This window comes from Rhodoplanes azumiensis (assembly GCF_042682915.1).
Taxonomy (GTDB): Bacteria; Pseudomonadota; Alphaproteobacteria; order Rhizobiales; family Xanthobacteraceae; genus Rhodoplanes; species Rhodoplanes azumiensis.
In genome coordinates this window covers 1-45,883 of record NZ_JBHUIW010000034.1, presented here as the reverse complement: position 1 = coordinate 45,883, position 45,883 = coordinate 1, and the positions used below count along the sequence as shown (strand labels likewise).

Genomic DNA, 45,883 nt, shown 5'->3' with positions numbered 1-45,883 from the left:
CTGGATCCTCCGAGACAAGCTCTTGCCCACCCGAAATGTGTGCATGCCGTAGCCCGCGCGCGGGGAGGGGGAACACCGGTTGGCACCGCGCCTGTGATGCTATAACAGTATCGAACCTCCGAGGCGCCATGACGCATCACCACCACGATCCCGGCCACGCCCATCCCTCGCCCCGCCTGCCGCCGTCGCTGCTGCGCGCCTCGCTCGCGGCGCGGCTCGGCGTCGTCGCGGCGGTGGCAGTCGCCGTGTGGGGGCTGGTGCTGTGGGCGATGACGTGAGGCGGCCGACGACGCCATGACCCCGCAGCTCGCCTTCCGCGACCTGACGCTCGGCTATGAGCGCCACCCGGCGATCCACCACCTCGACGGCACGGTCGAGCGCGGCGCCCTGCTCGCCGTGGTGGGGCCGAACGGCGCCGGCAAGTCGACGCTGTTCAAGGGCATCGTCGGCCTGTTGCGGCCGCTCTCCGGCAAGGTCGACCTCTGCGGCCTCGATCGCCGCGACGTCGCCTATCTGCCGCAGGTCGCCGACATCGACCGGACCTTCCCGATCAGCGTCTACGACCTCGTCGCCATGGGCCTGTGGCGGACCACGGGGCTGTTCGCCGGCATCGGCGCCTCGGCCCGCCACCACATCCACCATGCGCTCGAAGCGGTCGGGCTCACCGGCTTCGAGCGGCGGCCGATCGGCAACCTCTCGGGCGGCCAGCTCCAGCGCGTCCTGTTCGCGCGCCTGCTCCTGCAGGACGCGCGGCTGATCGTGCTCGACGAGCCGTTCAACGCCATCGACGCCAAGACGGCGGCCGACCTGTTCGGCCTGGTGCGACGCTGGCACGGCGAGGGCCGCACCATCCTGGCCGCGCTGCACGACCTCGAGATGGTGCGCACGAGCTTCCCCGAGGTTCTCTTGCTGGCGCGCGAGAAGGTCGCATGGGGGCCGGCCGCCGACGTGCTCACGCCCGCCAACCTGACGAAGGCGCGCCGCATGTGCGAGGCCTTCGACGAGGACGCCGCCGAATGCCGGGTGGCCGCGGAGTGAGGATGACGCAAACTCCGACCCGTCATGCCCGGCCTGGGAATGTGCCGGCCGCGTGCGAGACTTACCCTCTCCCGTGGGGAGAGGGTCGGGCGCGGGCGCAGCTCGCGCCCGGGGTGAGGGGCGTATGCGTCGATGGCTGGCCTCGGCACCCCCTCACCCGCCGCGCTACGCGCGTCGACCGCTCCCCGCAGGGGAGAGGTGAGGACACCGCGCGCCGGGCTGATGCAATTACGAACGCCGATCGGCCCGCGCCATGTACGACCTGCTGATCGGCCCGTTCCAGGAGTTCGAGTTCATGCGCCGGGCGCTGGCCGGGACGGTGGCGCTGTCGTTCGGGGCCGGGCCGGTCGGCGTCATTTTGATGCTGCGGCGGATGAGCCTGGTCGGCGACACCATGGCGCACGCGATCCTGCCCGGCGCCGCGCTCGGCTTCATGGTGGCGGGGCTCGATTTGTTCGCCATGACGCTCGGCGGGCTGGTGGCCGGCCTCACAGTGGCGCTGCTCGCAGGCCTCGTGGCGCGGGTGACCGAGCTGAAGGAGGACGCCTCGCTCGCCGCCTTCTTCCTGATGTCGCTCGCGCTCGGCGTGATCATCGTGTCGGTGCGCGGCAACAATGTCGACCTGCTGAACTTCCTGTTCGGCAGCGTCCTGGCGCTCGACGATCCGACCCTGATGCTGATGGCGTCGATCGCGACCATCTCGCTCGTGGTGCTCGCCGTCATCTGGCGGCCGCTGGTGCTCGACTGCGTCGACCCCGGCTTCCTGCGCTCGGTCAGCCGCGCCGGCACGCCGGCCTACATCGCCTTCCTCACGCTGCTGGTGCTCAATCTGGTCGGCGGCTTCCACGCGCTCGGCACGCTCCTGTCGGTCGGCATCGTGATCATTCCGGCGACGGTCGGCCGGTTCTGGGCGCGCGACATCACCGGCATGGTCACGGTCGCGGTCGCGACCGGCGTGGTGTCCGGCTGTGTCGGGCTCCTGGTGTCGTTCCACACCGGCGCGCCCTCCGGCCCGTCGATCATCCTGGTGGCGGCTGCCGTCTACGTCGCCTCGGTGCTGTTCGGCCCGGTCGGCGGCGTCCTGACCCGCCTGCTGCCGCGTCGCCATCTCGAGGCCTGAGGCACCGGCCGCGGCCGCCGGCGGCGCGCCTTCGGCATGGTCAAGCCGCCGTCACTCCTATACCGTGCAGGTCACGGCCGACCCGGCCGGACATCCGCAGGAGGCCGCCCCATGCTGTCCGACCACGAGCTGCGGGTGCGCGCCGTCGCCACGCTCGTGACGGAGCGCGGCGGGGTCGAGGCCGACGTGCTCGACAGCTTCGTCGACGTCTATGTGGCCCGCGTCGTGCCGCATCCCGACGCGCCCGTGCCGCCGCCCGACGACGACACCATGACCGACGCGGCACTGGGCGCCAAGGCGATGACGGCGATCCCGCGCGACGCCGAAGGGCCTTTGTTCGCCGACCGCTGGGAGGCGCTCGCCTTCGTCCTGACGATGCTGATGGAGCAGCGCGGCGTCTTCACCTGGCTCGACTGGGCGCAGGCGCTCGGCACCGAGATCCGCGGCGCCCGCAAGGCCGGCCGCGACGACGGTTATTTCGAGAGCTGGCTCGCCGCGCTGGAACGGGTCGCCCGCGACAAGGGCATCGCCGATCGCGCGACGCTCGACCAGTACCGGCAGGCCTGGAACCGCGCCGCGGCGCGAACCGCGCCGGGCGACGAGATCATGCTGCGCGCCGAGGACTTCGGCTGATGCGGCTCGGCGTCGTCGTCCTGGTCGCGGCCTGCCTGGTCGCGGCCGGCGGCATCGGCACGGCGCCGGCGGAGACGCCGGCCCGGCGACGTGATTCTGGTTCGCCGATGTGGCCTTGGTGTGCCGAGTACAGCATGGACGGCGCCGTGGTGAACTGCGGCTTCGCCACCCGGGCGCAGTGCATGGCGGCCGTCTCGGGCAACGGCGGCGGATGCTATCGCAATCCCTTCGCGTCGCCCGCCCGGGCCGCGACGCCCGGGACCGCGACGCCGTCCGGCGGCGCCGTCAGATCATCCGCTCGGTGACCATGTAGCCGGCCAGAAGGGCGACCCCGAACAGCAGCACGCCGCAGGCGGCCGCGACCTCGAGGCCACGCAGGAAAAGCGCGCCGCGCCCTTCGCGGTGGGCGGCGAAGCGCGTCGCCACCGCCTTGGCGCCGACCGCGATCGTGGCGATCGCCGCCACCGTGACGGCGGTGCCGAGCCCCATCGCGAAGGTGGCGCCGACGCCGGCCCAGAACAGGCCCTGCGCGAGCGCGAAGACCAGCACCAGGATGGCGCCCGAGCACGGCCGCAGCCCGACCGCGACGATCGCGGCGAGCCCGCGCGACCAGCCGCCCGGACCGGCGAGATCCTTCGGGTCGGGTCCGTGCGCGCAGCCGCAGTCGGGGCCGTGCACGTGGTCGGCGTGGGTGTGGTCGTGACGAGCGTGGTCGTGACGAGCGTGGTCGTGACGAGCGTGGTCGTGATGCGCATGATCATGGTGCGCATGATCGGGCGCGACGGCGCTCGTCACCACCGCGTCGGGGCGATGCGCCGCGGCGGCCGGAGCATGGGCGTGATCATGGCCGTGATCATGGGCGTGGTCGTGATCATGGTGATGATGATCATGACGATGATCGTGGCCGCAGCCGCAGGCGGCGCCATGGACGTGATCATGACGGGCGTGGCCGAGCTCACGGGCGTGATCGTGCGCATGATCGTGATGCGAATGACCGGCATGGACGAGGCCGGCGAGCGCCGGCTCGCGCGTCGTCGCCGGAACCGGATCGACCGCGACCGGACCGGTCGGCACCAGTGCCGGGCTCGCCACCGGTGCCGCCACGCGCCCGACCCGCAGCGCGGCGAGCGCCGCCAGGAAGCCACGGCCCTTCACCCACACCAGCCGGGCGCCGACCAGCGCGATCAGCGCGTAGCTGACGATCTCGATCCAGCGCACCGCCTCGTTCATGGTCTTGGCGGTGGCGTTGAGGGCGATCGCGGCGACCGCCACCACGGCGACCGCCACCACGGCCTGCAGGAACGCCGAGGCGAAAGACAGGATCACGCCGCGCTTCCAGGTCTCCTCGTTGGCGATCATGTAGGAGGAGATCACCGCCTTGCCGTGGCCCGGACCGGCGGCATGGAAGATGCCGTAGAGGAACGACACACCGAGCAGGCTCCACACGGCGGTGCCGTCCTGCTTGGCGGCGCGCACGAGACCGGACAGCGCGCGGTAGAAGCGCGCCTGCTCGGCGAGGAGCCAGCCGACGATGCCGTCGGCGGCCGGCGCCGGGGGCGGCGACGGCGGCCGCGGCACGCCGAAGGGCGAAGTGCCCTGGGCCAGCGCCGGGTCGGCGCCGGCGCAGAGCGCGACCACCAGTCCGGACAGGCCGGCGAGGACGAGCCCCGCGGTGAGCAGCGTGCGCGGGCGCATCGTCGACCTCGACAGGATCCTCGACGAGCTCATGGGCAGCGGACCGAGACCGTGTTGGCGAAGAGCTGGCCGAACTTGGCGTTCTCCTGGGTGAAGGCCGCCTCGTTGAGCGATTTCAGCTTGGCGTCGGTCTCCGCCTCGTTGGGCTTCCTGATCGCCACCTTGCAGGCGCCGGGCGGGTTCTTCAGCACGAACGGGTCGGCTCCGTCGGCGAAGGAGAAGTCGACGAAGTAGGCCGGGTCGTAGACCTCGAGATCGATACCCTTGGCCTTCACGGGCGCCTTGAGCGGCAGGGTGAAGTGCAAGGTCAGCATCTCGTTCTTGTATTCGAGCCAGTAGTCGGTCGGGTCGACGAAGGGCGAGGCCTTGCCGTCGAGCTTGGCGTAGGTGAAGAAGTCGTACTCCTTCAGCGACGTGACGTTCACCTCGGCGAGATCCTTCAGCTCCTCGCGGGTGAACACGCCCTTCTGCTTCGACTCGAGCCCCTGCACGGCGTAGGTCGAGAACATGTCGTCGAACGTCCAGGCATGGCGGACGCCCGTGACGGTGCCGTCGGGGGCGTAGACCAGCTCGCTCTTCATCACCACCCAGACATGCGGGTGGGCGCGGGCGGCGCCGGGCACGATCAGGCAAACGGCCAGCGCAAGCAGCACGGCGAGGCCGCGCGGCCTTGCGGTCGAACGATGGGTCATGCGGGGGCCCTCGGCGTCCTCGGCGACGGCGGAATCGTCGCGCGACGTGAACCGACCATAATGGCGAGTGGGGCGGAAGGAAGGCTTAACGGGGCCTTACGGGGCGGGCGCCGCGCAGCGGCGAACCCGGACTCCGGCCCGGGCGTCGGAGCCTGCCGGCGGATTCCGGGTTCGCACCTTCGGTGCGCCCCGGACGGTGCGCCCCGGAACGACCGCCATGGAGGCCCCGCTCACACCCCGGCGGCACCGCCGTCGGCGCGCGGGTCGTGGCCGCCCTCGATGGAGCCGTCGGGATGCATCACCACGGCGCCGGCATGGCCCATCGTGACCGAATAGGGCTCCGGCACCAGCTCGATCTCGTGGCCGGCCGACAGGAGCCGGTCGACCAGCCGGTCGGGGAAGCGCGGCTCGAGGCGCAAGTTGTCGCGGGCCGCCCCCCAGGTGCGGCCGAGCAGCCAGCGCGGCGCGTCGAGCGCCTCGGCGAGTCCTTGCCCGAACAGCACGTGGCGGCTGAACACCGCGGCTTGCGTCTGCGGCTGGCCGTCGCCCCCCATGGTGCCGTAGGCCATCACCCGGCCGTCCTTCAGGACGGCCAGCGCGGGATTGAGGGTGTGGAACGGCTTTCGCCCGGGCGCGAGCGCGCGAAGCGCCTTCGGGTCGAGCGAGAAGCTCGCGCCGCGATTCTGCATCAGCACACCGGTCCGCGGCAGCACGCAGCCGGAGCCGAACTCCCAGTAGATCGACTGGATGTAGGAGACGACGAGGCCGCTGGCGTCGGCCGCGCCCATCCAGACGGTGTCGCCCTTGTCGTCCTTGTGCGGCCACGGGGCGGCCCGGCGCCTGTCGATCTTCGCCGCCTCGGCGTCGAGCCGCTGCGGGTCGAGCAGCGTGTCGAGCGGCACCGGCAGCCGATCCGGGTCGGTGACGACGCGGTCGCGGACGATGAACGCGCGCTTGGTCGCCTCGACGATCCCGTGGACGTGATCGAAGCCCTCGGCCTGCGCCACCCGCAGCCGGTCGAACAGCGCCATGATGATCAGCGACGCCAAGCCTTGCGTCGGCGGCGGCGCGTTGTGGAGCGTGCCGACCGCGATTCTGGTCGACAGCGGCGCCGTCACATAGGCGCGCTGGGCCGCGAGATCGGCGCGCGTCACCGGGCTGCCGATGCGGTCGAGATCGGCGGCGATCTCGCGGCCGACGTCACCGCGATAGAAGTCGTCGAGTCCCGCCTGGGCGAGATGGTCGAGCGTCGCGGCGAGCGCCGGCTGGCGCATGGTCGCGCCGGTCTCCGGCGGCTTGCCGTCGGCCAGGAAGACCTCGGCGAAGCCGGGAGATTTTTCCAGGGCGGCGAGATGGGTCGTCGTGAGGGCGTTCTGGCTGGCGCTGACGACGTAGCCCTCGCGGGCCGCCTTGATGGCCGGCGCGAGCAGCACGGACAGCGGTGTTTTTCCGCCAAGCGCCTTTGCGGCCTCCAGCGCCAGCGCCCAGCCCGACACGGCGCCCGGCACGGTGAGGGCCGCGAGCGGACCGCGGGTCGGGATCGCCTCGTGCTCGCGATAGAGCTCGACGCGGGCGTTCGTGCCCGCCGGCCCGGGGGCCATCAGGGCGCGGACCTTCCCGCCCGGCTCGTGGACGAGCCAGAACCCGTCGCCGCCCACATGGGTCATGTGCGGATAGATGGCGGCGATCATGGCCGCCATGGCGACCATGGCCTCGAGCGCGTTGCCACCGTCGGCCAGCACGGCGCGTCCCGCCTCGGCGGCGGCATGATGAGGAGCGGCAGCGACGCCGCGGCGATGTCCGGCAGTGTGGAGGGTCATGCGGGCTCGGGCATGCGATCGGGTCGTCACCGACGACGCGTGACGACCGAGGCTGGAGGACGGCATTCGTGCCCCCGCTCGTCCCCGCGCAGGCGGGGATCCAGGGGCGACGAGGCAGAGCAATACTGGATTCCCGCTTTCGCGGGAATGAGCGGCGTCTTTGGCCGGCGATTAGGCCGCCGCCTCGGTGAGCCCTCGCTTCTTCAGGAGGGCGTCGGCTTCGGGCAGGCGGCCCCGGAAGGCGACGTAGGCGTCGACCGGGTCGCGTGCGCCGCCGGCGGCGTAGACGAAGTCCTTCAGCTTCTTCGCGACGACGGGGTCGAACACGTCGCCGGTCTCCTCGAAGGCCGCGAAGGCGTCGGCGTCGAGCACCTCGGACCACATGTAGCTGTAATAGGCGGCCGCGTAGCCGCCGCCCGAGAACACGTGGGTGAAGTGCGGGGTGCGGTGACGCATGACGATTTCTTCGGGCATGCCGATGCGGGCGAGGGAGTCGCGCTCGAACGCCTTCGGGTCGACCTCGGCGGCCGCCTCCGGCGACAGCACGTGCAGATCGAGATCGACCAGGGCGGAGGCGACATACTCGACGGTCGCGAAGCCCTGGCCGAAGGTGCGGGCGCGGGCGAGACGAGCGATCAGGTCGTCCGGCATCGGCTCACCCGTCACGGCGTGGCGGGCGAAGCGCTTCAGCACGGCGGAATGCTCCATCCAGTGCTCGTAGAGTTGCGAGGGCAGCTCGACGAAGTCGGTGGCGACGCTGGTGCCCGAGATGGTCGGGTAGGTCACGTCGGAGAGCAGCCCGTGCAGGGCGTGGCCGAACTCGTGAAACAGCGTGCGGGCGTCGTCGAAGGAGAGGAGCGCGGGCTCGCCGGGGGCCGGCTTGGCGAAGTTCATCACGTTGACGATCAGCGGCAGCACCGTCCCGTCGAGCTTCTCCTGCTTGCGCAGCGACGTCATCCAGGCGCCCGACCGCTTGCTGCTGCGGGCGAAATAGTCGCCGAAGAACAGGCCGACCGTCGCCCCGCCCGGCCCCGTCACCTCCCACACCCGGACGTCGGGGTGCCACACCGGCACGTCGTGCCGCTCGGCGAAGCCGAGCCCGAACAGCCTGCCGGCGGTGTCGAAGGCGGCGGCGATCATCCGCTCCAGCGGCAGATAGGGGCGCACCTCCTCCTCGTCGATGCCGTAGCGCGCCTTGCGCAGCTTCTCGGCGTAGAAGCGCCAGTCCCAGGCGGCGAGCGCGAAATTGCCGCCCTCGGCCCGGATCATCTCCTGCATGGCGTCGCGGTCGGCGAGCGCCCGGGCGCGCGCCGGCGTCCAGACGCGGTCGAGCAGCGCCCGCACCGCCTCCGGCGTCTTGGCCATCGCGTCCTCCAGCCGGAACGCCGCGAAGCTGTCGTAGCCGAGCAGCCGCGCCCGCTCGGCGCGCAACCGCACCGTCTCGGCGATCACGGCGGTGTTGTCGGTCGGTCCGCCCGATTCGCCGCGCGCCGCCCAGGCCTTGAAGGCCTGCTCACGCAAGTCCCGTCGCTCGGCCGAGCGAAGAAAACCCTCGACGCTGGAGCGGGCGAGCGTGATGGCGTACTTGCCGGGATGGCCGCGCTCGGCGGCCGCCGTCTTCGCCTCCTCGCGGGCCGAGGCGGAGAGGCCGTCCAGATCCGCCTCGTCGTTCAGCACCAGGACGAAGGACTGCTCGTCGGCGAGCACGTTCTGGCTGAACGTGGTGCCGAGCGTCGCCAGCCGCGTCGTGATCTCGGCGAGCCGCGCCTTGGCGGCGGCGTCGAGACCGGCGCCGGAGCGGCGGAACGTGACCCGGTAGCGCTCCAGCACCCTTGCGTCCTCGGGCGGGAGCTCCGCGCCGTCGCCGAGCGCGACGATGCGGGCCCACAGCCGGCCGTCGGTGCGGATCGCGTTCGCGTGGGCGGCGAGCCGTGGCGACAGGTTGCGCTCCAGCGTCAGGAGCGCATCGTTGGTGTGGGCGCCGGCGAGCACGTGGAACACGGCCGACACTTTGCTCAGCGCCCGGCCGCTGCGCTCCAGCGCCGCGATGGTGTTGGCGAAGGTCGGAGCGGCCGGATCGGTCGCGATCGCCTCGATCTCGGCCCGGTGGGCGGCGAGCGCCGCGTCGAAGGCCGGCTCGAAATGCTCCGGCCGGATGGCTTCGAAGGGCGGCGCCTCGAACGGGGCGGTCCACGCGAGGTCGAACGGATTGGCGTCGGGCGTGGAGGCGCTCGCGGACGGTTGAACAGCCATGACTTACCGCCTGGGTTAGGGTCTGCGGACCGGGGAGCCGGCCGGCACGCGCCGGCCGGTGTGGAAGAGCAGCACCGCCGTCGGCGATCCCGGGCCGCGGCCGACCGTCGAGAACCACATGCGCAATATAGTGCCGGGCGGCCTCGCCGCCATCGCCCTCGGGCTCCTGCTCGCACCGGTCGCCATGGCGGCCCCCACCGGCGGAACGGCGATACAGTCCGCCGCCAAGTCCGCCTCCATCGTCCACGCGGTGCCGTGCGCGATGCGCCGCGTCTGCAACCGGCGCGGTTGCTGGACGCGTCGCGTCTGCTGGTGATCGGCAGCCCGCCACGACCCGGCGGGCCGGCGCCGCGACGCCGGGCCGGGTTGACGCCGGCCGGCTTTCGTGGAGAGTCCGGCCGTTCGAACCAAGGAACCGCTCGTGCTCGACACCGTCTCCAAGCCCGTCTCCCGCCGCATCGCCTGGCCGAGCGTGATCACCGTGACCGGTGCGACCGTGCTGATCGGGGCCGAGGTGTTCGGCGCCGCCTTCGCGGGCGGCTGGGCGGTGGCGAATCTGCTCGGGCTCGGGTCGATCGGCGAGTATGTCGTGCAGGCCACGTTCATGCTGCTCGGGCTCGTCGTGATGATCCAGTTCGTCCGCGGCGCCATGGCGGTCGAGCCGTTCACCAGGCGCGGCTGAGGCGCACCGGCGCATCGGCGCCGATTCGAGGAAGTCACGGCCTTCTTCTCGATGGTCGTCGTCCGCGCGGGCGCGGGTTTTGCAAATTTCGTCATCCCGGAACGCGGACTGCACGTCCGCGAGCCCGGGATCCATACGCTCGGCGACAGTGACTCACGGTACACAGGGTTCGGGTCGCGGGCTCGGCGCCGCCGATCGCAACGCGTCGACGCGGATCCTGCCCGCATCCCGGGTCAGGCGACGACCCGCGTCCCGGCCCGGCCTTCGATCGCGGCGGCCATGTGGCCCGGATCCGTGATCACGGCCTCACGGCCGCCGCCCTCCAGGAATGCCACGCAGGCCTCGACCTTGGGCAGCATGCTGCCGGGCTTGAAATGGCCTTCGGCCATGTACCGCCGGGCCTCGACGAGCGTCATGGTGTCGAGGGCGCGCTGCGTCGGCTTGCCGAAATCGAGCGCGACCTTCTCGACGCCCGTGGTGATGACCAGCATCTGGGCGCCGAGCTGGCGGGCGAGCAGGCTCGAGGCGAGATCCTTGTCGACCACGGCGGAGGCGCCGGCGAGCGAGCCGGTCTCGTCCTCGACGACGGCGATGCCGCCCCCGCCGGCCGCGACGACGACGAAGCCGGCCTCGAGCAGACGCTGAACCGCTTCGAGATCGAGAATCGCCTTGGGCTGCGGCGACGCGACGACGCGGCGCCAGCCGCGGCCCGCGTCCTCCACCACGTCCCAACCGTCCTTGGCGCGATGCTCCTCGGCCTTCTCCTTGGTCATGAAGGAGCCGATCGGCTTGGTCGGGTTCTTGAACGCCGGATCGTCGCGATCGACCGCGACGAGCGTCACCAGCGCGGCCGGTGGACGGCTCACGCCGTGGCGCCGCATCTCGTTGCGCAGCGCCAGCTCGAGCTGATAGCCGAGCGCGCCCTGGGTGTCGGCGACGCAGGAATCGAGCGGCACCTGGTGGAGCGCCGGCGCGGCGAGCTCCGAGCGGCGCAGGATGAAACCGACCTGCGGACCGTTGCCGTGCGTGACGACGAGCCGCAGCGCCGGATCACGCAGCAGCTGCACGATCTCGGCACAGGCCTTCTCGGCGGCGCGGTACTGGTCCGGAACCGATTGATGACTCTCGTCGGCGATGAACGAATTGCCGCCGAGCGCGACGACGACGGTCTTGCTCTTCGACATTGGCAGCCCCCTCCCGGTGGAGACTCTTCGGCCGGCTGTCATTGACGCCGGCAAATTATGTCAACGTCATTCCGGGGCGCACCGCAGGTGCGAACCCGGAATCCAACCACGAATCCAGAAATCCCGGCGGGATTCCGGGGCCGGCGCTGCGCGCCGGCCCGGAATGACCGAGACGTCGTGACGGTCGCTGGTCCGCCTCAGAGGCTGAGCGGCTTGGCGCGGCGGATGATCTCCTCGAGCTTCGCCGCCGGATCGCGCAGGCGGGTGAGGAACATCAGGGCGCTGATCACGAACGGCTTGTAGCTCGCCTCGTGATAGGTCGGGATGCGGTACTGCTCGAAGACCTCGGCCGAGACCTCGCCCTTCTTGCAGCTCACGTCGGTGATGTCGGCCGGCAGACAGTGCATGTAGAGGGCCGACTTGTCGCGGGTGAGGTTCATCTTGGCGCGGTCGCATTCCCAGTTCTGGAACTTGGCGTTGTTGGCCAGGCACTCCTTCTCCAGCGCCTTGAGGCCGTCCTTGTCGGAGACCTTGAGAAGCTCGGTGCGGCGCTGCATGACCTGATAAGGCGCCCACGACTTCGGATAGACGATGTCGGCGTTCTCGAAGGCGGCCTCCATGCTGTTGACCACCTCGAACGAGCCGCCCGTTTCGGTCGCCTGCTTGCGCGCCGTCTCGATCACGTCCGGAATCAGGCCGTAGCCTTCCGGATGGGCGAGGCTGACGTTCATGCCGAAGCGGCTCATCAGGCCGATCACGCCCTGCGGCACCGAGAGCGGCTTGCCGTAGCTCGGGCTGTAGGCCCAGGTCATGGCGATCTTCTTGCCGCGCAGGTTCTCCAGGCCGCCGAAGTGCTTCTTCAGCCAGGCGAGATCGGCGAGCGCCTGGGTCGGATGGTCGATGTCGCACTGCAGGTTGATGATGCTCGGGCGGCGATGCAGCACACCCTTCCGGGTGCCCTCGGTCAGGGCGTCCCCCACCTCGCGCATGTAGGTGTTGCCCTCGCCCAGGAACATGTCGTCGCGGATGCCGATCGCCTCGGCCATGAACGAGATCATGTTGGCGGTCTCGCGCACGGTCTCGCCGTGGGCGATCTGGCTCTTCTCCTCGTCGAGCTCGGACAGCGTGAAGCCGAGCGCGCTCGCGGCCGCCGCGAACGAGAACCGCGTGCGGGTCGAGTTGTCGCGGAAGATCGAGATGGCCAGCCCGGACTCGAAGGCCCGGTAGGACGTGCCCTGCGCGTGCAGCTGCTTGAGCGCCTCGGCGAGCGTCAGGATCGCCTTGATCTCGTCCAGGGGATGATCCCAGGTGATCAGGAAGTCCTTGTGGAACAGGTCGGTCTTCAGGGCCTTGAAGGCGGCGAGCTCTTTTTCGATGGCGCTGGTCATGGGTGTCGTCCTCGATGAGATGGCGGGGGAGCAGGGCCTAAACCCTGCCTGGTTGGTCCGAAGCAAGAGCGGCTCTCGTTGATCGGGGTCGGCCCACGTCGGTCCGACTCCGCACGGTCACCCTCTCCCTGAGGGAGAGGGTCGACGCGCGCAGCGCGTCGGGGTGAGGGTTTACGGCGCCGATGGCTGGCCTCGGCCCCCCCTCACCCGGATCTCGCGCGATCGCGCGAGATCCGACCTCTCCCCGCTGGGGAGAGGTGAACGACGCTCCTTCGCGGGCCTCGGAGTTCACCAGAAGTCGCTCAGGATGGGGCGTGTCAGGCGGTGCCGGCGAACACGCTGGGGAAGCGCGCCAGGAAGGCGATGCAGTGCCGCACCTCGCGCACGTCGACGCATTCGGCGATCTTGTGGGTGTTCTGCTCGATGCCGGGGGCGAAGCCGAACATGGCCGGGTGCTTGTAGGCGCCGGAGACGACCCAGTTCTTGCTCGCGCCGACCGGGATCGACGTGTCGTCCTTGGGCACCGGATAGCCGACGCCGTCGGTCGAGAAGATCCAGCGGTCGACGCGCGGCTCCTTCGGGATGAAGCCGCCGGTGCCGCTGACGCCGTCGACGTGCGGGCTGACGACGCCCTTGTAGGCCGTCACGGCGGCCGCGATCGCCGGATGCTCCTCCGGCGTCACCCAGCCGAGATAGATCTGGTCGTTGTTGAGCACGTAGCCCTTCCAGCTCGCGTCCGGATAGACCGGGATCGCGACCGTGACCTCGAGGCCGGCGGCGCGCGCCGCCGCGACCGACGACAAGCTCTCGACGTCCTTCACGGATTGCTCGGGCGTCTCGCCGATGGTGAGGCGGCGGTCGAACCGGAACGTGAAGCGGGCCGGCACGGCGCAGTCGCTCGGCGTGTCGAGCGTCGCCCACGAGGCGGTGCGGGTGCCGTGGCCGAGGAAGTCGTTGTCCAGGAAGCCGTCGCGCTTCTCGTACTTGTCGGCCGCCTCCTTCAGGATCGCGGCGCCGTATTCGAGCGGGTTGAGGCCCATCCACGGCATCGAGCCGTGCGACGAGCGGCCCGTCACCGTCACCTCGATCTGCATGCGGCCGCGCTGGCCCCGATAGATGCCGAGCGCGCCCTTCTTGGCGTCGCCGGTCGAGTCGGTGAGGATCACGACGTCGGGGATCAGCTCGGGCGCGGCGCCCGGCAAGACGTTGCGCATCACATACATCGGGCCGGCGCCGTCGTTGTCCTCCTCGCAGACGGTCGCGTAGGAGCGAACGATCACGCCCTTGAGCGCGCCTTCGGGCGCGAGCTCGAGGAGAATCTTCGAAGCGACGATCTGCGAGATCACGCCGCCCAGCTGGTCGGCCGAGCCGCGCCCGAACAGGAGATTGTCCCACTCGCTCTCCGGCGGCACCCAGCCGAGCTCCTTCTCCAGCATCGGCTTGGTGATCTTCGTGCGGTCGAGAAGGCCGTCATAGACGTCGACGCCGCCGTTCGTCTTGGCGAGCCAGACGTCGCGCAGCGGCTTCACCGTGTCGGTGTGGCCGTCGAGATAGATGACCTTCTTGCTGTCGGCCGGGATGCCGTCGCTCGGGTCGGTCACCACCCAGACGAGATTGCCGAAGGCGTCGAAATCGACGTCCTTCGCCTCGCGCACGGCACCGATCTCGATGATCTTCTTGCGCAGATAGTCGAGGCGGGGGAACTCGTGATTCGAGGTGCCGCAGCGCGGGTCGCCACCCTGCTCCACCGGACGGTCGACATAGTCGGCCGGGATCCGGATGGCCTCTTTGAGGATTTCGATCGCCAGCGGGTGGTACTTTTCGGCGAGTTCGGCCACGCGGCCATCGAGCTTCGACATCGGTATCTCCAATCGCATGGGACTGCGTTCCCGGCATCCCCGGCCCGCCGCCCGAGGCGACGTGCCCAGCACCCGCATGGCCTCCTGATCCGCACGACTCCGTACGGAGCGAGAACCTCGTGACGGTCCGGATGCCGTGGCGGGCAGGCGCGGCGTATATCCGGCCGGTTCGCGCGCATGAAACACGAATTTCGCATTTGCGTCTAGATGAAATTTGTGTTTCTCTCTCCGGCATGGTGCAGCCCTTGGACCAAGCGATCCGCGCCCAGTACGAGCGCCTGCCCGCCGGCGAACGGAAGATCGCCGACGTGCTGCTCGACCTGGGCGACGAGCTGCCCGCGTATTCTGCGACCGAGCTGGCGGAACGGGCCGGCGTCTCCAAGGCGACCGCCACCCGCCTCGTGCGGCGGCTCGGCTATGCGGACTACCAGGACTTGCGACAGCAGGCCCGCGCCGGCATGGCGTCGGGCTCGCCGCTCGCCGAGCTGCGCGAGACCGCGATGCCGGGCAATCTCGGTCGCCATCTCGAGCACGACCTCGCCTGCCTGACCCTGACCTTGAAGGGCATCCCGCCCGAGCACGCCGAGCGCGCCGTCGCCGTGCTGGCGAAGGCGCCGCGCCTCTTCGTCGTCGGCTTCCGCAACAGCCACGCGCTGGCGCTCTACGCCCGCGAGCTGCTGGTGCAGGTGAAGCCGGACGTCCGTCTGCTCCCGCTGCCCGGCCAGACGCTGGCCGAGGATCTCTCGACCCTGTCGGCCGGCGACGCCGTGCTGATGCTGGGCTTCCGCCGTCGGCCGCCCGTGCTGGCCAAGATCCTGCGCGTCGCCCGCTCGGCCGGGGCCGACGTCGTTCTGCTCACCGATCCGTCGCTCGGCGACGTCGCCGACGAGGCGACCGTCACGTTCCGCTGCCTCAGCCGCGGCGCCAGCCTGTTCGATTCCTACGTGGCGCCGCTCAGCCTGCTCAATCACCTGTGCGCCGAGGTCGCGCTCGCGCTCGGCGAGACGGCGCAGGCGAAGCTGCGGCGCAGCGAGCAGCTCCACGACGTCTTCGGCGACTTCGGATTCTGAGAGTCACCCTAGGAGAAGCGCCATAATGACCAAAACAGTCCGCTTCCGCCTGAACGGCGAGCTCGTCGCGGTCGATACGCTCGCCGACGAGCCGCTGCTCGACGTGCTGCGCGAGCATTTCAAGATCAAGTCGATCAAGCCCGGCTGCGCGCCCCAGAAGGAATGCGGCTGCTGTCTGGTGTTGATCGAGGGCCAGCCCAAGGTCACCTGCTCGATCAAGGTGGCGCAGATCGAGGGGCGCTCGATCCTCACGCTGGAAGGCGTCTCCGACAACGAGCGCAAGCTCTACGCCGACGCCTTCCAGGCGACCGCCGGCCTGCAGTGCGGCTACTGCACGCCGGGCCTGGTGCTGCGCATCAAGTACCTCACCGACCAGGACCGCGATTACACGCGCGACGAGATCGCCAAGGCGCTCGACGGGCATTTGTGCCGCTGCACCGGCTATGTGAAGATCCTCGACGCCGTCGAGCTGATCCACAAGGCCAAGCGCGGCGGCGCGCTGCCGCCCGTGGTCGAGAACGGCGGCGTCGGCGAGCCGCTGCAACGCTGGCAGGGGGCCGACCTGGTGCTCGGCCGCCGGCCGTTCGTCGCCGACATCGACGTGCCGAACATGCTGCACGGCGTGGTGGTGTTGTCGCCCCATGCGCGTGCGCGCGTGAAATCGATCGACGTGAGCAAGGCCCGCGCGCTGCCCGGCGTGCAAGCGGTCGCGACCGCCAGGGACGTGCCCGGCAACCGCTGGGTCGGCCTGATCTATCCGGACTGGCCCGTGATGGTCGCCGAGAGCGAGGAGGTCCGCTGTGTCGGCGACGTGGTCGCCGCGATCGCGGCCGACACGGCCCGCATCGCCCGCGCGGCGGCCGCGCTGGTCGAGGTCGATTACGAGCCGCTGCCGCCGGTGCTCGACCCGTTCGAGTCGGTGAAGCCGGGGGCGCCACGGGTCAATCCGGTCCACGCCAACGTCCTGCAGGTGACGAAGATCGTGAAGGGCGACGCCGCCGCGGCCCTGAAGGGCTCTGCGCACGTCGTCACCGGCACCTGGCGGACACAGCGCATCGAGCATTTGTTCCTGGAGACCGAGGCGACGCTCGCCGTGCCGCTGCCCGACGGCCGTCTGCACATCTACAGCCAGGGCCAGGGCATCTTCGACGACCGCCGCCAGGTCGCGAGCGTGCTGGGCGAGCCGGAAGAGAACCTGTTCGTCGAGTTGATGCCGAACGGCGGCGCCTTCGGGGGCCGCGAGGACATGACCATCCAGGCGCAGACCGCGCTGCTCGCCCGCATGACCGGGCGGCCCGTGCGGGTGACGCTGACCCGCGACGAATCGGTGCGCATGCATCCCAAGCGCCATCCACTGACCATGACCTACACGGTCGGTTGCGACGCGCAGGGGCATCTCACCGGCGCCAAGATCTCGATCATGGGCGACTCGGGCGCCTACGCCTCGGTCGGCGGCAAGGTGCTGGAGCGGGCCGCCGGTCACGCGGTCGGCCCCTACAAGGTGCCGGCGATCGACATCGAATCGACCGCCGCCTACACCAACAACCCGCCCTGCGGCGCGATGCGCGGCTTCGGCGTCAACCAGACCAGCTTCGCGATCGAGGGCTGCCTCGATCTGCTCGCCGCCGAGGTCGGGCTCGACGGCTTCGAGATGCGCTGGCGCAACGTGCTGCGCACCGGCGACGCCTACACGACCGGGCAGATTCTCGACAAGCCGATCGGCGTCGAGACGACGCTCGCGGCCGTCAAGGACGCCTATTACGCGGCGAAGAACGCCGGCCGCGCGGTCGGCATCGCCTGCGCGCTGAAGAACTCCGGCCTCGGCAACGGCGCGATCGAGCGCGGCCATGCGCGTCTCGTCGTGCAGCCGGACGGCACCATCGACCTGCACACCGGCTTCACCGAGATGGGGCAGGGCCTGCTCACCATCCTGACCCAGTGCGCCGTCGAGGTGACGCATCTGCCGGCCGACATCTTCCGGCCGCAGGTCAACACCCGCTTCGAGCTCGGCGCCGGCCAGACCACCGGCTCGCGCGCGACGCTGCTCGCCGGCCGCGCCGTCATCGACGCCGCCGAGAAGCTGAAGCTCGATCTCGCCAAGGGCCTGTCGCTCGACGATCTCGCCGGCCGCGTCTACGAGGGCACCACCGTCGTCGACGACACCACGGCGCCCGGCGAGACCAAGAACGGGAAGATCAAGACGCACACGACCTTCGGCTGGGCCACCCAGGTCGTGGTGCTGAACGAGGCCGGCGCCGTCGACACGGTGTACGCGGCGCACGACGTGGGTCGTGCGCTCAACCCGCAGCAGTGCACGGCCCAGATCGAAGGCGCCGTGCATATGGGACTCGGCTACGCCCTGACCGAGGAGCTTCCGTGCAAGGACGGCATGCCGGTGACGGCGAAGCTGCGCGAGATCGGCGTGCTGCGCGCCCAGCACATGCCGAAGGTCGAGGTGACGCTGGTCGAGGTGCCGGAGCCGGAAGGCCCGTTCGGCGCCAAGGGCGTCGGCGAGATCGGCCTGGTGCCGACCGCCGGCGCGGTCGCCGGCGCGCTGGCGATGTTCGACGGCACCCGCCACATGCGTCTGCCGATGAAGGAGTCGCCTGCGGCACGCGCGATCAATCTCGGTCGCATCCCCGGCGACCGCAACGAGTGGCATTGAGGATGAGGTGGGCGCGGCGTTCTAGGGTCACCTTTCCCCGACGGGGAGAGGTCGGATCTCGCGCGACAGCGCGAGATCCGGGTGAGGGGGTGCCGCGCTCTCCAACTGGCGCCGTAAACGCTCACCCCGGTCGCGAGCTACGCTCGCGACCGACCCTCTCCCTCAGGGAGAGGGTGACGGTGCCCGGGGCAGGTCCATGGGGCTCTCCATCAAAGAGCGCAAGCACATGACCCACGCCACAGCTCTCGTCATCGGCCCCGACCGCCACGGCCGCCGCGTCGCCATCGTCGACGGCGTGGTGGCGCGCGAGGCACCCGCCGGCACGCCGGTGCTGTCCTGCCCGGACGGCGAGATCGCCCCCGGCCATGTCTGCGCCCACACCCACATCTACAGCGCGCTCGCACCCTACGGCATGCCGAAGCCGGAGCCGGCGCCGGAGAACTTCGTCCAGATTCTCGAGCGCGTGTGGTGGCGGCTCGATCGCGCCATCGACGCCGAAACGCTGCGGGCCGGCGCCCGTGATTACGTCGCCAAGGCGCTGCTCGCCGGCACGACGACGCTGATCGACCACCACGAGTCGCCGAACCTGATCGAGGGCTCGCTCGAAGTCCTGCGCGACGTCACGACCGAGCTCGGCATTCGCGCGGTCCTCTGCTTCGGCGCCACCGAGCGCAATTTCGGCCGCGACGAGGCGGTGCGCGGGCTCGCCGAGAATCGCACCGTCGTCGCCGCGCCGCTCTTGCGCGGCATGGTCGGCCTGCATGCGAGCTTCACGGTGTCGGACGAGACGATCGCCGAGGCCGGAGATCTGGCCCGCGCGCTCGGCACCGCCGTGCACGTCCATGTCGCCGAGGACATGGCCGACGTCGCGGACGCCATGCGCCGCGGATACGACGGTCCGCTCGAGCGACTGATCGCGCTCGGCGCGCTCGTGCCCGGCTCGATCATCGCGCACGGCGTGCATCTCGACGCCGCGCAGGTGCGGCTCGCCGCCCGCAACGGCGCCTGGTTCGTGCAGAATCCGCGCTCCAACGAAGGCAACCGGGTGGGCTACGCGGGCAACCTGTCCCAGGTGTCGACCGTCGCGCTCGGCGTCGACGGCTGGGATCCCGACATGGCGGTCGAGCAGGCGGCGCTCGCCCGTCTCGCGCAGGAGAACGACGACGATGCCGTCGCAGGCCTGCGCGCCGCGACACGGCTCGCCGCAGGGCACGCGCTGATGGCCGAGCGTTTCGGTCTGCATCCCGAGCCGCTGACGGTCGGCGCCGCCGGCGACGTGGTGGTGCGACGCGGCGGCACCGTCGAACATGTCGTCGTCGGAGGCCGGCCGGTCGTGCTCGACGGTCATCTGGTCACGGGCGACGCGGCCGCCTTCGAGGCGGCGGCGCGCGCCGAGGCGGTCCGGCTGTGGGACCGGCTGAAGAATGTATGATAAGGACGCGCGATCGATCTCGACCTCTGTCGCCTCTCCCCGCGCGCGGGGAAAGGTCGACGGTCGCGCATCGCGCGCGGTCGTCGGGGGAGGGGCGTCTCCGCGACGCTCTGCGCCCGAAGCCCCTCGCCCCGACACTTTCCCCGCAGACCGGGAAGAGTGAGACGAGCGAGCCGGCCCGAACACTAAAGCTCTCCCGCCCGGGAGAGGGCCGAGTCCCGTGCTCGGTCGAAGCCCGAACACTGATCATCACGACGGAAGGACAACATGGCGCGGCTGGGACTCGAGCGGACGGTGGTCGACACCGGTGTCTATGAGCGGACGAACGCCCGCTTCCGCGAAGCCAACGTGGTGCTGCCGACGCTCGCCGAGCTGGCGAACCCGACCACCATCGACTCCGCGATTCGCGGCAAGCTGAAGGACGTCGATCCCGACTCGCCGCACCCGCTGAACCTGTTCCGGGTGCACTGGTGGAACGACGCGGCGCGCCGCGATCTCGTCGACGTCCCCGGCTTCGTCGAGTTGCCGAGCGAGCTGACCGGCGTGAAAGCCCGCATCGTGCTCGCCGTCGGCGATCGCTTCCCGATGATCGCCGCCCACAAGGTGCTGGCCGCCTACGGCTGCCTGGTGCCGCGCGTCGTCACCGGCCAGTTCGATCCGACGCATCACCGCGCGATCTGGCCGTCGACCGGCAATTACTGCCGCGGCGGCGTCGCCATCTCGCGCATCCTCGGCTGCCGCGGCGTCGCGGTGCTGCCCGAGAACATGAGCAAGGAGCGATTCGACTGGCTCGACCGCTGGGTCAGCGATCCCTCCGACATCATCCGGACGCCCGGCTCCGAAAGCAACGTCAAGGAGATCTACGACGCCTGTGCGGCGCTCGATCGCGATCCCGACAACATCATCTTCAATCAGTTCTGCGAGTTCGGGAACTACGTCGTCCACCGCACGTGTACGGGCGCGGCGCTCGCGACGATCTACGAGACCATCACCAAGGGGAAGAAGGGCGCCAAGCTCGCCGCCTATGTCTCGGCGACCGGCTCGGCCGGCACGCTCGCGGCCGGCGACCATCTGAAGGCCACCTACGGCACCAAGATCGTCGCCGTCGAGGCCGAGGAGTGCCCGACGCTGCTCTACAACGGCTTCGGCGAGCACAACATCCAGGGCATCGGCGACAAGCACGTGCCGTTCATCCACAACGTGATGAACACCGACATGGTGGTCGGCGTCTCCGACCACGCGACCGACACGCTGTTCGTGCTGTTCAACACCGACGAGGGCCGCAAGTATCTGGTCGAGCGGCGCGGTCTCGATCCGGCGCTCGTCGCGCAGTTGCCGCATTTCGGCCTCTCCGGCCTGTGCAACATGCTGGCCGCCATCAAGGCCGCGAAGTACTGGGATCTCGGACCCGACGACGTGATCATGACGGTGGCGACCGACGGCTCGGCCATGTACGGCAGCGAGATCGTCAAGGCGATGCCGAAGTATTTCGGCAACCGCTTCGATCAGGTCGCGGCAGGCGAGACCTGGGGTCGGTCGCTCGCCGGCATCGGCACCGATCACCTGATCGAGCTGACCCATGTCGATCGCAAGCGCATTTTCAACCTCGGCTATTTCACCTGGGTGGAACAGCAGGGCGTGTCGCTCGAGGAGTTCACGGTGCGGGCCAAGCAGTCGTTCTGGGACGGCCTCCTCGACATGGTGCCGGCCTGGGACGAGATGATCCGCGCCTTCAACGCCAAGAGCGGCGCGGGGAAGTGACGACCGCCCGCCCCGTCCCCGCCGCGTCGAGTGTGCGACGGACGGGGCGGCCGCATCCTCCGACCCGTCATGCCCGGGCTCGTCCCGGGCATCCACGCTCAAGGCCGATGCCGCAAGCTCGTGGATGGCCGGGACGAGCCCGGCCATGACACGGCAGACGCTTCGGCCCTTGCTCTGCTCCGGTTTGTCATGACCTCCTCCATACCCACCTTCGTCTGTCACGGCTGCGGCGCGCGAGTCGCGATCGACGGGACGCTTCCCTTCGGCTGCCCGAAGGCGACCGCCGGCGACGACATCGATCATCTGCTGGTGCCCGAGGAGCGCGACGCCGTCTTCGCTCCGGGCCACGAGGACGATCCCTTTCTCAGATATCGCGTGATGCTGTCGCCGTACCGGCTCGCCCGCGCGAAAGGTCTTTCCGACGCCGCCTGGGCCGAGATCGTCGGCGCCCTCGACCAACGGTTGATCGCGGTCGACGGTCGCGGTTTTCGGGTCACCCCGATGACGCGCGAGGCCGGACTCGCCGAGGCGATCGGCCTGACCGGGCCGCTGTTCGTCAAGAACGAGACGAACAACGTCTCGGGCTCCCACAAGGCCCGTCACCTGATGGGCGTGATGCTCTATCTGCGCGTGCTCGACGCGGCGCGGCTTCCTCTCGCGGATGGACTGCGGGCGCGAAAGCTGGCGATCGCGTCGTGCGGCAACGCGGCGTTGGCCGCTGCCGTGGTGGCGCGCGCGGCCGACTGGCCGCTCGACGTGTTCATCCCGCCCGATGCGAGCCCGGTCGTCGTCGCGCGGCTGAAGGATCTCGGCGCCGACATCACGGTGTGCGACCGCAAGCCCGGCGAGACGGGCGATCCCTGTGTGACGGCGTTCCGGGCCGCGGTGCGCGACGGTGCGCTGCCGTTCGGCGTGCAGGGCCCCGACAACGGCCTCGCCATCGAGGGCGGCCGCACGCTCGGCTTCGAGATCGCCGAGACGCTCGCCGCGCAAGCCACCGATAGGCCTGCCGGCGCCCCCGGCACTCTATATGTCCAGGTCGGTGGCGGTGCGCTGGCGAGCGCGCTCGCACAGGGACTGGACGTCGCGGTCGCGGCCGGGCGGCTCGCCCGCATGCCGCACCTCGTCGCGGTGCAGACCGAGGGGTGCGCGCCGCTCGCGCGCGCCTTCGGCAAGGCGATCGACACGGCGCTCGACGTCGCGGCGCAGCATCGCACCGCCTACATGTGGGCCTGGGAGAGCGTGCCGCACAGCCTCGCGCACGGCATTCTCGACGACGAGACCTACGACTGGCTCGAGATCCTGAAGGGTGTACGGGCGAGTGGAGGGGCCGTCGTCGTCGCGCCGGAGCCGAAGGTCGAATACGCCTACGATCTCGGCAAGCGTCACACCGCGGTCGCGGCCTCCGCCACCGGCACGGCCGGCCTCGCCGGCCTGCTGAGCGGGCCGCTTCCGAACGGTCCCGTCACGGTGCTGTTCTCCGGGATCGATCGCTGATCTGATCGGCTTCGATCAGTCGCCCATCTCGGCGCGCGGGAAGGCGTATTCGATCAGGCGTTGCTGGATCGCGGAGAGATGCGCCCGCATGGCGTCCTCGGCGAGCGTCGCGTTGCGGGCCGAGATGGCGGCGGCGATGCGGCGATGCGCAGCCGCGTAGACGGCCTGGTTGTTGATGCAATGGGCGGTCTCGCGCCCGTGCCGCCAGCTCCCGTCGGCGGCCGTCTCCATCACGGCCTCGAAGATCGCGATCATCAGCGGGTTGCGGGTCGCCGCCGCGACCCGCCGGTGGAACGCCGCGTCGGCCTTCTCGTAGGAGGGTGGATCGGGCGCGACCCGGCTCGCCTCCGCCGCCTCGAACAGCTTGTCGATGTCGCCCGGCGTCGCGCGCAAAGCCGCGAGCCGTGCCTGCATCGGCTCGATGGCGAGCCGCGCCTCCAGCGTGTCGACCGGATTGGTGAGCTTGGAGAGCTCGCGCACCAGCTCCGACGCGCTCGGCCGCGCCTCCGCCACGAAGGTGCCGCGCCCCTGCTGGCGGATGATGCGGCCTTCCGCCTCCAGCGTGCCGAGCGCCTGGCGCACCGCGCGGCGGCTGACGCCGAGCTCGTCGGCGAGGTTCCGCTCCGGTGGAAGCCGTCCGTCGTGTCCGAAGCGCTCCGTCGTGATCAGCTCGCGCAGCCGATGCAGCGCGAGCTCGGAGGAGTCGCGGGCGATCTCCAGCGCCGCCGCCTCGAGCCGCGCATCGCGCGTGATCAGTCCGGGCGCCGGGCCGAGCGGGACGGCGTCGCCCCCGCGGCGGGATCTCGGCTGGTCGAGGCTGCTCATATTGTTCGCTCCCTGCACGGTGCGGTGCACGCGTCTGCCGCGCCGACGGGCGCCGGTCCGGCGCCCCCCGAGGCGCCGCGCCGGATTCGATCGAGAATTCAGGCGCCGGCCTCGTCGTGTGCAATGCATACCATGTAGCCGCGGACCAATAAAGAAGATTGGTGTCAAATCGGCCCGTTGACGGAGAACCTTTTACTGCTAGCCTTTCGTCATTGGTTCCGCGACGCCCCCCGATGGAGTCCTCCATGTCGACGAACGTGCATCGTCTCCCCAACCGCGACACCGCTCTGAAGGCGCTCTACGACGAGATCGGCGCCAAGAACATGTTCCCGTTCTGGGCGACCTCGGCCGACGTGCAGAACGACGAGATCAAGCAGCTGATGGCGACCTCGCGAGCCGTGCCATTTCTCTGGCGCTGCGCCGAGGACATCGAACCAATCCTCAATCGTGCCGTCGAATTGGTCACGATGGAGGATTCCGAGCGCCGCTCGCTGGTGCTGGTCAATCCGGGTCTCGCGCCGAAGCGCGCCACCGTCTCGACCATGTACACGGCCTATCGGCTCAACGACGCCGACGAGATCATGCCGCCCCACAAGCACTCGCCGAGCGCGGTGCGGTTCGGCCTGAAGGGCAAGGGCAACTTCACCGGCGTCGACGGCGAGAACATCGTGTTCGGCCCCGGCGACCTCGTGCTGACGCCGAACGACACCTGGCACAATCACGGCACGGTCGGCGGCGAGCAGGCGCTCAATCTGTCGGTGCTCGACTTCCCGCTGGTCGAGACCCTCAACGCCGTCCACTTCGATCATCACTACGCCGAGGAGGTCGACGGCGTGATGGTCCCGATGAAGCAGCAGTCGGAGCGCTTTCCGTCCGACTACTCGCAGCGCATCTACGGCTACGGCGGCTTGATGCCCCGCTTCGCCAGCAAAGAGAAGCGCGGCGCCGGATTCTCCTCGCCGATGTTCGTCTATCGCTGGGACATGATGCGCGAGCTGCTCGAGCGTCACAAGGATTGGGACGGCGACGCCCACGAGGCGCTGATGGTCGAGTACATCGATCCGACCTCCGGCCAGCCGGTGTTCAAGACCATCACGTTCTTCGTGCAGATGCTGCGGCCGGGCGAGCGCACGCTGCCGCTGCGCCAGACCGCCAATCTGCTTGTCGCGCCGTTCGAGGGCAAGGGCCACTCGATCGTCGACGGCCAGCGCTTCGACTGGAACGCCCACGACACGCTCGCGGTGCCGGGCGGCACGTGGTGCGAGCACGTCAACGGGTCGGACAAGGATCCGGTGTTCCTGTTCGTCGCCAGCGACGAACCGACCCAGAAGAAGCTCGACCTCTATCGCAAGTGGGGCAAGACCAAGGACGACGGGATCGTCCGCCTCGTCTGATCTCGTCGGGATCTCGGCGCGACGCCGCGCGTTGCGCGGCGCCGCACCCCCGTGCCGAACCGACGAACGAGGCTGCCTTGCTGTCACACGCCAACACCACACTCGTCTCTCATGTCGATTGCCCCGGTGGCGGGCAGGTCTGGGTCGAAGGCACCACGATGTATGTGGGCCATCAGCGACCGACCAGCGGCACCACCATCTACGACGTCTCCGATCCGGCGTCGCCGCGCCATCTCGCGACCATCGACGTTCCCGACGGCTGGCACTCCCACAAGGTGCGGGTCGCGGGCGACATCATGGTCTGCAACATGGAGAAGTTCGGCAAGGGCGCGCCCGATCAGGTCGGCGGTGGCCTGACCATCTGGGACGTGTCCAAACCCGCCACGCCGAAGCTGATCTCGCGCTGGGACACGATCGGCGGCGGCGTCCATCGCTTCGACTTCGACGGCCGCTACGCGTACATCTCGCCGACCGTCCAGGGCTATGTCGGCAACATCGTGATGATCCTCGATCTGATCGATCCGGCGAAGCCGACCGAGGTCGGACGCTGGTGGATTCCCGGGCAATGGACGGCCGGCGGCGAGGACTATCCGTGGGAGAACTGGGTCGCGCCGCGCTGCCATCATCCGCTGCGCTTCGGCGACCGGCTCTACGTCAGCTACTGGCACCACGGCTTCTTCATTCTCGACATCTCCGACATGGCGAAGCCGACGCTGGTGTCGCACGTCAACACCAGCCCGTCGTTCCCGCATCCGACCCACACCTGCCTGCGGTTTCCGCAGAAGCTGCAGGGCCGCGACATCATGGTGGTGGCCGACGAGGACGTCGCCAAGCTGTGGCCGGCGCCGCCGAGCTTCGCCTGGGTCTACGACATCACCAACGAGCGTCTGCCGACCTCGATCGCGACGTTCCAGGTGCCGGGCCTCGATCTCGACGGCCGCCCGCAACCGCCGATGACCGGCTGCCATCAGCCGTCCGAGCGGTTCGTCGGCTCGATCGTGCCGTTCGCCTGGTTCGCGCAGGGGCTCCGGCTGGTCGACTTCGCCGATCCGTTCCGACCGCGCGAGGTCGGACATTATCTGCCCGCGCCGGCGCCGGGCTCCGATCGGCCCTCCTCCAACGACGTGACGGTCGACTCGCGTGGGCTGATCTATCTGGTCGATCGCGTCAACGGGGTCGACATCATCGAGACCACGGCGTTCTGACGCCGCCTTCTGATCATTTCGCTTCGACGACCCGGTCGACCGAATGCGCCGCGAGGATGTGAGCATGTCCGAGACGCTCGAGACAAAACCAGACGTCTACGCCATCGGCAAGAAGAACCCGAACCTGCCGTTCCACCCCGCGGTGCGGGCCGGCGACTTCATCTTCGTCTCCGGCCAGGTGGCGAAGGACGAGAACGGCAACATGCTGTCCGGCACCATCGAGGAGGAGACGGCCGGCACCATCGAGTCGATCCGCCGTATCCTCGCCGAGGAGGGCGCGACGCTCGCCGACGTCGTGCGGGTCACCACCTATCTCGAGGACACTCGCGACTTCGGACGTTACAACAAGGTGTTCGGCGAGAAGTTCAAGGACGCCGTGCTGGCGCGCACGACCGTCGAGGCGCGTGCCGTGATCAACACCAAGATCGAGATGGACGCCATCGCCTACAAGCCGCGCCGCTGAGGCGTGGTGCGAGACGTCGCGCGCTCCTGGTTTGAGGCGCGCGGCCGCCTGCCAATCCCGAACCCGTCGAGCGAAGCCGTGCTGTCCATCGCCCCCGTCAGTTCCGTCGCCGACCCGACGCCGAAGCCGCCGACCGCGGCAGAGGTTCACATCGTCGGGCGCGGCATCAGCGTCGACTTCGCGCACGACGGCGTCGTCCAACGCGTGCTCGCCGGCATCGACATCACGGTCGGGCGCGGCAGCTTCGTGTCGCTGATCGGCCCGTCGGGTTGCGGCAAGAGCACGCTCCTGAAGGTGATGGCCGGCCTGCTGACGCCGAGCGAGGGCACCATCTCGGTCGGCGGGCTCGCACCCGGCGAGGCGGCGAAGCGCCACATGATCGGCCTCGTCTTCCAGGAGGCGACGCTGCTGCCGTGGAAGACGGCGCTGGAGAACGCCGCCTTCCTGCTCACCGTCGGCGGCCGCGCCACCCCGAAGGACGTCGCGCTCGACAAGGCGATGGCGATGCTGCGCCTGGTCAAGCTCGAAGCCGCCGCGAACAAGCTGCCGTCGCAGCTCTCGGGCGGCATGCGCCAGCGCGTCGCGATCGCCCGCGCCCTCGCGCTCGATCCCGAGGTTCTGCTGATGGACGAGCCGTTCGGCGCGCTCGACGCCATCACGCGCGAGGAGATGAGCCGCGGTCTGCTCGACATTTGGGAGCGCACCGGCAAGACCATCGTGCTGGTGACGCATTCGATCGACGAGGCCGTGTTCCTGTCGCGCGACGTTCACGTGATGGCGACCAACCCGGCCCGCATCATCGAGACGCTGCCGATCGCCCTGCCGGCGCATCGCGACGAGGAGACGTTCGATCTCCCGGCCTTCGCACAGGCCGAGTCGCGCTTGCGTCATCTGCTGATCCAGAGCCACGCGGTCCAGCCGATCGGCGCGTCGTCGGTCGGATCGTCGGCGGCCGGAATGCAGCCTCGCGCGGGAGAGCGCCGATGAGCACCCTCGATCAAGCGACCTTCCGGCCGCGGGCCGTCGCGCGTGGCGTCATGCTCCGGCGCGTCCGCCGAGCGGCCTCCGAGCTGCTGCCGCCGTTCGCGCTGCTGCTCGGCGTGCTCGCGGCGTGGGAGCTCGGAATCCGCCTCCTGAACGTCTCGTCCTTCGTGCTGCCGGCGCCGTCCGCCATCGCGGTGTCGCTGGTCGAGAACTCGCCGATGCTGCTCGTCGCATCGCGCGTCACCGCGATCGAGATCGCGGCTGGCTTCGTGCTCTCGGCTCTGGTCGGCATCGCGGTGGCTCTCGCCATCGTGCGGTTCGAGCGCTTCGGCCGCGCGCTCTATCCGCTCGTGGTCTTGTTCCAGACCGTGCCGAAAATCGCGCTCGCGCCGATCTTCATCCTGTGGTTCGGCTACGACCTCGCGCCGAAGGTGGTGCTGATCGTCGTCATCGCATTCTTTCCGGTGGCGATCGACATGATGCACGGGCTGCAGTCGGTCGAGCCCGGCTTCATCGCGCTGATGCGATCGGTCGGCGCCAGTCGCGGCGAGATCCTGCGGCGCGTCCAGATCCCGTACTCGCTGCCCTCCCTCATGGCCGGTCTCAAGGTCGCGGTGACGCTGAGCGTCATCGGCGCCATCGTCGGCGAGTTCGCCGGGGCATCGGCCGGGCTCGGCTACGTCATCCAGCTCTCGTCGACGCAGCTCGACACGGCTCTGGTGTTCGCCGCCCTGGTCGTCGTCTCGGTGCTCGGCCTCGCCTTCTACTATGCGCTCGAGCTCGCCGAGCAGATGCTGGTTCCGTGGGCCGCGAAATACGACCCGCTGCACCGCTCCTGACCGCCCGACGCCGACACCCCCGAAGCGAAGGACCGCCACGATGACCATCCCGTCCCGGAGATCCATGCTCGCCCGTCTCGGCACCGTCGTCACAGGAGCGACGCTTCTTGCCGCGGGGCTCGCCGCGGCGGCGACGAGCGCGACCGCGGCCGATCAGGTGAGCGTGCAGCTCGACTACGTGGTCCGCGGCAATCACGCGATGTTTTTCGTCGGCCAGGAGAAGGGCTTCTTCGCCAAACACGGCATCGAGGTGACGGCGATAAGGCGGGGCACCGGCTCGGCCAACACGATGCGGATGATCGGGGCCGGCAACGCCGAGTTCGGCTTCGGCGACCTGCCGACACTCGCCATCGCGCGCTCGCAGAACGTGCCCGTGGTGGCGCTCGCCGCCGTCAACCAGAAGAGCCCGATGGCGATGATCTCGATCGCCGCCAAGCACAAGCTGACCAAGCCGCAGGATCTGAAGGGCTTGAACTTCGCCGTGCAGCCGAGCGGCTCGACCTACATCTTCACCAAGGCGTTCTTCGCGGCCAACGGCATGACCGAGGAAGACGTGAAGCGCGCCACCGTGTCGCCGCCCTACGAGAACTACCTGCTGCTCGGTCGCGTCGATGCGGTGCCGGGCTACATCGACGCCGAGGTGCCGGAGCTCGAGGCCAAGGCCGGTGGCCCCGGCTCGCTGTCGATCCTGCTCGGCTCCGACTGGGGCTACAAGGTCTACGGCTCCGGTCTTATCACGTCGGAGAAGATGATCGCCGAGAAGCCCGACCTCGTGCAGCGCTTCGTGACGGCCTATCTGGAGGCGTTCAAGTCGGTGATCGAGAACCCTGCCGAGGCGGTCGACGTCGTGATCAAGGCCAATCCCGAATATGCGCCGAAGCGGGACGTGCTCACGAAGCAGATCGAGGCCGATATCGGCGCGTCCTTCTTCAGCGACGACACCAAGCGGAACGGCATCGGCGCGATGAGCAAGGACGCCTGGGAGGCGACGACGAAGACGCTGCTCGACCAGGGCGCCATGAAGCAACCGATCGACGTCTCGGCGGCATTCGCCGGGCAATTCGTCAAGGCGGCGAACGCGCTGCGGCGCTGAAGCCCGAACAGGAGGACAAGCAATGCTGAGACTGCTCGGACGCGGCACGTCGGGGAACGTGCAGAAGGTGATCTTCTTCCTGGAGGAGATCGGCCTTTCCTATGTGCGCGAGGACTACGGGCGCCAGTTCGGCAACACCACGACCGACGCCTATCGCAAGCTCAACCCGAACAGCAAGGTGCCGACCCTGATCGACGGCGACGTCGTGATCTGGGAATCGAACACCATCCTGCGCTATCTCGCCGCCCTGCATGCCCCGGCACTCACCGGAGCGACCCCGGCCGAGAAGACCGAGGTGGAGCGCTGGATGGACTGGCTGCTCGCCAGCGTCAACACGGCCTATGTGGCGGTGTTCAAGGACGCCAAGAAGCCGGCCGAGGAGCGCAGCGCCGATTTCGCGACGCAGGCCGCCGACCTCGTCGCCGCGATGAAGATTCTCGACGGTCATCTCGCCGGCCGCGATTTCGTCGCGCTTGGCCGCTTCACGCTCGCCGAGGTGGCGCTCGCGCCGATCATGAAGCGATGCCTCGGGTTCCCGATCGAGCGGCCGGACTTCTCGGCGCTGACGAAATGGCAGGCGGCGATCGACGCGCGGCCGGCCTTCGCGGTGGCGACCGGCGCCAAGCCGAGCACGCTGGTCAGCGCCGCCTGACGAACGGCACGGTCCGAGGGAGAGCACGGTGGTGGACGAGAGCGTGATGACGATCGATCGCGAGCCGCCGACTGCCGTGCCGCTCGCCGCCTGGCTGGCCCGCGCCGTCGCGCGGGTCGGCCGCGGCCTCCTCGGCTTCGTGCTGATCGGCATGGTGCTTCTCAACGTCGCCAACGCTCTCGGCCGCTACCTGTTCGGCAGCGTGTTCATCGGCGCCGACGAGCTGCTGGTCTTCGCCATGGTCTGGCTGGTGATGGTCGGCGCGCTGTTCGTCACCGCCGACCGCTCCCACATCGCGCTCGACTTCCTGCCGCTGCGTGCCTCGGTGCGGGCGCGGCTCGCGCTGGCGATCGTCCACCACGTCGCGATCGCGCTCGGCGCCGGCTATGCGGCGGTGCAGTCCTACGGCTTCGTCGGCCGCGTGATGCTGACGGGCCAGACCAGCATGGCGCTCGGCCTGCCGATGGCGATCCCGCACACGGCCCTGCTGGTCGGTTTCGGCGGCTGCGCCGCGATCGCCGCCGCCCTGGTGGTCGCCGACGGGGTGGAGCTCGCGCGCCGCTCGGGGATCGACGCATGATCCGGACGTACCCATGATCTGGACACTCGGAGCCGTCCCGTTCCTTCTTTTGGCGATCGGCACGCCGATCTTCGCGCTGTTCCTGATCGGCGCGGCGCTCTCTTTCGCCACCGTGATGACGGTGCCGCCGATCGCCGTCCATCAAGTGATCTACGGCGGCCTGGAGAACTACGCGCTGCTCGCGGTGCCGTTCTTCATCTTCGCCGGCGAGCTGATGGGGCGGGCCGGCATCGCCGACCGGCTGATCGCCTGGGTGCTGGCGCTGGTCGGGCGCACGCCGGGCGGGCTCGGCGTCGCGACGGTGGGCGCCTGCACGCTGATCGGCGCGATCTCTGGCGCCTCGACCGCGACCGTCGCGGTGATCGGCCGTTCGCTCTATCCCGGCCTCGCGCGCGACTACGGGCCGCGCTTCGCCTCCGGGCTGGTCAGCACGTCGGGCTCGATCGACATCGTGATCCCGCCGAGCATCGCGATGATCCTCTACGGCGCGGCGGCCGAGGAGTCGATCCCGCGGCTGTTCGCCGGTGGCGTGCTGCCCGGCCTGCTGATCGCCGGCATGATGTGTGCCTACGTGATCGCGCAGGGCGCGCGCTCGCCCGGCAGCACCCGGGTCGGCTTCTCGCTGCGCCGTTTCGTGGCGACGACACGCGACGCCTTCCCGGCCCTGATGATGCCGGTCGTGATTCTCGCCGGCATCTATCTGGGCTGGTCGTCGCCGACCGAGGCCGGGGGCTTCGCCTGCCTCTACGGCGTGATCGTCGGCCGCTTCGTCTACCGGGAGATGAGCTGGGCGGACGTGCTCGACTGCGCAACCCGCTCGGCGATTCTCACCGCGCAGATCCTGATCGTCGTCGCGGCCGCGGCCGTGTTCGCCTGGCTGCTCACCGTCAACGGCGTGCCGCGCGCCCTCACCGACGGCCTCGCGGCACTCGATCTGCCGCCTTGGGGCTTTCTGATGGTGGTCAACGTGGCGCTGCTGATCGTCGGCTGCTTCCTCGACCCGACCTCGGCCATCGTGGTGCTCACGCCGCTGCTCGTGCCTCTGGTCAAGCATCTCGGCATCGACACGGTGCATTTCGGCATCGTCATGACCGTCAACGTCGCGATCGGCATGTTCACGCCGCCGTTCGGGCTCAACCTGTTCGTCGCCCGCTCGGTGCTCGGCGTGCCGCTGGAGACGCTCTATCGCGGCGTCGTGCCGTTCGCGCTCGTGCAGATCGCCGCGCTCCTGATCATCACCTATTGGCCGGCCCTCACGCTGGTCCTCGCCCGCGCCATATAACCCCCGGAGACCGCCATGCCGTCGAACCGCGCCCTTCTGTCCCGACGTTCGCTCGCGGCGCTCGCCGCCGCGCTCCTCGCCGCCGTGGCGAGCGTGTCCCCGGCGGCGGTGACGCCGGCCGCCGCCCAGACCGTGATGAAGCTCGCCAACGCCACCATCAACGACGTCCAGCACGAGTGGCAGAAGCTGTTCGCGGCGGCCCTGCAGAAGCGCGTCGGCGACAAGGTGAAGGTCGAGATCTATCCGGCGAGCCAGCTCGGCGCCATCCCGCGCATGGCCGAAGGCGTGTCGCTCGGCACCATCGAGTCCTTCATCACGCCGACCTCGTTCGTCACGACGCTCGATCCGCGCTTCCAGATCTTCGACGTGCCGGGCCTGTTCGTGTCGCCCGAGCATGTGCATGCCGTGATCCACGATCCCGCCTATCGCGATCACCTCGAGACCATGTTCGTCAACCGCGGCCTGCGGGTCATCGGCGCCATCTACAACAGCCCGACCCTGGTGCTGTTCAAGAAGCCGGCGCCGACCCTCGACGCCATGAAGGGCATGAAGGTGCGCACCTTCGCGTCGCCCCTGCAGATCGAGCCGATGAAGTCGATCGGCACCATCCCGGTGCCGCTGGCGCTCTCCGAGGTGATCCCGCAGCTCCAGTCCGGCGGCATCGACGGCGTGCTGGCCGGCATGCCGATCCTCACCGCGTTCAAGTACTACGACGTCGCCAAATACGTCACCGATCTCAACTTCGCGCACATCGTCTCGGTCAACCTGGTCAACGAGGCGTGGTTCCAGGCGCAGCCCAAGGACGTGCAGGAAGCGATCCGCGCCGCCGGACGCGAGGCCGAGCAGCAGGCCTTCGGCTGGGGAGTCGAGAACGTCAAGAAGGCGAACGCGGCGTGGCTGGAGAACAAGGGCGAGATCCTGAAGCTGCCCGAGGCCGAGCAGACCAAGATGATGCAGGGCTTCGTCGCGCTCGGCACCAAGATCGTCGAGCAGACCCCGGCCGCCAAGGCCGAGTTCGCCAAGCTGAAGGCCGTGGTCGACGCCAAGGCGCCGAAGTGAGCGGGACATCGGGTCCGGGATGTCGCGCATGACCGTCGGCGAGTACGACTATGTGATCGTCGGAGCCGGCTCGGCGGGCTGCACCCTCGCCGCGCGGCTCTCCGAGGATCCGGACGTGAGGGTTCTGCTGCTCGAGGCCGGTGGCTCCGACCACGATCCGCTGATTCAGCTCCCGCTCGGCTGGGGCAGGATTCTGCAAAAGCGCCTCTACGACTGGGGCTACGAGACCGAGCCGGATCCGGCGACCGGTAACCGCGCCATGGAATGCATGCGCGGCAAGGTTCTGGGCGGCTCCTCCTCGGTCAATGCGATGGCCTATGTGCGCGGCCATCGCAGCGACTACGAGCGCTGGGCCGCGGACGGTGCGGCCGGCTGGTCGTGGGCCGACGTGCTTCCCTATTTCCGCAAGCAGGAGAGCTGGGAGGAGGGCGCCAGTGCCTACCGGGGCGGCGCCGGCCCGCTGGCGACGCAGCGCTCGGGCTACGCCGATCCGCTGATCGACGCCTATGTGGCGGCGGCCGGCGCGGTCGGCCTTCCCTACAATCCGGACTACAACGCGGCCGAGCAGTTCGGCATCGCGCGCATGCAGAAGACGGTGCGCAAGGGGCGCCGCGCCAGCGCCTCGGCGGCCTATCTGCGGCCGGTGCTGTCGCGGCCGAACCTCGCTCTGCAGCTGAACACGCTCGTGCATCGCATCGTGATCGAGCACGGCCGGGCCGTCGGGGTCGATGTCGCGGCGGGCGGTGCGGTCGAGACGGTGCGGGCGGCGCGGGAGGTTATTCTGTGCGGCGGCGCGATCAATTCGCCGCAACTTCTGATGCTGTCCGGCATCGGCGATCCGGCGGCGCTCGCGCGCCACGGCATCGCCGTCACGGCGGCGCGCCCGGCGGTCGGCAAGAACCTGCAGGATCACGTCGCCGCGCTGATGATGTACGGCCGACGCGAGCCCGGCCCGGTCCACTACAACATGCGGATCGACCGGCTCGCCGTGTCGATCGCGCGCGGCTACGTGCTCGGCACCGGCTTCGCGTCCGATCTGCCGGGCGGGCTCACGGCCTTCGCCAAGACCGATCCGGCCCTCGCCGTGCCCGACACCCAGATGCTGTTCATCGCCGGGCCGCTCGGCGCCGCACCCTACTGGCCGGGCCAGAAGGGCTTTGCCGACACCTTCTCGGCCCGCATCGTGCTCTTGCGGCCGGAGAGCCGGGGCGAGATCGCGCTGCGCTCCGCCGATCCGACCGCGCACCCGCTGATCCGGCAGCGGCTGCTGGCGACCGACAAGGACTGGGCGACGATGCGGCGTGCCGTCGCGCTGTTCCGCGACATCGGCCGGCAGTCGGCCCTGAAGGCGTTCACGGACGGCGAGATCGGGCCTCTCGCGCGGGCGAGCGGCGAGGCCGAGATCGAGCAGGCGGTGCGCGGCACCGCCGTCACGGCGCACCACCCCTGCGGCTCCTGCCGCATGGGCGCCGCGGACGACCCCGCCTCGGTGGTCGATCCCGAGCTGAAGGTGATCGGGGTCGACGCACTGCGCGTCGTCGACGCGTCGGTGTTCCCGGATCTGGTCGGCGGCAACATCAACGCGCCCGTGATCATGATCGCCGAGCGCGCCGCCGATCTGATCCGCGGCCGCGTCGCCGCCGCGCCGACGGCGCCGGCCACCGTGCCTGCGCCGATCGCCGTCGCGTCGTGAGTCTGTCGGGAGCATCACCATGAACACGCCTGTCGCACCGCAGTCGCTCGCCGCCATCGCGCTGAGGCTGCCCGTCTCGCGTGGCGCGTATTACGGCGGCGCCTGGCATGCGCCCCGGACCGGCCGGCATCTCGACCAGATCAGCCCGGGCACCGGCGAGCCGCTCGGCGCCGTCGCCGACTGCGGCGCCGAGGACATCGACGCGGCCGTCGCGGCGGCCAAGCAGGCGTTCGAGACGTGGCGCCGCGTCCCACCGCTGGAGCGCGGAAAGATGCTGCGCGAGATCGCGCGGATCCTGCGTGAGAACGCCGGCGAGCTGGCGATGCTCGACGCCGCCGACTGCGGCAACCCGGTCTCCGAGATGATCGCCGACGCGACGATCGCAGCGGCGCAGCTCGACTTTTTCGCCGGCCTGGTCACCGAGATGAAGGGCCACTCGATTCCGATGGGGCCGGACCGGATCAACTTCTCGGTGCGCGAGCCGCTCGGCGTCGTCGGCCGGATCGTGCCGTTCAACCATCCCTTCATGTTCGTCGCCGGCAAGGCCGGGGCGCCGCTCGCCGCCGGCAACACGGTCGTGATGAAGCCGCCCGAGCAAGCGCCGCTCTCCTCGCTTCGGCTCGCCGAGCTGATCGACGGGCTGCTGCCGCCCGGCGTCTTCAACGTCGTGCCGGGGGGGCGCGATGCCGGCGCGCGGCTCGCGAGCCATCCCGACGTCGCCAAGATCGCGCTGATCGGCAGCGCCGCCACGGGCCGCGCCGTGATGAAGGCAGCGGCCGACACGCTGAAGGGCGTGCTGCTCGAGCTCGGTGGCAAGAACGCGCTGATCGCCTATCCGGACGCGGATCCGGACGCGGTCGCGGCCGGCCTCGTCGGCGGCATGAACTTCACCTGGTGCGGCCAATCGTGCGGCTCCACCAGCCGCGCCTTCATCCACGAGAAGATCTACGACGCCGTGCTGGAGCGCGTGACGGTACGCATCCGCCACTGGAAGCCCGGCGTGCCGACCGATCCGTCGACCACCATGGGCGCCATCATCTCCAAGGCGCAATACGACCGCGTGCTCGACTACATCGCCTCGGCCAAGCAGGAGGGCGCACGCCTCCTCGCCGGCGGCGGTCGGCCGGACGATCCGGCGCTCGCGAAGGGACTGTTCATCGAGCCGACCGTGTTCGCCGACGTGACGCCGGCGATGCGCATCTTCAAGGAGGAGATCTTCGGCCCGGTCGTCGGCGTGATCCGGTGGACCGACGAGGCCGCGATGCTCGATCAGGTCAACGCGGTGGAATACGGCCTCACGGCGTCGATCTGGACCAACGACCTGACGACCGCGCATCGCGCCGCGGCCCGTGTCGAGGCCGGCTACATCTGGATCAACGACACCAGCAAGCACTTCTTGGGCGCGCCCTTCGGCGGCTACAAGCAGTCCGGCATCGGCCGCGAGGAATGCTTGGAGGAGCTTCTGTCGTTCACGCAGGAGAAGAACATCAACATCAATCTGGCGGGGGCGAAGGCGACGTGAAGGACGCCGCCGGCGTTCCCGATCACACGAAGCGCATCGCGTGTGGCTACATCCCCTTCCCTGTCCATCCCCCCTTGTGGGGGAGGGACAGGAAGAGGGGTGAGCCGCGATCTCCGGGCAGCCGATCAGCTTGCTGACATAGGCTGAGCAATGATCATCCAGCTCACGCCGAAGCGGTCGGCGACCATGCCGAAGCGGGCGGCGAAGAAGGTCTTGCCGATCGGCATCTGCACGGTGCCGCCGTCGGCGAGCGCGGCGAACAGCCGATCGGCCTCGGCCTCACCGTCGACGATCAGCGACAGCGAGACGCCGTCGAAGGTCGGGTGTCCGGCACAGTTGCCGTCCGACAGCATCACGACGCTGTCGCCGAGCGTGATTTCCGCGTGCATGACCTTGTCGTCGGAGCCCGGCGGCCGCATGCCGGGCTCCGACGGCTCCGGGCTGTCCTTGAATCGCATCAGCATTCGGACGTCGGCGCCGAACGTGGTCTCGTAGAACGCGATCGCCTCCTCGCAGCGGCCGTCGAGGAACAAATAGGGCTGCACCTTCATGGTCGTCTCCGGTTCGGCCCCGCTCCCATCGACGGCGGCCTCTCCCCCAAGACGAACGGGCCGATGTCGTTCCGACACCGGCCCGCGATTTTTCTCTCCGGTCCGGCGACGCCGGAGGCCGGATCAGCCCGCGTGCGTCTTGACGAAGGCGAGGTAGCGGTCGAGCCAGCCCTTGACGAAGTCGCGGCTCGCCGCGCCGATCGCGCCGTCGGCGTCGAACAGGCCCTCCTTCATCTGGACGAAGGCCTCGGGCTGGCCGAGCGTCGGCATGTCGAGATAGGCGAGGATGTTGCGCAGGTGCTGCTGCGCCAGCGCCGTGCCGATGGCGCCGACCGAGACGCCGATGACGCCGGCCGGCTTGCCGCCCCACACGCTCTGCCCGTAGGGCCGCGAGGCGTGGTCGATGGCGTTCTTCAAGACGCCCGGGATCGAGCGATTGTACTCCGGGGTGACGAAGATCACGCCCTGCGCGGCCGCGATCTCGGCCTTCAGGCGCTTGACGCTCGGCGCCTGGTTCGCGTCGTCGTCCTGGTTGTAGAGCGGCAGGTCGCCGATCTCGACCGGCACGAGGGTCACGTCGGCCGGGGCGAGCTTGGCGAGCGCGCCGGCGAGCGTCTTGTTGAACGAGTCGCGGCGCAGGCTGCCGACGACGACGGCGATCTTGGTCTGGCTCACGGGGGGGGCTCCTTTTTTCGTTCGGGTGTATCGAGGTCAGGGTCGGTCGAGGCGGTCCGGCGTCGACGCGCCGGCTCGCGCAAGCGGGGCGCTTTGCAAGAGATCGTCGAGATCGAGCGGCGCGGTCGCCATGGCGAGCCGGCCGTCGGGGGTGCGCGGCCAGTCGGCCGGGTCGCGGTCGCGGTAGAGCTCGACCCCGTTGCCGTCCGGGTCTTGCAGGTAGAGGGCCTCACTGACGCCGTGGTCGCTGGCCCCGTCGAGCGGGACGCCGGCGGTGATCAGCCGGCGCAGCGCGTCGGCCAGCGCCGCCCGGGTCGGGTAGAGCAGGGCGACGTGGTAGAGGCCGGTGGTGCCGCGCGGCGGCGGCGACCCGCCCCGGCTTTCCCAGGTGTTCAGCCCGATATGGTGGTGATAGCCGCCGGCCGAGACGAAGGCCGCCTGGTGGCCGTAACGCTGGATCAGCTCGAAGCCGAGCACGCCGCACCAGAAGGCGAGCGCCCGGTCGAGATCGGCCACCTTGAGGTGGACGTGGCCGATCCGGACCGCCGGGTCGATCGGAGCCGGCGTCAGGGCCGGCTCGATGCGGGTCAGGGTGTCAGGCTGGGCCATGCCGGCCTCCCGAGGGTGTGCGGCTGGGGGGTACCGCGGCGGCGCTCAGCGCGCCTGGGTCACCGGGCCGCCGATGCGGGCGATGCGGCCGAACAGCACGCCGGGGCGGAGCGCATAGGCGCCGTCGCCGAGCAGGGCCTGGACGACGAGCGTCACGGTCCAGAACACCGGGAACTCCCAGCCGCCGCCCTTCGCCGTGAACAGCCAGCCGTTTCCGGCGTGCTGCAGGGTCGCGCCGATCAGGATCGGCAGCAGCAGCAGGGAAATCCAGCGGGTCCACAGGCCGAGGAGCAGGGCGAGGCCGCCACCGATCTCGCCGAGGATCACGAGATAGGCGAAGAAGGCCGGGTAGCCGATGCTCTGGAAGTAACCGGCCGTGCCGGCGAGGCCGAAGGTCGAGACCTTCAAGAGGAGCCCGTGGGCGAGCAGCAGGGCGCCGAGGCTGACGCGCAGCAGCAGGGCCGCATAGGGGGCGGTGCGGGTGTCGATGCTCGGGGTGGCGGACATGGATGCCTCCGTGGGGGTGAGCGGTTTCGCTGGAGGCAATGTGCCATCACGGCCGGAGTTTGATTATTCCCCTCTGTTGGATATTATTTCATACTACTGGTGTGAGGGAGACTGTAGAAGAGTCGCTTCTGCGGTCGTCTGGGCGTCACCGACGGTCCGCGAGCCCGGAATCCAGTAACATTTACGTATCCTTAGGCGGCGCTCCGGTCCGCCCGAGAGGGGCTTGGCCGGAGTCCGGGTTCGCCCCCGACGGTGCGCCCCGGAATGACCCGAGACGACGACGCCAGGGTCGGCAGGGCGGAGTGGAGAATGCTCGATCGGGTCACCGGGATGCAGGTGTTCGCCCGGGTGGCGGGGCTCGGCAGCCTGTCGGCGGCGGGCCGCGCGCTCGGCATGTCGCAGACCATGGCGACCAAGCACCTCGCGGCGCTCGAGGCGCGGCTCGGCACCAAGCTCCTGCACCGCACCACCCGCCGGCTCACCCTCACCGAGGCGGGGCGGCGCTATCTCGAATCGGTCGAGCGCATCCTCGCCGAGCTCGAGGAGGCCGACGCCGCGGCCTCGGCCGAGACCGTCGAGGTGCGCGGCACGCTGCGCCTCAACGCGCCCTTCTCGTTCGGCATCCGCGAGATCGCGCCGCTGCTACCGGAGTTTTCCCGCCGTCACCCCGACCTCGTCGTCGATCTCGGCCTCAACGACCGCGTCGTCGACCTGATCGAGGAGGGCTGGGACATGGTCGTGCGCATCGGCCGGATGCAGAGCTCCACCCTGGTGGCGCGCAAGCTCGCCCCGTCGCGGCTGATCGTGTGCGCGGCGCCGTCCTATCTGGAGCGCCGCGGCACGCCCCGCACGCTCGCCGACCTCGCCGGTCACGACTGCCTCGGCTACACGCTCTCGCAGACGGTCGGCGCCGGCCGCTGGGCGTTCGGCCGCGACGCCCGCCATGTCGTCGAGGTCAAGGGCAGCCTCGCCGCCAACAACGGCGACGCCCTGGTGGTCGCGGCGGTCGGCGGGCAGGGCCTCGTCTACATGCCGAGCTTCCTGGTCGCCCGCGAGATCCGCGCCGGGCTCCTGGTGCCGCTGGTGCTCGACGAGCCGACCCCGGAGCTCTCCGGCGTCTACGCGGCCTATCCGTCGAACCGCCGCCCGCCCGCCAAGGTGCGGGCGCTCATCGACCTGCTCGCCGAACGCTTCGCACCGGTCCCGCCGTGGGACCGCGATCTCGTCCGCACATGATCACGGCGCGCGCCCTCTTCCCGCGAACAGCGGGGAGAGGGCAGGCGAACGCATCACCCCACCAACACGTTCTTGAACTGCCAGGGATCGGTCTCGTCGATGTCCTCCGGGAACAGCCCGGGGCGGCCGGTCAGCGGCGTCCAGTCCGTGTAGGTGCCGATCACCGGACCGAGATAGGGCCGCTGCACCTCGAGGCAGCGGCGGAAATCCATGTCGTCGGCCTCGACGATGCCGGCCTCCGGATTCTCCAGCGCCCAAACCATGCCGGCCAGCACGGCGGACGTCACTTGCAGGCCGGTGGCGTTCTGATAAGGCGCGAGCTCGCGCGTCTCGTCGATCGAGAGCTGCGAGCCGTACCAGTAGGCGTTCTTGGCGTGGCCGTAGATCAGCACGCCGAGCTCGTCGATGCCGTCGACGATCTCGTTCTCGTCGAGAATGTGGATCTTGTCCTGGCGCTTGCCGGCGGCGCCGAACAATTCGTGCAACGACAGCACGGCGTCGTTCGCCGGGTGATAGGCGTAGTGGCAGGTCGGTCGGTAGACGACCTCGCCGCCGTCCCGCACCGTCAGATAGTCGGAGATCGAGATCGCCTCGTTGTGGGTCACCAGGAACCCGTACTGGGCCTGCGCGGTCGGCGTCCACGACCGCACGCGCGTGTTGGCGCCGGGCTGCAGCAGATAGATGGCGGCGCCGCAGCCGACCTCGTGGGTGCGGCCGTTCGACGGCATCCATTTCTCGTGCGTGCCGAAGCCCAGCTCGGCCGGCTGCATGCCCTCGGAGAGGAAGCCCTCGACCGACCAGGTGTTGACGAACACGTTCCGGGGCTTGGGATACTTGGCGCGCTGCGTGTCGCGCTCGGCGATGTGGATGCCCTTCACGCCGAGCTTCTGGGCGAGCTTGCCCCACGCCTCGCGGGACTTGGGCTCGACCGTCTCGACGCCGGTGTCGCGGGCGATGTCGAGGAGCGCCTGCTTGACGAACCACGACACCATGCCCGGATTGGCGCCGCAGCACGACACCGCCGTGATGCCGCCGGGCTTCTTGCGGCGCGCCTCCAGCACGGCCTCGCGCAGCATGTAGTTGGAGCGCGCCGCCGTGCTGGCCGACTTGTCGAAGTAGAAGCCGGGCCAGGGTTCCGCGACCGTGTCGATGTAGAAGCAGTTCAGCTCGCGGGCGAGCTCCATGATGGCGACCGACGAGGTGTCGACCGACAGGTTGACGCAGAAGCCGCGGCCTTCACCCTTCGTCAGGAGGGGAGTCAGAAGTTCGCGAAAATTGTTCTTGGTGACCGCCTCGTGGACGAAGCGGATGCCGCGCTCGTCGAGCAGCCGGCGGTCGGCGTCGCTCGGGTCGATCACGACGAGGCGGGACTTGTCGAACTGGAAGTGCCGCTCGATCAGCGGCAGGGTTCCTTTGCCGATCGAGCCGAACCCGATCATGACGATCGGTCCGTCGATTCGGGCGTGCACGGGCCAATCTTTCATTGCGGGTGCTCCGAAGCAGACGTGGATGGAAGACGGGACAGCGGCGCGGGGCTCACCCGCCCGACCGGGGAGAGGAGAGGTGCGCGCCGCAAAATGACGCGCCCTCGTGAACGACAAACGACGGTAAAGATCAAGCCGCGCGTGCCAGAGGCGGCCCGCTCACGACCGGGAGGCGGCGAACCGCCCTCCCAGCGGCCCCGTCGAGGGGCCGCTGCGTCACCGGACCGGCGGCGCCGTCGAGCGCGCCCGGAGAGAGCGCACGGGCAAGCAGCCGCGGCTCGCGGCCGTTCGGCATGGTCAAACCGCCGGTCGCCACCGCCGAGAAGCCGAAGCGCGCGTAATAGGACGCGTCGCCGACCAACAGCACGGCGGCGTGGCCGCGCCGTGCGGCCTCGGCGAGCGCCCGGCGCATCAGCGCGGCGCCGATGCCCTCGCTCTGGCGATCCGGATCGACGGCCAGGGGCCCGAGCAGGAGCGCGTCGCGGCCCCCGGCCACCACCGGCCACAGCCGCACCGTGCCGACGACGCGCTCGCGCCCGTCGAGGCCGGTCATGACGGCGACCAGCGCCAGTCCGGCGGCCGGGGTGTTGCCGGCGCGCAGGCGCTCGGACCCCTTGGTGAAGCGGCACGGGCCCATCGCCCGGTCGAGCAGCGCCTCGCGGGCCGGCCCGTCGGCCGGCCGCTCGGGACGAATCGTGATCATGGATCCCTCCACAGCCGCGACGCGGCGGCGCGTGTGACCAATCGGGAATGTCGGCGAATCGGGGCGCCGGCTCTCCCTCTCCCCGCTTGCGGGGAGAGGGTCGGGGTGAGGGGGCCTCGCGTGGATACGGAGGCGCCCCCTCACCCGGACGGCACGCACGCGTGCCGTCCGACCTCTCCCCGCGCGCGGGGAGAGGTGAGGAGCCGCGGAGGCGAGATCCTCAGATGTGGTACGTCTTCAGCGGCTCGAAGCCGTTGAACGCCACCGCCGAGTAGGTCGACGTGTACGCCCCGGTCCCTTCGATCAGCAGCTTGTCACCGATCTCCAGGCTCACCGGCAACGGGTACGGGTTCTTCTCGTACATCACGTCGGCCGAATCGCAGGTCGGGCCGGCGAGCACGCAGTCCGTCACATGGTCGCCGTCACGCGGCGTGCGGATCGGATAGCGGATCGCCTCGTCCATGGTCTCGGCGAGGCCGCCGAACTTGCCGATGTCCAGGTAGACCCAGCGCAGCTCGTCCTTCTCGCTCTTCTTCGACACCAGCACGACCTCGGCCTCGATCACGCCGGCATTGCCGACCATGCCGCGACCCGGCTCGATGATAGTCTCGGGAATCGCGTTGCCGAAGTGCTTGCACAGCGCCCGGAAGATCGCCCGGCCGTAGCTCTCCACCACGGGCACCTTCTTCAGGTACTTGGTGGGGAAGCCGCCGCCCATGTTGACCATCGAGAGCGTGATGCCGCGCTCGGCGCAGCCGCGGAAGATCGCCCCGGCCGACTTCAGGGCGCGGTCCCACGAGCGGACGTTGCGCTGCTGCGAGCCGACATGGAACGACACGCCGTAGGCCTCGAGCCCCAGCCGGTGGGCGTGCTCGAGCACGTCGACGGCCATCTCCGGGTCGCAGCCGAACTTCCGCGAGAGCGGCCATTCCGCCCCGGCGCAGTCGTACAGGAAGCGGCAGTAGACCCGGGATCCCGGCGCGGCGCGAGACACCTTCTCGACCTCGGCCTTGCAGTCGACCGCGAACATGCGGACGCCGAGCGCATAGGCGCGCGCGATGTCACGCTCCTTCTTGATCGTGTTGCCGAACGACACCCGGTCCGGCGACGCGCCGGCGGCGAGCGCCATCTCGATTTCCGGCACCGAGGCGGTGTCGAAGCACGAGCCGAGCGAGGCCAGGAGCGACAGCACCTCCGGGGCCGGGTTCGCCTTCACGGCGTAGAACACTCGTGTGTCCGGCAGGGCATGGGCGAAGGCGAGATAATTCTCGCGCACGACGTCGAGATCGACGACGAGGCACGGACCGTCCTCGCGGCGACGGCGCAGAAACTCGCGGATGCGCTCGGTCATGGCGCTCTCCCCAACAGGCTACGCGACGGCCGGCGAAGGCCATCGTTATGGTGGGTGCGGGCGGAGATGCCTTCCCGACCACGCGCGATGGGGACGCGTGAATCGAGAACGGCTCTTCGACCGTCCGTGCTGCCTTGGATTGGAACGGGGAGGCCCCGATCCGCACGCCCGGCAATGATGAACAAGCCTCTTCGGCGCCCTGATCGGCTGTGGAAGGCCGACAGGACCAAAAAAGCCCGCTCCGTCGTTGCTTTAAGCCGCGTCCCCCGCTGAGGACGGGGTGCGCCGGTTTCGCCTCCGGCTGTCGATCAAGTGTTCGGAGCTTCAACAACCGGCGATCTTGCGATCGTTCCGATCTCGCTCCGGGCGGCTGTCCGGCCTCTTGTCCGGATGCCCACCGATCGACACACGGCCACAGGCACGTGCGAAATTGGGCAAGGGTCACTTAAGTGATTTGACCCGGGGGTGCAAGACGTAACAGCCCCGAGAAGGCGGTCGGCGCGGATAATTTTTTCGAGGACGGGCGAAGAGATTCGACGGACCGTGTCCGAGCCGCAACAGGCCCGTTTCGCCCGCGCCTGCGCTCACAGAGGCTCGAGCAAGGTCGCGCCGCGCCGCCGTCGTCCCCCCCGACGGCGAGGGCGTTGCGGAGCCGCGCGGTCTCCCGGGACGGCGCGCAAGCGCCGAGCCCGGTCCGCCGGCCCGTGTCCGGTGTTACGCTCCGATGCGACCGGCGCACGGCGCGGCGGCGGCGTTTCCGGTAGAACGGGGGGTCGTCGCCGCAGCGTTAGAGCGCGCGGTTCCCGATCTGCCGCGAACAGGAGCGCGCGATGCCGCACCCCGTCTTCCAGCCCGGCGCCGTGGCCGTCGTCACCGGTGGCGCATCCGGCATCGGCCTCGCCGCCGTGCGGACGTTCGCGCGGCTCGGCCTCAGCGTGGTCATCGCCGACGTGAGCGAGACGCATCTCGGCGCTGCCGAAGCCGCCGTGCGGGCCGAATGTCCCGACGCGACCGTCGTGACGCGCGTCACCGACGTGAGCCGCCGTGACGATCTCGAAGCGCTGGAGACGGAGGTCCGCGACAGGTTCGGCGGCACCGACGTGCTGATGAACAATGCCGGCGTACAGCCGGGCAGCCACATGTTCGCCCCCCAAGCGAACTGGGAGCGCATTCTCGGCGTCAATCTCTGGGGCGTCATCCACGGCTGCCACGTGTTCGTGCCGCACATGATCGCGCGCGGCCGGCCTGGCCTCGTGATCAACACCGGCTCGAAGCAGGGCATCACGACGCCGCCGGGCGATCCGGCCTACAACGTCTCGAAAGCCGGCGTGAAGACGTTCACGGAACTCCTGGCCCACGAGCTGCGCACCACCGAGAACTGCGCCGTGACGGCGCATCTGTTGATTCCCGGGTTCGTGTTCACGGCGCTGACGGCGCGCGGTCGCACCGAAAAGCCGGCGGGCGCCTGGACGCCGGAGCAGACGATCGCCTCGATGATGGCGCATCTCGACCGCGGCGATTTCTACATCCTCTGCCCGGACAACGAGGTGACCCGCACGTTGGACGAGCGGCGCATTCTCTGGGCGGCCGGCGACCTGGTCGAGAACCGTCCGGCGCTGTCGCGGTGGCACCCCGATTACGCCGAGGCCTTCGCGGCCTTCGTGAAGGGCGGCGAGAAAGACTGATTCGGTTCCGGCGACGGGCAAGCCCGACACCCGACCGCGCCCGGGTCTATGGTCGCGACGAACTGCGGTTCGGCGGCCGCGATCGCCCCCCCCCGCTGCGTTCGTCTGCTCTCGTGATCGCACCGGCGATCCTCCCGAGCGCCACCTGCATGGATAGGGCGGGCTCCCCCGGGTCGACGCCTATGCGGGGCTCGGCCGGCTCGACGAGGTCGGCCGCACGCCGACGTCGCTCATGGAAGCCGCGCTGTCGGTCACAGCCGCCCCGGCACATTCTTCGCGCCGGGCGACGGAACGACGATGGCCCGCGCGAAGCCGTCCGTCGTCGCCTCCTTGGCCCTCGGAGTCGATGACGGGCATCGACGACATCGCTGATGTCCGGCGACGGGACCGACGGTCCGTCGGCGGCCGAACGCCTCGCCCAGCGACCTGAGCGCGCCACCCCTCTCGTCGCCGACCGCGACACCTGGATGTGCGTCGAGCGGGGCTGCCTGTCGCGGCACCCCGACGTCGCCGCGGCGTCCGCCGTCACGCCCCGCCGGCGTCGACGCCGACAAAGACGGGAATGATTCGTGTTGGGGAAACCGTTTACACCGACCCGGTGCGACTCCATGGATCAAGGGTTCGGTCGAGCGTGATCGACCGGGCTTCGGCAGTGTTTGTTTTGGGAGGCGTGAGCGGGGCGGGGCGCTCGATCCGACCGGG

General features: G+C 69.8%; 41 protein-coding genes. 26 read left to right on the top strand and 15 right to left on the bottom strand.

Annotated elements, in window-relative coordinates; genetic code table 11:
• The first annotated feature begins 128 nt into the window (after window positions 1-128).
• The 5 genes from ACFSOX_RS21615 (at window position 129) to ACFSOX_RS21595 (ending at window position 3,096) form a co-directional block, all read left to right on the top strand.
• Entirely contained in the window at window positions 129-278 is a 150-nt protein-coding gene (locus ACFSOX_RS21615) for a hypothetical protein (RefSeq protein ID WP_378479898.1), read from the top strand.
• 16 nt (window positions 279-294) lie between these two features.
• Window positions 295-1,038: a metal ABC transporter ATP-binding protein gene (locus ACFSOX_RS21610; protein ID WP_378479897.1), complete on the top strand. Its 744-nt coding sequence runs from the start codon at window positions 295-297 to the stop codon at window positions 1,036-1,038.
• A gap of 253 nt (window positions 1,039-1,291) precedes the next feature.
• A complete protein-coding gene (locus ACFSOX_RS21605) occupies window positions 1,292-2,158 on the top strand; it encodes a metal ABC transporter permease (RefSeq protein WP_378479896.1) in 867 nt (288 codons plus the stop codon).
• Window positions 2,159-2,269: 111 nt separating this feature from the next.
• Complete coding sequence (locus ACFSOX_RS21600) at window positions 2,270-2,791, top strand: nitrile hydratase accessory protein (protein WP_378479895.1); 522 nt, start codon at window positions 2,270-2,272, stop codon at window positions 2,789-2,791.
• Window positions 2,791-3,096 carry a DUF3551 domain-containing protein gene (locus ACFSOX_RS21595; protein ID WP_378479894.1) on the top strand — a complete coding sequence of 102 codons (306 nt, stop codon included), beginning with the start codon at window positions 2,791-2,793 and terminating at the stop codon, window positions 3,094-3,096. The genes ACFSOX_RS21600 and ACFSOX_RS21595 overlap by 1 nt, the downstream gene beginning before the upstream one ends.
• Here the strand turns inward: ACFSOX_RS21595 and ACFSOX_RS21590 are convergent.
• The 4 genes from ACFSOX_RS21590 to ACFSOX_RS21575 all read right to left on the bottom strand — a co-directional run bounded on the left by ACFSOX_RS21590 (window position 3,077) and on the right by ACFSOX_RS21575 (window position 9,251).
• Window positions 3,077-4,486 (bottom strand): nickel/cobalt transporter, encoded by a 1,410-nt coding sequence (locus ACFSOX_RS21590; protein WP_378479893.1) that lies wholly within the window; start codon window positions 4,484-4,486, stop codon window positions 3,077-3,079. The two genes, ACFSOX_RS21595 and ACFSOX_RS21590, sit on opposite strands and share 20 nt — an antisense overlap.
• 29 nt (window positions 4,487-4,515) lie before the next feature.
• Window positions 4,516-5,178 carry a DUF1007 family protein gene (locus ACFSOX_RS21585; RefSeq protein WP_378479892.1) on the bottom strand — a complete coding sequence of 221 codons (663 nt, stop codon included), beginning with the start codon at window positions 5,176-5,178 and terminating at the stop codon, window positions 4,516-4,518.
• A 230-nt stretch (window positions 5,179-5,408) separates the two neighbouring features.
• Window positions 5,409-6,998, bottom strand: coding sequence for a gamma-glutamyltransferase family protein (locus ACFSOX_RS21580; RefSeq protein WP_378479891.1), 1,590 nt, complete (start codon window positions 6,996-6,998; stop codon window positions 5,409-5,411).
• 171 nt (window positions 6,999-7,169) lie between these two features.
• Window positions 7,170-9,251, bottom strand: a complete 2,082-nt coding sequence (locus ACFSOX_RS21575) for a M3 family metallopeptidase (RefSeq protein WP_378479890.1) — start codon at window positions 9,249-9,251, stop codon at window positions 7,170-7,172.
• A 58-nt stretch (window positions 9,252-9,309) separates the two neighbouring features.
• Here ACFSOX_RS21575 and ACFSOX_RS21570 point away from each other — a divergent pair, with 58 nt between their 5' ends.
• Both ACFSOX_RS21570 and ACFSOX_RS21565 read left to right on the top strand, forming a co-directional pair.
• The gene (locus ACFSOX_RS21570; protein WP_378479889.1) at window positions 9,310-9,567 is read left to right on the top strand and encodes a hypothetical protein; all 258 of its coding nucleotides are present in this window, start codon (window positions 9,310-9,312) and stop codon (window positions 9,565-9,567) included.
• A gap of 105 nt (window positions 9,568-9,672) precedes the next feature.
• Window positions 9,673-9,933 (top strand): hypothetical protein, encoded by a 261-nt coding sequence (locus ACFSOX_RS21565; RefSeq protein WP_378479888.1) that lies wholly within the window; start codon window positions 9,673-9,675, stop codon window positions 9,931-9,933.
• Between the two features lie 233 nt (window positions 9,934-10,166).
• Here ACFSOX_RS21565 and ACFSOX_RS21560 read toward each other — a convergent pair whose 3' ends face one another.
• The 3 genes from ACFSOX_RS21560 to ACFSOX_RS21550 all read right to left on the bottom strand — a co-directional run bounded on the left by ACFSOX_RS21560 (window position 10,167) and on the right by ACFSOX_RS21550 (window position 14,364).
• Window positions 10,167-11,117, bottom strand: a complete 951-nt coding sequence (locus ACFSOX_RS21560; RefSeq protein WP_378479887.1) for a carbamate kinase — start codon at window positions 11,115-11,117, stop codon at window positions 10,167-10,169.
• Window positions 11,118-11,314: 197 nt separating this feature from the next.
• Window positions 11,315-12,505: a knotted carbamoyltransferase YgeW gene (gene ygeW, locus ACFSOX_RS21555; protein ID WP_378479886.1), complete on the bottom strand. Its 1,191-nt coding sequence runs from the start codon at window positions 12,503-12,505 to the stop codon at window positions 11,315-11,317.
• Window positions 12,506-12,822: 317 nt separating this feature from the next.
• The gene (locus tag ACFSOX_RS21550; protein ID WP_378479885.1) at window positions 12,823-14,364 is read right to left on the bottom strand and encodes a M20/M25/M40 family metallo-hydrolase; all 1,542 of its coding nucleotides are present in this window, start codon (window positions 14,362-14,364) and stop codon (window positions 12,823-12,825) included.
• A 245-nt stretch (window positions 14,365-14,609) separates the two neighbouring features.
• Here ACFSOX_RS21550 and ACFSOX_RS21545 point away from each other — a divergent pair, with 245 nt between their 5' ends.
• The 5 genes from ACFSOX_RS21545 to ACFSOX_RS21525 all read left to right on the top strand — a co-directional run bounded on the left by ACFSOX_RS21545 (window position 14,610) and on the right by ACFSOX_RS21525 (window position 22,789).
• Window positions 14,610-15,434 carry a MurR/RpiR family transcriptional regulator gene (locus ACFSOX_RS21545; RefSeq protein WP_378479884.1) on the top strand — a complete coding sequence of 275 codons (825 nt, stop codon included), beginning with the start codon at window positions 14,610-14,612 and terminating at the stop codon, window positions 15,432-15,434.
• Window positions 15,435-15,459: 25 nt separating this feature from the next.
• Window positions 15,460-18,099, top strand: coding sequence for a selenium-dependent xanthine dehydrogenase (xdh, locus tag ACFSOX_RS21540; RefSeq protein WP_378479883.1), 2,640 nt, complete (start codon window positions 15,460-15,462; stop codon window positions 18,097-18,099).
• A gap of 226 nt (window positions 18,100-18,325) precedes the next feature.
• Window positions 18,326-19,531, top strand: coding sequence for an amidohydrolase family protein (locus ACFSOX_RS21535; protein ID WP_378479882.1), 1,206 nt, complete (start codon window positions 18,326-18,328; stop codon window positions 19,529-19,531).
• A gap of 267 nt (window positions 19,532-19,798) precedes the next feature.
• On the top strand, window positions 19,799-21,292 hold the full coding sequence (locus tag ACFSOX_RS21530; RefSeq protein WP_378479881.1) for a pyridoxal-phosphate dependent enzyme: 1,494 nt from the start codon (window positions 19,799-19,801) through the stop codon (window positions 21,290-21,292).
• Between the two features lie 189 nt (window positions 21,293-21,481).
• A complete protein-coding gene (locus ACFSOX_RS21525) occupies window positions 21,482-22,789 on the top strand; it encodes a pyridoxal-phosphate dependent enzyme (RefSeq protein WP_378479880.1) in 1,308 nt (435 codons plus the stop codon).
• A 15-nt stretch (window positions 22,790-22,804) separates the two neighbouring features.
• Here the strand turns inward: ACFSOX_RS21525 and ACFSOX_RS21520 are convergent, their stop codons facing one another.
• A complete protein-coding gene (locus ACFSOX_RS21520) occupies window positions 22,805-23,614 on the bottom strand; it encodes a FadR/GntR family transcriptional regulator (RefSeq protein ID WP_378479879.1) in 810 nt (269 codons plus the stop codon).
• Between the two features lie 245 nt (window positions 23,615-23,859).
• On the opposite strand from ACFSOX_RS21520, the gene ACFSOX_RS21515 reads away from it, so the two are divergent.
• The 12 genes from ACFSOX_RS21515 to ACFSOX_RS21460 all read left to right on the top strand — a co-directional run bounded on the left by ACFSOX_RS21515 (window position 23,860) and on the right by ACFSOX_RS21460 (window position 36,380).
• On the top strand, window positions 23,860-25,008 hold the full coding sequence (locus ACFSOX_RS21515; RefSeq protein ID WP_378479878.1) for a cupin domain-containing protein: 1,149 nt from the start codon (window positions 23,860-23,862) through the stop codon (window positions 25,006-25,008).
• Between the two features lie 77 nt (window positions 25,009-25,085).
• Window positions 25,086-26,213 carry an LVIVD repeat-containing protein gene (locus ACFSOX_RS21510; protein WP_378479877.1) on the top strand — a complete coding sequence of 376 codons (1,128 nt, stop codon included), beginning with the start codon at window positions 25,086-25,088 and terminating at the stop codon, window positions 26,211-26,213.
• 64 nt (window positions 26,214-26,277) lie between these two features.
• Complete coding sequence (locus tag ACFSOX_RS21505) at window positions 26,278-26,676, top strand: RidA family protein (protein ID WP_378479876.1); 399 nt, start codon at window positions 26,278-26,280, stop codon at window positions 26,674-26,676.
• Between the two features lie 78 nt (window positions 26,677-26,754).
• Window positions 26,755-27,663 carry an ABC transporter ATP-binding protein gene (locus ACFSOX_RS21500; RefSeq protein WP_378479875.1) on the top strand — a complete coding sequence of 303 codons (909 nt, stop codon included), beginning with the start codon at window positions 26,755-26,757 and terminating at the stop codon, window positions 27,661-27,663.
• Window positions 27,660-28,499: an ABC transporter permease gene (locus ACFSOX_RS21495; RefSeq protein WP_378479874.1), complete on the top strand. Its 840-nt coding sequence runs from the start codon at window positions 27,660-27,662 to the stop codon at window positions 28,497-28,499. Before ACFSOX_RS21500 ends, ACFSOX_RS21495 begins: the two co-directional genes overlap by 4 nt.
• A 64-nt stretch (window positions 28,500-28,563) precedes the next feature.
• On the top strand, window positions 28,564-29,592 hold the full coding sequence (locus ACFSOX_RS21490; protein ID WP_378479873.1) for an ABC transporter substrate-binding protein: 1,029 nt from the start codon (window positions 28,564-28,566) through the stop codon (window positions 29,590-29,592).
• 22 nt (window positions 29,593-29,614) lie between these two features.
• The gene (locus tag ACFSOX_RS21485) at window positions 29,615-30,244 is read left to right on the top strand and encodes a glutathione S-transferase family protein (RefSeq protein WP_378479872.1); all 630 of its coding nucleotides are present in this window, start codon (window positions 29,615-29,617) and stop codon (window positions 30,242-30,244) included.
• Window positions 30,245-30,290: 46 nt separating this feature from the next.
• Window positions 30,291-30,824 carry a TRAP transporter small permease gene (locus ACFSOX_RS21480; protein ID WP_378479871.1) on the top strand — a complete coding sequence of 178 codons (534 nt, stop codon included), beginning with the start codon at window positions 30,291-30,293 and terminating at the stop codon, window positions 30,822-30,824.
• Window positions 30,825-30,837: 13 nt separating this feature from the next.
• A complete protein-coding gene (locus ACFSOX_RS21475) occupies window positions 30,838-32,106 on the top strand; it encodes a TRAP transporter large permease (protein ID WP_378479870.1) in 1,269 nt (422 codons plus the stop codon).
• A 15-nt stretch (window positions 32,107-32,121) separates the two neighbouring features.
• Window positions 32,122-33,165 (top strand): TRAP transporter substrate-binding protein, encoded by a 1,044-nt coding sequence (locus ACFSOX_RS21470; RefSeq protein ID WP_378479869.1) that lies wholly within the window; start codon window positions 32,122-32,124, stop codon window positions 33,163-33,165.
• A 28-nt stretch (window positions 33,166-33,193) separates the two neighbouring features.
• Window positions 33,194-34,858: a GMC family oxidoreductase gene (locus ACFSOX_RS21465; RefSeq protein WP_378479868.1), complete on the top strand. Its 1,665-nt coding sequence runs from the start codon at window positions 33,194-33,196 to the stop codon at window positions 34,856-34,858.
• 19 nt (window positions 34,859-34,877) lie between these two features.
• Window positions 34,878-36,380, top strand: coding sequence for an aldehyde dehydrogenase family protein (locus ACFSOX_RS21460; RefSeq protein WP_378479867.1), 1,503 nt, complete (start codon window positions 34,878-34,880; stop codon window positions 36,378-36,380).
• Window positions 36,381-36,505: 125 nt separating this feature from the next.
• Here the strand turns inward: ACFSOX_RS21460 and ACFSOX_RS21455 are convergent, their stop codons facing one another.
• From ACFSOX_RS21455 to ACFSOX_RS21440, 4 genes are all read right to left on the bottom strand, one after another.
• Complete coding sequence (locus ACFSOX_RS21455; RefSeq protein WP_378479866.1) at window positions 36,506-36,931, bottom strand: VOC family protein; 426 nt, start codon at window positions 36,929-36,931, stop codon at window positions 36,506-36,508.
• 123 nt (window positions 36,932-37,054) lie between these two features.
• Window positions 37,055-37,606 carry an NADPH-dependent FMN reductase gene (locus ACFSOX_RS21450; protein WP_378479865.1) on the bottom strand — a complete coding sequence of 184 codons (552 nt, stop codon included), beginning with the start codon at window positions 37,604-37,606 and terminating at the stop codon, window positions 37,055-37,057.
• 36 nt (window positions 37,607-37,642) lie between these two features.
• Window positions 37,643-38,215, bottom strand: coding sequence for a VOC family protein (locus ACFSOX_RS21445; protein ID WP_378479864.1), 573 nt, complete (start codon window positions 38,213-38,215; stop codon window positions 37,643-37,645).
• Between the two features lie 45 nt (window positions 38,216-38,260).
• Window positions 38,261-38,722: a DoxX family membrane protein gene (locus ACFSOX_RS21440; RefSeq protein WP_378479863.1), complete on the bottom strand. Its 462-nt coding sequence runs from the start codon at window positions 38,720-38,722 to the stop codon at window positions 38,261-38,263.
• Window positions 38,723-39,031: 309 nt separating this feature from the next.
• On the opposite strand from ACFSOX_RS21440, the gene ACFSOX_RS21435 reads away from it, so the two are divergent.
• Entirely contained in the window at window positions 39,032-39,958 is a 927-nt protein-coding gene (locus tag ACFSOX_RS21435; protein ID WP_378479862.1) for a LysR family transcriptional regulator, read from the top strand.
• A 53-nt stretch (window positions 39,959-40,011) separates the two neighbouring features.
• Here the strand turns inward: ACFSOX_RS21435 and ACFSOX_RS21430 are convergent, their stop codons facing one another.
• The 3 genes from ACFSOX_RS21430 to ACFSOX_RS21420 form a co-directional block, all read right to left on the bottom strand.
• The gene (locus tag ACFSOX_RS21430) at window positions 40,012-41,442 is read right to left on the bottom strand and encodes a homospermidine synthase (protein ID WP_378479861.1); all 1,431 of its coding nucleotides are present in this window, start codon (window positions 41,440-41,442) and stop codon (window positions 40,012-40,014) included.
• Between the two features lie 130 nt (window positions 41,443-41,572).
• The gene (locus ACFSOX_RS21425) at window positions 41,573-42,145 is read right to left on the bottom strand and encodes a GNAT family N-acetyltransferase (RefSeq protein ID WP_378479860.1); all 573 of its coding nucleotides are present in this window, start codon (window positions 42,143-42,145) and stop codon (window positions 41,573-41,575) included.
• 220 nt (window positions 42,146-42,365) lie between these two features.
• Complete coding sequence (locus tag ACFSOX_RS21420; protein ID WP_378479859.1) at window positions 42,366-43,496, bottom strand: type III PLP-dependent enzyme; 1,131 nt, start codon at window positions 43,494-43,496, stop codon at window positions 42,366-42,368.
• Between the two features lie 830 nt (window positions 43,497-44,326).
• Between ACFSOX_RS21420 and ACFSOX_RS21415 the strand changes: the two genes are divergently transcribed.
• Window positions 44,327-45,181, top strand: a complete 855-nt coding sequence (locus ACFSOX_RS21415) for an SDR family NAD(P)-dependent oxidoreductase (RefSeq protein WP_378479858.1) — start codon at window positions 44,327-44,329, stop codon at window positions 45,179-45,181.
• The last annotated feature ends 702 nt before the right edge of the window (window positions 45,182-45,883 follow it).

Bases quoted from the DNA above. Each gene is read 5' to 3' on its own strand.
- ACFSOX_RS21615 (WP_378479898.1), top strand. From the start codon at position 129: ATGACGCATCACCACCACGATCCCGGCCACGCCCATCCCTCGCCCCGC.
- ACFSOX_RS21610 (WP_378479897.1), top strand. From the start codon at position 295: ATGACCCCGCAGCTCGCCTTCCGCGACCTGACGCTCGGCTATGAGCGC.
- ACFSOX_RS21605 (WP_378479896.1), top strand. From the start codon at position 1,292: ATGTACGACCTGCTGATCGGCCCGTTCCAGGAGTTCGAGTTCATGCGC.
- ACFSOX_RS21600 (WP_378479895.1), top strand. From the start codon at position 2,270: ATGCTGTCCGACCACGAGCTGCGGGTGCGCGCCGTCGCCACGCTCGTG.
- ACFSOX_RS21595 (WP_378479894.1), top strand. From the start codon at position 2,791: ATGCGGCTCGGCGTCGTCGTCCTGGTCGCGGCCTGCCTGGTCGCGGCC.
- ACFSOX_RS21590 (WP_378479893.1), bottom strand. From the start codon at position 4,486: ATGCGCCCGCGCACGCTGCTCACCGCGGGGCTCGTCCTCGCCGGCCTG.
- ACFSOX_RS21585 (WP_378479892.1), bottom strand. From the start codon at position 5,178: ATGACCCATCGTTCGACCGCAAGGCCGCGCGGCCTCGCCGTGCTGCTT.
- ACFSOX_RS21580 (WP_378479891.1), bottom strand. From the start codon at position 6,998: ATGACCCTCCACACTGCCGGACATCGCCGCGGCGTCGCTGCCGCTCCT.
- ACFSOX_RS21575 (WP_378479890.1), bottom strand. From the start codon at position 9,251: ATGGCTGTTCAACCGTCCGCGAGCGCCTCCACGCCCGACGCCAATCCG.
- ACFSOX_RS21560 (WP_378479887.1), bottom strand. From the start codon at position 11,117: ATGTCGAAGAGCAAGACCGTCGTCGTCGCGCTCGGCGGCAATTCGTTC.
- ygeW (WP_378479886.1), bottom strand. From the start codon at position 12,505: ATGACCAGCGCCATCGAAAAAGAGCTCGCCGCCTTCAAGGCCCTGAAG.
- ACFSOX_RS21550 (WP_378479885.1), bottom strand. From the start codon at position 14,364: ATGTCGAAGCTCGATGGCCGCGTGGCCGAACTCGCCGAAAAGTACCAC.
- xdh (WP_378479883.1), top strand. From the start codon at position 15,460: ATGACCAAAACAGTCCGCTTCCGCCTGAACGGCGAGCTCGTCGCGGTC.
- ACFSOX_RS21535 (WP_378479882.1), top strand. From the start codon at position 18,326: ATGACCCACGCCACAGCTCTCGTCATCGGCCCCGACCGCCACGGCCGC.
- ACFSOX_RS21530 (WP_378479881.1), top strand. From the start codon at position 19,799: ATGGCGCGGCTGGGACTCGAGCGGACGGTGGTCGACACCGGTGTCTAT.
- ACFSOX_RS21525 (WP_378479880.1), top strand. From the start codon at position 21,482: ATGACCTCCTCCATACCCACCTTCGTCTGTCACGGCTGCGGCGCGCGA.
- ACFSOX_RS21520 (WP_378479879.1), bottom strand. From the start codon at position 23,614: ATGAGCAGCCTCGACCAGCCGAGATCCCGCCGCGGGGGCGACGCCGTC.
- ACFSOX_RS21515 (WP_378479878.1), top strand. From the start codon at position 23,860: ATGTCGACGAACGTGCATCGTCTCCCCAACCGCGACACCGCTCTGAAG.
- ACFSOX_RS21505 (WP_378479876.1), top strand. From the start codon at position 26,278: ATGTCCGAGACGCTCGAGACAAAACCAGACGTCTACGCCATCGGCAAG.
- ACFSOX_RS21495 (WP_378479874.1), top strand. From the start codon at position 27,660: ATGAGCACCCTCGATCAAGCGACCTTCCGGCCGCGGGCCGTCGCGCGT.
- ACFSOX_RS21490 (WP_378479873.1), top strand. From the start codon at position 28,564: ATGCTCGCCCGTCTCGGCACCGTCGTCACAGGAGCGACGCTTCTTGCC.
- ACFSOX_RS21485 (WP_378479872.1), top strand. From the start codon at position 29,615: ATGCTGAGACTGCTCGGACGCGGCACGTCGGGGAACGTGCAGAAGGTG.
- ACFSOX_RS21480 (WP_378479871.1), top strand. From the start codon at position 30,291: ATGACGATCGATCGCGAGCCGCCGACTGCCGTGCCGCTCGCCGCCTGG.
- ACFSOX_RS21475 (WP_378479870.1), top strand. From the start codon at position 30,838: ATGATCTGGACACTCGGAGCCGTCCCGTTCCTTCTTTTGGCGATCGGC.
- ACFSOX_RS21470 (WP_378479869.1), top strand. From the start codon at position 32,122: ATGCCGTCGAACCGCGCCCTTCTGTCCCGACGTTCGCTCGCGGCGCTC.
- ACFSOX_RS21465 (WP_378479868.1), top strand. From the start codon at position 33,194: ATGACCGTCGGCGAGTACGACTATGTGATCGTCGGAGCCGGCTCGGCG.
- ACFSOX_RS21460 (WP_378479867.1), top strand. From the start codon at position 34,878: ATGAACACGCCTGTCGCACCGCAGTCGCTCGCCGCCATCGCGCTGAGG.
- ACFSOX_RS21455 (WP_378479866.1), bottom strand. From the start codon at position 36,931: ATGAAGGTGCAGCCCTATTTGTTCCTCGACGGCCGCTGCGAGGAGGCG.
- ACFSOX_RS21445 (WP_378479864.1), bottom strand. From the start codon at position 38,215: ATGGCCCAGCCTGACACCCTGACCCGCATCGAGCCGGCCCTGACGCCG.
- ACFSOX_RS21440 (WP_378479863.1), bottom strand. From the start codon at position 38,722: ATGTCCGCCACCCCGAGCATCGACACCCGCACCGCCCCCTATGCGGCC.
- ACFSOX_RS21435 (WP_378479862.1), top strand. From the start codon at position 39,032: ATGCTCGATCGGGTCACCGGGATGCAGGTGTTCGCCCGGGTGGCGGGG.
- ACFSOX_RS21430 (WP_378479861.1), bottom strand. From the start codon at position 41,442: ATGAAAGATTGGCCCGTGCACGCCCGAATCGACGGACCGATCGTCATG.
- ACFSOX_RS21425 (WP_378479860.1), bottom strand. From the start codon at position 42,145: ATGATCACGATTCGTCCCGAGCGGCCGGCCGACGGGCCGGCCCGCGAG.
- ACFSOX_RS21420 (WP_378479859.1), bottom strand. From the start codon at position 43,496: ATGACCGAGCGCATCCGCGAGTTTCTGCGCCGTCGCCGCGAGGACGGT.
- ACFSOX_RS21415 (WP_378479858.1), top strand. From the start codon at position 44,327: ATGCCGCACCCCGTCTTCCAGCCCGGCGCCGTGGCCGTCGTCACCGGT.